General features: G+C 68.4%; 56 protein-coding genes and 1 tRNA gene (1 of these 57 only partly in view). 25 read left to right on the forward strand and 32 right to left on the reverse strand.

Annotated features, from left to right (window positions below):
- Positions 1–674 carry the 3' portion of a sn-glycerol-3-phosphate ABC transporter permease UgpE gene (gene ugpE / locus P2T65_RS07450; RefSeq protein WP_055459580.1) on the forward strand. It extends 178 nt beyond the left edge of the window, so 674 of the gene's 852 nt are visible here — the last part of the coding sequence; its start codon lies beyond the left edge, outside the window; its stop codon occupies positions 672–674.
- 303 nt (positions 675–977) lie between these two features.
- On the opposite strand, the gene P2T65_RS07455 is transcribed toward ugpE, so the two are convergent.
- From P2T65_RS07455 to P2T65_RS07470, 4 genes are all read right to left on the reverse strand, one after another.
- Positions 978–2,234: an allantoate amidohydrolase gene (locus tag P2T65_RS07455; RefSeq protein ID WP_276199536.1), complete on the reverse strand. Its 1,257-nt coding sequence runs from the start codon at positions 2,232–2,234 to the stop codon at positions 978–980.
- A 50-nt stretch (positions 2,235–2,284) separates the two neighbouring features.
- Positions 2,285–3,034, reverse strand: coding sequence for an SDR family NAD(P)-dependent oxidoreductase (locus tag P2T65_RS07460; RefSeq protein ID WP_276199510.1), 750 nt, complete (start codon positions 3,032–3,034; stop codon positions 2,285–2,287).
- Between the two features lie 36 nt (positions 3,035–3,070).
- Positions 3,071–3,838 carry a glucose 1-dehydrogenase gene (locus tag P2T65_RS07465; protein WP_276199511.1) on the reverse strand — a complete coding sequence of 256 codons (768 nt, stop codon included), beginning with the start codon at positions 3,836–3,838 and terminating at the stop codon, positions 3,071–3,073.
- A gap of 129 nt (positions 3,839–3,967) precedes the next feature.
- Positions 3,968–5,008, reverse strand: a complete 1,041-nt coding sequence (locus P2T65_RS07470; RefSeq protein WP_071923099.1) for an NAD(P)/FAD-dependent oxidoreductase — start codon at positions 5,006–5,008, stop codon at positions 3,968–3,970.
- Between the two features lie 105 nt (positions 5,009–5,113).
- On the opposite strand from P2T65_RS07470, the gene P2T65_RS07475 reads away from it, so the two are divergent.
- Positions 5,114–6,319 carry a prolyl oligopeptidase family serine peptidase gene (locus P2T65_RS07475; protein ID WP_055459585.1) on the forward strand — a complete coding sequence of 402 codons (1,206 nt, stop codon included), beginning with the start codon at positions 5,114–5,116 and terminating at the stop codon, positions 6,317–6,319.
- 3 nt (positions 6,320–6,322) lie between these two features.
- On the opposite strand, the gene glpK is transcribed toward P2T65_RS07475, so the two are convergent.
- From glpK to P2T65_RS07490, 3 genes are all read right to left on the reverse strand, one after another.
- On the reverse strand, positions 6,323–7,822 hold the full coding sequence (gene glpK, locus P2T65_RS07480; protein WP_276199512.1) for a glycerol kinase GlpK: 1,500 nt from the start codon (positions 7,820–7,822) through the stop codon (positions 6,323–6,325).
- Positions 7,823–7,941: 119 nt separating this feature from the next.
- Entirely contained in the window at positions 7,942–9,513 is a 1,572-nt protein-coding gene (glpD, locus tag P2T65_RS07485; RefSeq protein WP_055459587.1) for a glycerol-3-phosphate dehydrogenase, read from the reverse strand.
- A gap of 88 nt (positions 9,514–9,601) precedes the next feature.
- Positions 9,602–10,510 (reverse strand): LysR family transcriptional regulator, encoded by a 909-nt coding sequence (locus P2T65_RS07490; protein ID WP_276199513.1) that lies wholly within the window; start codon positions 10,508–10,510, stop codon positions 9,602–9,604.
- A gap of 133 nt (positions 10,511–10,643) precedes the next feature.
- Here P2T65_RS07490 and P2T65_RS07495 point away from each other — a divergent pair, with 133 nt between their 5' ends.
- The 4 genes from P2T65_RS07495 (at position 10,644) to P2T65_RS07510 (ending at position 13,574) form a co-directional block, all read left to right on the forward strand.
- On the forward strand, positions 10,644–11,678 hold the full coding sequence (locus tag P2T65_RS07495; protein ID WP_276199514.1) for an aldo/keto reductase: 1,035 nt from the start codon (positions 10,644–10,646) through the stop codon (positions 11,676–11,678).
- Positions 11,679–11,783: 105 nt separating this feature from the next.
- Positions 11,784–12,257, forward strand: coding sequence for a low molecular weight protein-tyrosine-phosphatase (locus tag P2T65_RS07500; RefSeq protein WP_276199515.1), 474 nt, complete (start codon positions 11,784–11,786; stop codon positions 12,255–12,257).
- Positions 12,258–12,388: 131 nt separating this feature from the next.
- Entirely contained in the window at positions 12,389–12,901 is a 513-nt protein-coding gene (locus P2T65_RS07505; protein WP_276199516.1) for a MarR family transcriptional regulator, read from the forward strand.
- Positions 12,888–13,574 carry a GNAT family N-acetyltransferase gene (locus tag P2T65_RS07510; RefSeq protein ID WP_276199517.1) on the forward strand — a complete coding sequence of 229 codons (687 nt, stop codon included), beginning with the start codon at positions 12,888–12,890 and terminating at the stop codon, positions 13,572–13,574. The genes P2T65_RS07505 and P2T65_RS07510 overlap by 14 nt, the downstream gene beginning before the upstream one ends.
- A gap of 46 nt (positions 13,575–13,620) precedes the next feature.
- Here P2T65_RS07510 and P2T65_RS07515 read toward each other — a convergent pair whose 3' ends face one another.
- The 6 genes from P2T65_RS07515 to P2T65_RS07540 form a co-directional block, all read right to left on the reverse strand.
- Positions 13,621–14,343: a hypothetical protein gene (locus P2T65_RS07515; RefSeq protein WP_072249495.1), complete on the reverse strand. Its 723-nt coding sequence runs from the start codon at positions 14,341–14,343 to the stop codon at positions 13,621–13,623.
- A gap of 11 nt (positions 14,344–14,354) precedes the next feature.
- Positions 14,355–14,861, reverse strand: a complete 507-nt coding sequence (locus P2T65_RS07520) for a type II toxin-antitoxin system antitoxin SocA domain-containing protein (RefSeq protein WP_072249496.1) — start codon at positions 14,859–14,861, stop codon at positions 14,355–14,357.
- 181 nt (positions 14,862–15,042) lie between these two features.
- Positions 15,043–15,119: transfer RNA gene (locus P2T65_RS07525), tRNA-Arg, on the reverse strand.
- A gap of 203 nt (positions 15,120–15,322) precedes the next feature.
- The gene (locus P2T65_RS07530; protein WP_082464819.1) at positions 15,323–16,783 is read right to left on the reverse strand and encodes a HAMP domain-containing sensor histidine kinase; all 1,461 of its coding nucleotides are present in this window, start codon (positions 16,781–16,783) and stop codon (positions 15,323–15,325) included.
- A 44-nt stretch (positions 16,784–16,827) separates the two neighbouring features.
- The gene (locus tag P2T65_RS07535; protein ID WP_276199518.1) at positions 16,828–18,264 is read right to left on the reverse strand and encodes an FAD-dependent oxidoreductase; all 1,437 of its coding nucleotides are present in this window, start codon (positions 18,262–18,264) and stop codon (positions 16,828–16,830) included.
- A gap of 31 nt (positions 18,265–18,295) precedes the next feature.
- A complete protein-coding gene (locus P2T65_RS07540) occupies positions 18,296–19,141 on the reverse strand; it encodes a TVP38/TMEM64 family protein (protein WP_063186560.1) in 846 nt (281 codons plus the stop codon).
- A gap of 381 nt (positions 19,142–19,522) precedes the next feature.
- Here P2T65_RS07540 and rpmH point away from each other — a divergent pair, with 381 nt between their 5' ends.
- The 8 genes from rpmH (at position 19,523) to P2T65_RS07580 (ending at position 25,482) form a co-directional block, all read left to right on the forward strand.
- The gene (rpmH, locus tag P2T65_RS07545) at positions 19,523–19,657 is read left to right on the forward strand and encodes a 50S ribosomal protein L34 (protein ID WP_055459595.1); all 135 of its coding nucleotides are present in this window, start codon (positions 19,523–19,525) and stop codon (positions 19,655–19,657) included.
- Positions 19,658–19,677: 20 nt separating this feature from the next.
- The gene (gene rnpA, locus P2T65_RS07550; protein ID WP_055459596.1) at positions 19,678–20,154 is read left to right on the forward strand and encodes a ribonuclease P protein component; all 477 of its coding nucleotides are present in this window, start codon (positions 19,678–19,680) and stop codon (positions 20,152–20,154) included.
- Complete coding sequence (gene yidC, locus P2T65_RS07555; protein ID WP_276199519.1) at positions 20,151–21,980, forward strand: membrane protein insertase YidC; 1,830 nt, start codon at positions 20,151–20,153, stop codon at positions 21,978–21,980. Before rnpA ends, yidC begins: the two co-directional genes overlap by 4 nt.
- A 201-nt stretch (positions 21,981–22,181) precedes the next feature.
- Positions 22,182–22,856, forward strand: coding sequence for a ribosome biogenesis GTP-binding protein YihA/YsxC (gene yihA / locus P2T65_RS07560; RefSeq protein ID WP_055459598.1), 675 nt, complete (start codon positions 22,182–22,184; stop codon positions 22,854–22,856).
- A gap of 39 nt (positions 22,857–22,895) precedes the next feature.
- Positions 22,896–23,261, forward strand: coding sequence for a DUF423 domain-containing protein (locus tag P2T65_RS07565; protein ID WP_055459599.1), 366 nt, complete (start codon positions 22,896–22,898; stop codon positions 23,259–23,261).
- A gap of 114 nt (positions 23,262–23,375) precedes the next feature.
- Positions 23,376–24,275 carry an acetylglutamate kinase gene (gene argB, locus P2T65_RS07570; protein WP_055459600.1) on the forward strand — a complete coding sequence of 300 codons (900 nt, stop codon included), beginning with the start codon at positions 23,376–23,378 and terminating at the stop codon, positions 24,273–24,275.
- 45 nt (positions 24,276–24,320) lie between these two features.
- On the forward strand, positions 24,321–24,656 hold the full coding sequence (locus P2T65_RS07575; protein WP_055459601.1) for a multidrug efflux SMR transporter: 336 nt from the start codon (positions 24,321–24,323) through the stop codon (positions 24,654–24,656).
- Positions 24,657–24,735: 79 nt separating this feature from the next.
- Positions 24,736–25,482, forward strand: a complete 747-nt coding sequence (locus tag P2T65_RS07580; RefSeq protein WP_186438013.1) for a pyrimidine 5'-nucleotidase — start codon at positions 24,736–24,738, stop codon at positions 25,480–25,482.
- Here P2T65_RS07580 and P2T65_RS07585 read toward each other — a convergent pair whose 3' ends face one another.
- Together P2T65_RS07585 and P2T65_RS07590 are read right to left on the reverse strand one after the other, a co-directional pair.
- Positions 25,483–26,697, reverse strand: a complete 1,215-nt coding sequence (locus P2T65_RS07585; protein WP_276199520.1) for an MFS transporter — start codon at positions 26,695–26,697, stop codon at positions 25,483–25,485.
- A complete protein-coding gene (locus tag P2T65_RS07590) occupies positions 26,694–27,272 on the reverse strand; it encodes an NAD(P)H-dependent oxidoreductase (RefSeq protein WP_055459603.1) in 579 nt (192 codons plus the stop codon). Before P2T65_RS07590 ends, P2T65_RS07585 begins: the two co-directional genes overlap by 4 nt.
- A 126-nt stretch (positions 27,273–27,398) precedes the next feature.
- Between P2T65_RS07590 and soxR the strand changes: the two genes are divergently transcribed.
- The 3 genes from soxR (at position 27,399) to P2T65_RS07605 (ending at position 30,353) form a co-directional block, all read left to right on the forward strand.
- Entirely contained in the window at positions 27,399–27,860 is a 462-nt protein-coding gene (gene soxR, locus P2T65_RS07595; protein ID WP_063186567.1) for a redox-sensitive transcriptional activator SoxR, read from the forward strand.
- 131 nt (positions 27,861–27,991) lie between these two features.
- Positions 27,992–29,086, forward strand: a complete 1,095-nt coding sequence (locus tag P2T65_RS07600) for an acyltransferase (RefSeq protein WP_055459605.1) — start codon at positions 27,992–27,994, stop codon at positions 29,084–29,086.
- Positions 29,087–29,279: 193 nt separating this feature from the next.
- Positions 29,280–30,353, forward strand: a complete 1,074-nt coding sequence (locus P2T65_RS07605; RefSeq protein ID WP_055459606.1) for a lysylphosphatidylglycerol synthase domain-containing protein — start codon at positions 29,280–29,282, stop codon at positions 30,351–30,353.
- A gap of 8 nt (positions 30,354–30,361) precedes the next feature.
- On the opposite strand, the gene P2T65_RS07610 is transcribed toward P2T65_RS07605, so the two are convergent.
- The 3 genes from P2T65_RS07610 to mtgA form a co-directional block, all read right to left on the reverse strand.
- Positions 30,362–32,077: a bifunctional diguanylate cyclase/phosphodiesterase gene (locus P2T65_RS07610; RefSeq protein ID WP_063186569.1), complete on the reverse strand. Its 1,716-nt coding sequence runs from the start codon at positions 32,075–32,077 to the stop codon at positions 30,362–30,364.
- Between the two features lie 204 nt (positions 32,078–32,281).
- Complete coding sequence (gene rpmF / locus P2T65_RS07615; RefSeq protein WP_055459608.1) at positions 32,282–32,467, reverse strand: 50S ribosomal protein L32; 186 nt, start codon at positions 32,465–32,467, stop codon at positions 32,282–32,284.
- A gap of 148 nt (positions 32,468–32,615) precedes the next feature.
- Positions 32,616–33,269, reverse strand: a complete 654-nt coding sequence (mtgA, locus tag P2T65_RS07620; RefSeq protein ID WP_096335206.1) for a monofunctional biosynthetic peptidoglycan transglycosylase — start codon at positions 33,267–33,269, stop codon at positions 32,616–32,618.
- A gap of 153 nt (positions 33,270–33,422) precedes the next feature.
- Between mtgA and P2T65_RS07625 the strand changes: the two genes are divergently transcribed.
- The gene (locus P2T65_RS07625) at positions 33,423–34,343 is read left to right on the forward strand and encodes a polyprenyl synthetase family protein (RefSeq protein ID WP_276199521.1); all 921 of its coding nucleotides are present in this window, start codon (positions 33,423–33,425) and stop codon (positions 34,341–34,343) included.
- Positions 34,344–34,420: 77 nt separating this feature from the next.
- On the opposite strand, the gene P2T65_RS07630 is transcribed toward P2T65_RS07625, so the two are convergent.
- The 3 genes from P2T65_RS07630 to P2T65_RS07640 all read right to left on the reverse strand — a co-directional run bounded on the left by P2T65_RS07630 (position 34,421) and on the right by P2T65_RS07640 (position 38,479).
- Positions 34,421–36,301: a potassium transporter Kup gene (locus P2T65_RS07630; protein WP_055459660.1), complete on the reverse strand. Its 1,881-nt coding sequence runs from the start codon at positions 36,299–36,301 to the stop codon at positions 34,421–34,423.
- Positions 36,302–36,575: 274 nt separating this feature from the next.
- Positions 36,576–37,868 (reverse strand): flavodoxin-dependent (E)-4-hydroxy-3-methylbut-2-enyl-diphosphate synthase, encoded by a 1,293-nt coding sequence (gene ispG / locus P2T65_RS07635; protein ID WP_276199522.1) that lies wholly within the window; start codon positions 37,866–37,868, stop codon positions 36,576–36,578.
- 59 nt (positions 37,869–37,927) lie between these two features.
- Positions 37,928–38,479: a transcriptional repressor gene (locus P2T65_RS07640; RefSeq protein WP_276199523.1), complete on the reverse strand. Its 552-nt coding sequence runs from the start codon at positions 38,477–38,479 to the stop codon at positions 37,928–37,930.
- A gap of 330 nt (positions 38,480–38,809) precedes the next feature.
- On the opposite strand from P2T65_RS07640, the gene P2T65_RS07645 reads away from it, so the two are divergent.
- From P2T65_RS07645 to P2T65_RS07655, 3 genes are read left to right on the forward strand one after another with little or no spacing between them, the layout of a single operon-like run.
- A complete protein-coding gene (locus tag P2T65_RS07645) occupies positions 38,810–39,595 on the forward strand; it encodes a 3-hydroxybutyrate dehydrogenase (RefSeq protein WP_055459663.1) in 786 nt (261 codons plus the stop codon).
- Positions 39,592–40,683, forward strand: a complete 1,092-nt coding sequence (locus P2T65_RS07650; RefSeq protein WP_082464821.1) for a patatin-like phospholipase family protein — start codon at positions 39,592–39,594, stop codon at positions 40,681–40,683. The genes P2T65_RS07645 and P2T65_RS07650 overlap by 4 nt, the downstream gene beginning before the upstream one ends.
- A 21-nt stretch (positions 40,684–40,704) precedes the next feature.
- Complete coding sequence (locus P2T65_RS07655; protein WP_055459610.1) at positions 40,705–41,250, forward strand: O-acetyl-ADP-ribose deacetylase; 546 nt, start codon at positions 40,705–40,707, stop codon at positions 41,248–41,250.
- Between the two features lie 2 nt (positions 41,251–41,252).
- Here the strand turns inward: P2T65_RS07655 and P2T65_RS07660 are convergent, their stop codons facing one another.
- The 10 genes from P2T65_RS07660 to P2T65_RS07705 all read right to left on the reverse strand — a co-directional run bounded on the left by P2T65_RS07660 (position 41,253) and on the right by P2T65_RS07705 (position 49,710).
- Complete coding sequence (locus P2T65_RS07660) at positions 41,253–41,912, reverse strand: 50S ribosomal protein L11 methyltransferase (protein ID WP_055459611.1); 660 nt, start codon at positions 41,910–41,912, stop codon at positions 41,253–41,255.
- The gene (locus P2T65_RS07665; protein ID WP_276199524.1) at positions 41,909–43,051 is read right to left on the reverse strand and encodes a glycosyltransferase; all 1,143 of its coding nucleotides are present in this window, start codon (positions 43,049–43,051) and stop codon (positions 41,909–41,911) included. The genes P2T65_RS07660 and P2T65_RS07665 overlap by 4 nt, the downstream gene beginning before the upstream one ends.
- A 6-nt stretch (positions 43,052–43,057) precedes the next feature.
- Complete coding sequence (locus tag P2T65_RS07670; RefSeq protein ID WP_055459613.1) at positions 43,058–43,381, reverse strand: type II toxin-antitoxin system PemK/MazF family toxin; 324 nt, start codon at positions 43,379–43,381, stop codon at positions 43,058–43,060.
- Positions 43,378–43,590 carry an antitoxin MazE family protein gene (locus P2T65_RS07675; protein WP_055459614.1) on the reverse strand — a complete coding sequence of 71 codons (213 nt, stop codon included), beginning with the start codon at positions 43,588–43,590 and terminating at the stop codon, positions 43,378–43,380. Before P2T65_RS07675 ends, P2T65_RS07670 begins: the two co-directional genes overlap by 4 nt.
- Before the next feature lie 70 nt (positions 43,591–43,660).
- On the reverse strand, positions 43,661–45,187 hold the full coding sequence (locus tag P2T65_RS07680; protein ID WP_276199525.1) for an altronate dehydratase family protein: 1,527 nt from the start codon (positions 45,185–45,187) through the stop codon (positions 43,661–43,663).
- Between the two features lie 102 nt (positions 45,188–45,289).
- Positions 45,290–45,739, reverse strand: coding sequence for an RbsD/FucU domain-containing protein (locus P2T65_RS07685; protein WP_276199526.1), 450 nt, complete (start codon positions 45,737–45,739; stop codon positions 45,290–45,292).
- Between the two features lie 23 nt (positions 45,740–45,762).
- Positions 45,763–46,797 (reverse strand): aldo/keto reductase, encoded by a 1,035-nt coding sequence (locus tag P2T65_RS07690; RefSeq protein ID WP_063186580.1) that lies wholly within the window; start codon positions 46,795–46,797, stop codon positions 45,763–45,765.
- Between the two features lie 11 nt (positions 46,798–46,808).
- A complete protein-coding gene (locus P2T65_RS07695; RefSeq protein WP_055459618.1) occupies positions 46,809–48,104 on the reverse strand; it encodes a TRAP transporter large permease in 1,296 nt (431 codons plus the stop codon).
- Positions 48,101–48,598, reverse strand: coding sequence for a TRAP transporter small permease subunit (locus P2T65_RS07700; RefSeq protein ID WP_019402755.1), 498 nt, complete (start codon positions 48,596–48,598; stop codon positions 48,101–48,103). Before P2T65_RS07700 ends, P2T65_RS07695 begins: the two co-directional genes overlap by 4 nt.
- 113 nt (positions 48,599–48,711) lie before the next feature.
- A complete protein-coding gene (locus tag P2T65_RS07705; RefSeq protein ID WP_063186584.1) occupies positions 48,712–49,710 on the reverse strand; it encodes a sialic acid TRAP transporter substrate-binding protein SiaP in 999 nt (332 codons plus the stop codon).
- Between the two features lie 310 nt (positions 49,711–50,020).
- On the opposite strand from P2T65_RS07705, the gene P2T65_RS07710 reads away from it, so the two are divergent.
- The 4 genes from P2T65_RS07710 to P2T65_RS07725 all read left to right on the forward strand — a co-directional run bounded on the left by P2T65_RS07710 (position 50,021) and on the right by P2T65_RS07725 (position 54,346).
- Positions 50,021–50,692 carry a GntR family transcriptional regulator gene (locus P2T65_RS07710; RefSeq protein WP_063186603.1) on the forward strand — a complete coding sequence of 224 codons (672 nt, stop codon included), beginning with the start codon at positions 50,021–50,023 and terminating at the stop codon, positions 50,690–50,692.
- 227 nt (positions 50,693–50,919) lie between these two features.
- Positions 50,920–52,341, forward strand: coding sequence for a glucuronate isomerase (uxaC, locus tag P2T65_RS07715; protein ID WP_055459620.1), 1,422 nt, complete (start codon positions 50,920–50,922; stop codon positions 52,339–52,341).
- A complete protein-coding gene (locus P2T65_RS07720; RefSeq protein WP_276199527.1) occupies positions 52,338–53,822 on the forward strand; it encodes a mannitol dehydrogenase family protein in 1,485 nt (494 codons plus the stop codon). Before uxaC ends, P2T65_RS07720 begins: the two co-directional genes overlap by 4 nt.
- 95 nt (positions 53,823–53,917) lie before the next feature.
- Positions 53,918–54,346, forward strand: coding sequence for a hypothetical protein (locus tag P2T65_RS07725; RefSeq protein ID WP_055459622.1), 429 nt, complete (start codon positions 53,918–53,920; stop codon positions 54,344–54,346).
- Between the two features lie 2 nt (positions 54,347–54,348).
- Here P2T65_RS07725 and P2T65_RS07730 read toward each other — a convergent pair whose 3' ends face one another.
- Positions 54,349–54,585: an Lrp/AsnC ligand binding domain-containing protein gene (locus P2T65_RS07730; RefSeq protein ID WP_053193522.1), complete on the reverse strand. Its 237-nt coding sequence runs from the start codon at positions 54,583–54,585 to the stop codon at positions 54,349–54,351.
- Positions 54,586–54,616 lie beyond the last annotated feature (31 nt).

The raw sequence follows: 54,616 nt of genomic DNA on the forward strand, positions 1-54,616 counted from the left end.
AGGCGCTGTTTACCGGCTCCAGCGTCTCCGGCTTTCCGCCCGTCGGGCCGATGCTGTGGAACAGCTTCGTCATGGCCATGGCGATCGCCATCGGCAAGATCGCCATCTCGCTGCTGTCGGCCTTCGCCATCTGCTATTTCCGCTTCCCCTTCCGGGTCACGGCTTTCTGGCTCATCTTCATCACGCTGATGTTGCCGGTCGAGGTGCGCATCCTGCCGACCTTCGAGGTCGTGGCCAATCTCGGCATGCTCAACAGCTATTCGGGCCTCGCCATTCCGTTGATCGCCTCGGCGACGGCGACGTTCCTGTTCCGTCAGGTCTTCATGACTATACCGGACGAATTGACGGAAGCGGCGCGCATCGACGGGGCGGGGCCGCTACGCTTCTTCTGGTCCATCCTGATGCCGCTGTCGCGCACCAATATTGCCGCGCTTTTCGTCATCCTCTTCATCTACGGCTGGAACCAGTATCTGTGGCCGCTGCTCGTCACCACGGATCAGAGCTATTACACCATCGTCATGGGCATCCAGCGCCTCGCGGCCGCGGCGGCCGAGGCCGATCCCGTATGGCACCTCGTCATGACGACGACCATCCTCGCCATGCTGCCTCCCGTCGTGGTGGTCATTGCGATGCAGCGCCTCTTCGTGAAGGGGCTGGTCGAGACGGAGAAGTAGGCGGCGGCCCCGGCGGCGGGGTGCCGGCACGCGCCCCTCCCGACCGACCGCACGACCGTGGGCCATGAAAACGCGGATGGCCGGCTTGTGCATTGCGTGGATGCGAAGAGCGCGTAATCCGCACCGCTCGTCATGGCCGGGCTTGTCCCGGCCATCGACGCGTTTGGCGTTGCTCGCACTTTCAAGGTGCGGATGCCCGCAACAAGCGCGGCCATGACGACGGGACCGATGACAGACCGCTGACGAAACACCTTTATGCGTTTCTAGCCGGACAGGGCGGCAGGTCCCAGCCGTTCCCTGCCCTCACCCGTTGCGCGCGGCAAAAGCCTTGATGGCGTCCACAAGGACGCGCACGGCGACATCCGCGTCGTCGACGGTGATCGACTCAGCCGGATTGTGACTGATGCCGCCTTTGCAGCGCACGAAGACCATTGCCGAAGGGCACAGGCGCGCCATGGCCATGGCGTCGTGGCCGGCACCCGACGGCAGGTGCCGCGCGCCGATGCCCTGGCCCGTGACGGCCGTCTCCAGCGCGCGCATCAGGCCGGCGTCCATGGCGGTGGCAGGGGCGTCGAAATAGAGGTCGAGATCGAGCGCCACATGGCGCCGGGCGGCGATGTCGCGCATCTCGGCCACCATTTCCTCGACAATGGCGTGGCGCACGGGATCGTCCGGCGCGCGCACGTCGAGCATGAAGTCGACGCGGCCGGGAATGACGTTGGAGGCGTTGGGCGCCACCTTGGCCATGCCGATCGTCGCGACGGTCGAGGGATCACGGGCGCCGATGCGTTCGACGGCGAGGTTCATCTCGCTCAGCGCGGCGAAGGCATCGCGCCGCAGCGCCATCGGCACGGTGCCGGCGTGGCCGGCCTCGCCCGTCACCACGCCGCGCGCCCGGGTGATGCCGTTGATCGCGCTGACGATGCCGACCGGCAGGTTCTCGCGCTCCAGCACCGGTCCCTGCTCGATGTGGAATTCGATGTAGCCCTTGACGGAGCCCGGATCGCGGCCGAGCCGCGTCACGGCCTCGGGGTCGCCGCCGAAGGCGAGCAGGGCCTCGCGCAGGCTCACCCCGTCGTAGTCCCTGCCGTCGAGCCAGGCCGGGTCGTAGGTGCCGGCGATCGCCTGCGAGGTCGAGAGATTGGTGGGGAAGCGGACGTTCTCCTCGTCGCCGAAGGCCAGCACCTCGATGGCGAAGGGCATGCGCTCCCCGCGCCGGGCGAGCTCCTCGACGGCGACGATGCCAGCCAGCACCCCGAGCATGCCGTCATAGCTGCCGGCATCGACCACGGTGTCGATATGCGAACCGACGAGGAGCGCGGGCGCGCCCGGCTCGATCCCCTCGTAGCGGCCGACGACAGTGCCGGCGGCGTCGATCTGCGCGCTCATGCCCGCCGCCTCCATCATGCGCATCACCGCTTCGGCGGCGGCGCGATGGGCCGGCGACAGGTAGAGGCGCGTCAGGCGCCCCGGCTCGTCGGTATATTGATTGAGATCGGCGGCGAGCGTCATCAGGCGCTCGCCGAGCACGGTGGTGGGCAGGGGCGGCATGGCGATCATGGGGGTCAAGCTAGCGGGCCACGCCATGCCGCTCAAGCGCCATCAATAGATCAATAGGTGGCGCGCCCGCCGGACAGATCGAAGACGGCGCCCGTGGTGAAGCTGTTGTCCTCCGAGGCGAGGAAGGCGACCATGCCCGCCACTTCCTCGACCTCGACGAAGCGCCCGCGCGGGATCTTCGACAGCATGTATTCAATGAACTCCTCGCTCACCTGCTCGAGGATTCGCGTCTTGGCGGTGGCCGGCGTGATGCAGTTGACGGCGATGTTGCGGTCGGCGAGCTCCTTGCCGAGCGACTTGGTGAAGCCGATGACAGCGGCCTTGGACGCCGAATAGGCCGAGGCATTGGGATTGCCCTCCTTGCCGGCAATCGAGGCGACCAGCACGATGCGGCCGTAGTTGCGCGCGCGCATGCCGGGCACCAGCGCGCGGCAGCAATGGAAGGTGCCGTCGACATTGATCCGCTGCACGCGCGCCCATTCCTCGAGCGGGTATTCCCAGGCCTTGAACGTCGGCCCGGCGATGCCGGCGCTGTTGACGAGGATGTCGACGGCCCCATGCGCCGCCTCCGCCGCCCTGGCGGCAGCCTCGACAGCGGCATAGTCGGTGATGTCGACGGCGCGGGCCGAGACGTCCGCGCCCATCTCCTTGGCTGTCGCTTCGGCCAGCGCGCCGTCACGGTCCCACAACTCGACGTGTTTCGCGCCGGAGGCCTTGAAGCGCTCGGCCACGGCTCGGCCGATGCCCTGGGCACCGCCCGTGACGACTGCCACACGCCCCTTCAAATCGATTTGATTCATGCGTTTCCTTCCCGGTTGTCACGTTTCAGCGCGAGATCAGAGCGAGGCGGTGACGCCGCCGTCGACATAGAGCACGTGGCCAGTCACGAAGTCCGAGGCCGGCGCGGAGAGATAGATGGCGGCGCCGGCGAGTTCGTCCACCTCGCCCCAGCGGCCGAGCGGCGTGCGCTTGGTCAGCCAGGCGGTGAAGTCGGCGTTCTCGACGAGGGCGCTGTTCATCTCGGTGGCGAAAAAGCCGGGGCCGATGCCGTTGACGCGGATGCCGTGGCGGCCCCAGTCCGCCGCCATGCCCTTGGTCAGCATCTTCACCGCGCCCTTGCTCGCGGCATAGGGCGCGATGGTCGGACGCGCGAGCTCGCTGATGACGGAGCAGATGTTGAGGATCTTGCCGTAGCCGCGCGGGATCATGTGCCGCGCCGCCGCCTGGCCGACGTAATAGACGCTGTCGAGATTGGTGTGGATGATCTGGTGCCAGTCCTCGTCGGCGAAATCCTCCAGCGGGGCGCGGCGCTGGATGCCGGCGTTGTTGACGAGGATGGTGAGCGGCCCGACCTCATGCTCGATGCGGGCGACGCCCTCGCGCGCCGCCGTGGCGTCGGTCACGTCGAACGGCATCGCCACCGCCTCGCCACCCGCCGCGCGGATGAGCCCGGCCGCCTTGTCGAGCTTGGCCGCGTCACGGCCGTTGAGGACGACGCGCGCGCCCGCCGCGGCAAGGCCGCGGGCGATGGCGAGCCCGATGCCCTGGCCCGAGCCCGTGACGAGGGCCGTCCGGCCCGACAGATCGAAGATCGATAGTGTCATCCCACCTCCCCCGTCAGTGGCATCCGCCGCCGTGCGCCGGATGCTCGTTGAGGGCATGTGACGACGCGGGGGCGGCCAGCGTCAAGCCGCGGGCGAGCCGGGTTGGCATGTCCGCGACGCAGGGCGGCCTCAGGCGTGGACCCCGAGCTTCTTCTGCAGGCTGGTGGAGGAGGTCGTGTACTGGAAGACCAGGCGCTTGTCCGGATAGACGTAGTGGAACACGCGCTGGGCGGCGAGCGCCCCCTCGTGGAAGCCGGAGAGGATGAGCTTCAGCTTGCCCGGATAGCTGTTGATGTCGCCGATGGCGAAGATGCCGGGCACGCTCGTCTCGAACTTCTCGGTATCGACCGGGACGAGGTTCTCGTGGAGGTTGAGGCCCCAATCGGCGATGGGGCCGAGCTTCATGGTGAGTCCGAAGAAGGGCAGCAGCACGTCGCAGGCGATGGTGAAGGTCGACCCGTCGTCGCGGCGCACCACGGCCCCCTCCAGCACCGGTGCCTTGCCCTCGAGCTTGACCACCTGGCCGAGGTGGAAGTCCATCGCTCCCGCGGCGACGAGGGCGCGCATCTTGTTGACGGTATCGGGCGCCGCGCGGAAGGCGTCGCGCCGGTGCAGCAGCGTCAGGCGCTTCGCCAGCGGTGCGAGGTTCACCGTCCAGTCGAGGGCCGAATCGCCGCCGCCGACGATGAGGATGCGCTTGTGGCGGAAGGGCTCCATCTGCCGCACGGCATAGAACACGCTGGAGCCCTCGAAGCCCTCGATGCCGGGGATCGGCGGCTTCTTGGGCTGGAACGAGCCGCCCCCGGCCGCGATGATGATGGCCTTCGTGACGAATTCGGTGCCCGCGTCGGTCCTGAGGCGGAAGAGCGGCGCCTCGGCTGTGCCGAGGCTCTCGACCGTCTCCACCATCTCCGAGAGATGGAAGGTCGGGTGGAAGGGCTCGATCTGCGCCATGAGATTGTCGACGAGCCCCTGGCCGGTGACCATGGGGAAGCCGGGAATGTCGTAGATCGGCTTCTCCGGGTAGAGTTCCGCGCACTGGCCGCCGACCTTCGGCAGGATGTCGATGACATGGGCCCGGATGTCGAGGAGGCCGAGCTCGAAGACGGCGAAGAGCCCGACGGGCCCGGCGCCGACGATGACGACATCGGTTTCTATACGGTCGCTCATGGACGTAAGATGCCTCCGCTCCACGCGCGGCTTCGCGCAATCAGCCAGTTTTGCCACTAATGCCCCCTCGCGGGGGCGGGGATCAACACGTATCGGGAGAGACGCATGGTGGCCATCGAACGCACGGCGACGCGCATTACGGGATTTGCCAATCCCGAACTCGATTTCCAGCTGATGCGCATGCTGGGCGCCGCCAGCTATGGCGGCGGCGCGCCGGGGGAGATCTTCGCCGCCCGGGCCGGGCTCGACGAAACGCCGCGCGAATGGCCGCGCCGTTTCGCCGATCTCGCCGCCGGCATCGAGCGCATGGCCGATGTCGCGCTCGGCCGTGGCCACCGCGTCAGCGCGCGCGAGCATTATGGCCGGGCCTCGATGTACTACCGGTCGGCCGAATATTTCTGCGACCCTTTCGTCGGCGAGGCGCTGCAGTACGGGCTCGCCAGCCAGCGCTGCTTCGCCGCGGCGATGCCCCTCTTCGCCGACAACGTCATCGCCATCGACATCCCTTTCGGCGACGTGCTGCTGCCCGGCTATTTCTGTGCGCCGGCGGGCGGTGCCGTCGACGGGCGCACGCTCGTCGCCATCACTGGCTTCGACGGCACAAACGAGGAAATGTTCTTTTCGGCGGCCCGTGCCGGCCTGGAGCGCGGCTTCAACGTGCTGCTCGCCCAGGGGCCGGGGCAGGTCTCGGCCATGCGCCGCTACCCGGACCTCGTCTTCCGGCCGGACTACGAGGCGCCGCTCGCCGCCGTCATCGACGCGGCGCTGGCGCGGCCGGATATCAACGGCGACAGGCTCGGGCTCTATGGCGTGAGCTTCGGCGGCTATTTCGCGACGCGCGCCGCCATCCACGATCCCCGGCTCAAGGCCCTCGTCCTCAACTCGCCCATCGTCGATCTCAAGGCCTATCTCCTCGGCTTCATGCCGCCCGGTGCGGAGGAGATGGAGGACCTGCCGCTCGCCTATGTGGACGAGATCCCGGACGAGATGATGCCGGTGACGATGAAGCTCTCCTTCAAATCCGCCTGCCGCCGCTACGGAGTCGACGGCACGCATGCCTGGCTGAAGCGCCTCGCCGACTTCCGTGCTGAGGAGGGGCTCGAGCGCATTGCCTGCCCGACGCTCGCCGTCGTCGGCGAAGGGGAGGGCGAGGAGGCGCTGCGCCAGCTCGACGTCTTCGCTTCGCGGGCCGGCGGCCGCGTGACGCGCTACGTCTTCACCCGCGCCGAGGGGGCGGACATGCATTGCCAAGTCGGCAACCTGCCGCTCGGCCTCGCCGTCGTCTACGACTGGCTGGAGGAGGTACTGTAGGGCCTAACCCACCGGCATGACGAGCCGCGTCACCGCTTCGCGCCAGCCGGCGAGCTTGGCTTTGCGCAGCGGTTCGCTCATGGCGGGCGCAAAGCGCCGCTCCACCCGCCACAAGTCCGCGAACTGTGCCGGGGCGGGGAAGACGCCGGCGGCGAGGCCGGCGAGATAGGCGGCGCCGAGCGCCGTCGTCTCCTTCACCACCGGCCGATCGACAGGAGCGGCGAGCAGGTCGGCGAGGCGCTGCATAGTCCAGTCCGACGCCACCATGCCGCCGTCGACCCGGAGCACCGTCTCGGCGCCGTCCGCCTGCGGCCAGTCAGCGCGCATGGCGGCGAGGAGATCGGCGGTCTGGTAGCAGACGCTCTCCAGCGCCGCGCGGGCGAGTTCGGCTGGGCCGGTGCCGCGCGTCAGGCCAAAGAGGGCGCCGCGCACGTCCGGGTTCCAGTAGGGCGCGCCGAGGCCGACGAAGGCAGGCACGAGATAGACCTGCTGCGTCGGGTCGGCATCCTCGGCGAGCTGTCCGGTCGCGGCGGCGTCGGTGATGATGCCGAGCCCGTCGCGCAGCCATTGCACCGCCGCCCCGGCGACGAAGATGGAGCCCTCGAGCGCATAGGTGCGCCGGCCGTCGAGCTGATAGGCGATGGTGGTGAGCAGCTTGGTTCTGGAAGCGACCGGGGCATCACCCGTGTTGACGAGCGCGAAGCATCCCGTGCCGTAGGTCGATTTCACCATGCCGGGCGTGAAACAGGCCTGACCGACGGTTGCCGCCTGCTGGTCGCCGGCGATGCCGCAGATGCTGACCGGCGCGCCGAAGAGCGCGGCATCGCTCTCGCCGAACCTGCCCGAACAGTCCCGCACTTCTGGCAGCATGGAGCGGGGCACGCCGAGGAGGCGCATGAGATCTTCGTCCCACTCCCCCTTGTGGATGTCGAAGAGGAGCGTGCGTGCTGCGTTGGTCGCATCAGTCGCATGGACCTTTCCGCCGGTGAGGCGCCACAGGAGGAAGCTGTCGACAGTGCCGAAGGCGAGCTCGCCGCGCTCCGCCCGCGCGCGCGCGCCGGGTACGTTGTCGAGGATCCAGGCGATCTTGGAGCCGGAGAAATAGGGATCGAGGATGAGGCCGGTGCGCGCCGTGAACAGCGACTCGTGCCCCTCGTCCTTCAGCCGGGCGCAGAGCGGCGCCGTGCGCCGGTCCTGCCAGACGATGGCGCGGTGGATGGCCCGGCCGCTCGCCCGGTCCCAGACCACCGTCGTCTCGCGCTGGTTGGTGATGCCGATGGCGGCGACATCGCGCGCCGCGGCGCCGGCCTTGTCGAGCGCCTCGCGGCAGGTCGCGAGCGTCGTCTCCCACAGGTCCTCCGGCTCGTGCTCCACCCAGCCCGAGGCCGGGAAATGCTGCGGGAACTCGCGTTGCGCCACGGCCGCGATGGAGGTGTCGGGCCGGAAGAGGATGGCTCGCGAGGAGGTGGTGCCCTGGTCGATGGCGAGAACGTAGGTGGCCAAGGAATGTTCCCTCCGGTTCGGCTTCTTGCGGTTCGGCTTCCTGTTGTGGCCGACGCTAGCGGATGCGCATCGCCCGCACCAGAACCGCTCCGATCCTGATCGGAGCGGGCTGCAGCCGCTCAGGCCGCTTGCCTGAGCCGCGCGGCCATGAAATCGTCGAGCGCGGCCGCCTCCTCCCGGGTCAGGCGCAGACCGAGCTTGGAGCGGCGCCACAGGACGTCCTCGGCTGTCATCGCCCATTCCTCGCGCATGAGATAGTCCACCTCGCGCTCGCTGAGACCGGCGCCGAACTGGCGGCCGAGGTCTGCCATGGCGCGGGCCCCCTCGAGGATGGCGAAGGCCCGCGTGCCGTAAGCTCGAGCAAGGCGCGCCGCGATGCCACCGCCGAGATAGGGATGCTCGCCCGCGATGCGGCGGGTCAGCGCGTCGTAGCCGTCATGCGGGAAATCTCCGCCCGGCAGCGGCGCACCCGCCGTCCACCCGGCCTTGGCCCGCGCCGCCTCGGGCAGTTGCGGCGCAAGCTTGTCGAGCACGGCCTCGGCGAGCCGGCGGTAGGTGGTGATCTTGCCGCCGAAGACGGAGAGGAGGAAGGGTTCGTTTCCCTCGCCCTCGCGCTTGAGTACGTAGTCGCGCGTCGCCTCCTGAGCCTTGGAGGCGCCGTCGTCGTAGAGCGGTCGCACGCCCGAATAGGTCCACACCACGTCCTCGCGCCGCACGGGTTTGGCGAAATATTCGCTCGCGGCGGCACAGAGATAGCCGATCTCCTCCTCGCTCGCCCTGACGGCGGCGGGGTCGCCGCGATAGTCGCGATCCGTCGTACCGATGAGCGTGAAGTCGTGCTCGTAAGGGATGGCGAAGACGATGCGGCCGTCGCTGTTCTGAAAAATGTAGCAGCGGTCGTGATCGAAGAGCTTCGGCAGGACGATGTGGCTGCCCTGCACGAGGCGTACGCCCGCCGGGGCCTTCTCGCGCACGATGCCGGCCAGCACGTCGGCCACCCAGGGGCCGGCGGCATTGACCAGCATGCGGGCCTTCACCGTCATCCGGGCGCCGTCGCTGCGCCGCTCGGCGGTGACGAGCCAATGGTCGGTGCGCCGCTCGGCGCCGATGACGCGCGTGCGCGGGTGGATGGCGGCGCCGCGCTCGGCCGCGTCGCGGGCATTGAGCACGACGAGGCGCGCGTCCTCCACCCAGCAGTCGGAATATTCGAAGGCGGTGGCATAGCCGCCCTTGAGCGGCCGGCCGGCCGGATCGTGGCGCAGGTCGAGGCGGCGCGTCGCCGGCAGCAGCTTGCGGCCGCCGATATGGTCGTAGAGGAAGAGGCCGAGGCGCAGCATCCAGGCGGGGCGCAGCCCGGCATGGTGCGGCAGCACGAAGCGCAGCGGCCGGATGATGTGGGGCGCGAGCTTCCACAGCACCTCGCGCTCCATCAGCGCCTCGCGCACCAGGCGAAACTCGTAATATTCGAGATAGCGCAGGCCGCCGTGGATGAGCTTGGTGGAAGCGGAGGAGGTGGCGCTGGCAAGGTCGTTCTGCTCGAAGAGGATGGTCGAAAGCCCCCGCCCGGCCGCATCGCGTGCGATGCCGCAGCCGTTGACGCCCCCTCCGATGATGGCGAGGTCGAAGACCTTCTCTTGCACGCCTTGGCTCCGCTCGCTTGCCCCGATCGCGCGGCCACCAGCCGCGCTCATTCAACCTGCGGCAGCATAAACGAAATGCCTATCGAAAACAATTCGGCCACAACGAAAGCGAAAACGAAAGATATCGCGACGGGAACGCTCAGCCGACCCGCGCGTGGTCCGCGAGATAATCGAGGAACACGCGCACCCGGGCTGGCAGTTGTGCGCCCTGGCCGATGAAGACGGCATGGATCGTTTCGGTATCGCCGGGATTCATGTCGGCCAGCACCTCGACGAGCCGGCCGGCGGCGAGGTCCGGCCCGATGTGGAAATGCGACAGACGGGCAAGGCCCGCCCCGGCGAGCGCGAGCCGGCGCGCGCTCTCGCCGTCGCCGACGAGGACATTGCCCACGGGCGGCACGGTGACGGTCGCGCCTGAAGCGTCGCGAAAAGGCCAGCGGGCGACGAGGCGGGTGAAGTTGAAGGCGATGCGGTTGTGCCTTTCGAGCTCCTCGAGCGTCGCCGGCGCGCCGTGGCGGGCGAGATAGTCCGGCGAGGCGACGACGGCCATGCGGCTCTCGCCGAGCTTGCGGGCGATGAGGGGCGAGGCGCGCATGGGCCCGACGCGGATGGCGACGTCGGCGCGCTCGTCGATGAGGTCGATGACCATGTCGGTCGCGACGATGTCGAGGGTGATCTCGGGATAGAGCGTGAGGAAGCCGGGCACAAGCGGCATCAGCCAGTGCAGCCCGAAGGGCACGTTGCTGTTGACGCGCACCCGCCCGCGCGGCACGGCGCCCGCCGCCACCTCGCGCTCGGCTTCCGCGATCGCGGCGAGGACGGCGCGGCAGCGGCCGTAGAACGCCTCGCCCTCGGGCGTGAGCCGCAGCTGGCGCGTGGAGCGGTGCACGAGCCGCGCGCCGAGCCGACCTTCGAGCCGCGCCACGAGCTTGCTGACCGCCGAGGGCGTCATGCCGATGCGGCGCGCCGCGGCCGAGAAGCTGCCGAGCTCGACGACGCGCGCGAAGACCTCCATCTCGCCGGAGCGGTTGATGTCGAGACGACTCATGACGCCGTTCTATCCCGTTCGATGTGAACTGAAGTCACAGATCCTGTGCCTTCCACCATGCTAGTTCACGCCGCCGGCCGGTTCCATCTCTCACCGCGAGCGGCCGGATGGTCGGACGAACAGGAGATGGACGATGGAATTCAGGCGGTTGGGAGCATCGGGGCTGAAGGTGCCGGTCCTGTCCTTCGGCGCGGGGACCTTTGCGGGCAAGGGGCCGCTCTTCGGCGCCTGGGGCAACACGGATGCCGACGAGGCGCGCCGTCTCCTCGACATCTGCCTCGAGGCCGGGCTCAACCTGTTCGACACGGCCGATGTCTATTCCGATGGCGCCTCGGAGGAAGTGCTGGGCGAGGCGATCCGCGGCCGGCGCGACAAGGTGCTGATCTCCACCAAGACGGCGCTGCCCATGGGCGAGGGGCCGAACGACGCCGGCTCCTCGCGCGCCCGGCTCGTGAAGGCGACCGAGGATGCGCTGCGCCGCCTCGGCACGGATTACATCGACCTCCTGCAGCTGCACGCCTTCGACGCCGGCACGCCCGTGGAGGAAGTGCTGGCGACGCTGGACGCGCTCGTGCGCGCCGGCAAGGTCCGCTATGTCGGCGTCTCCAACTTCGCCGGCTGGCAGCTCACGAAGTCCCTCGCCGCCGCCGAGCGGCACGGCTGGCCGCGCTACGTGGCGCACCAGGTCTATTACTCGCTCGTCGGCCGCGACTACGAGTGGGACCTGATGCCGCTTGCGCAGGACCAGGGCGTCGGCGCCCTCGTCTGGAGCCCGCTCGGCTGGGGCCGCCTGACCGGCAAGATCCGCCGCGGCGCGCCCGTGCCCGCCGGCAGCCGCCTCAACGAAACCGCTGATTTCGGCCCGCCGGTGCCGGAGGAGCGGCTCTACCGCGTCGTCGACGCGCTCGACGAGATCGCCGCCGAGACCGGCCGCACGGTGCCGCAGATCGCCCTCAACTGGCTCATCGCGCGCCCGACGGTGGCCTCCGTCATCATCGGCGCGCGCAACGAGGCGCAGCTGCGCGACAACCTCGGCGCCGTGGGCTGGCACCTCACTGCCGAGCAGATGGCGAAGCTCGACGCGGCGAGCCGCGTGACGCCGCCCTATCCGCATTTCCCCTATCACCGGCAGGAGGGTTTTGCGCGGCTCAACCCGCCGATGGTGTGAGGGCCGTTCCGCCCCGCGCCGCTGTGCAGGAGCGATGCGGCCGGCGATTGTGGTAAAGGACGGGCGGCGGCCCCCTCCCGGCCGTCGCCGCCTTGGAAAGCTTCGATGCCCGATAGACCCGCCGTGCTCTTCGTCTGCCTTGGCAACATCTGCCGCTCGCCGCTGGCGGAGGCGGCCATGCGGGCCGAGGCGTCGCGGGCGGGGCTCGACCTCCTCGTCGATTCGGCCGGCACGGAGCACTGGCACGTCGGCAAGGCGCCCGACAGGCGGGCGCAGGCCGTGGCCGCCCGCAACGGCATCGACATCAGCGGCTATCGCGCCCGGCAGGTGGTGCGCGAGGACTTTTTGCATTTCACCCATGTCGTGGCGCTCGACCACGACAATCTCGCCCGGCTCCTCGCGTTGCGCCCGGCAGGCGCAGGCGCCGAAGTGAGCCTGCTGCTCGACCACGTTCCCGGCCGCGCCGGCGAGGCGGTGGCTGATCCCTATTACGGCGAAGCGGCCGGCTTCGACACGACCTGGGCGGATGTAACGGCGGGCGCGCGGGGGCTCGTGGCGCGGCTGTCGGGAGTTTTGTGAGGCGGGCGGAAACGGCCGTGCCGGGGGACGGACTCGTCAGCGGTCCGTTCGCGCCACGGATCGCAAGATGATGCCCGGCCGCGCGGGTCTCCACCTTGACATGCCGCTATTTATATAACATGATATATAACATGTTAAATAAAAACTCCTCCGAAGACACGCTACGCTCTCTTGGCCTGATGACGCTCGGCAGCCGGTTGAAGCGGCTCGGCGAGCGGCTCCAGGCGGAGGTGCAGCCGATCCTAAGCGAGCTGGCGCCGCCGGTGGCCGCGGGCCAGCATCCGCTCCTGGCGGCGCTGTCGAAGCACAGCGCGCTGACCGTGGGCGAGCTCGCGGCGCTGCTCGGCGTCGCGCAGCCGGGGATCACCCGGGCTGTCGGGCAGCTCGCCGGGATCGGCCTCGTCGCGGTCACCACCGCGGCGGAAGACGGCCGCCGGCGGCTCGTCTCCCTCTCGCCGCACGGGGTGGCCTTCGTGGCTGCGGCGCGGGAGGGCGTCTGGCTCCGCGTCGAGAAGGCGGTGGCCGATCTTTGCGCGGGATTCGGCGACGAGCTTCTGGCGCATATCGGCAGCATCGAGGACGGGCTCGCGCGAAAGCCGCTGACGGCGCGTGCCGTGGAGGAGCGACAGGATGACCTCGCATGAGCTCGATCGCCCGGCCTGGGCTTCGCTGACCTCGCGGCACCGGGCCTTCGCCGACGGAGATGCGAAGGCGCGGCGGTATCGCCCTTCGATCGTGCCGTTCGCGGCAAGCGCCGACGACAGCCCGGAAAGCCTCGAAGCGCTCGGGACCCTGCTGGAGCCGGGCGACACGGCAGTCCTCCTGCAGGCCGGCGAGATCCGCCTGCCCGCGAGCCTTCGCGCGATCAGGCGCGCCGAAGGCGTCCAGATGCTGGCCGACGGCGGCCACGCGCCCTTCGAGGACGACAGGATTGCGCGGCTCACGCCGGCGGATGCCGAGGACATGCTGGCGCTCGCCGCGCTCACCGAGCCCGGCCCCTTCACCCTGCGCGCGCTCGACATCGGCCGCTTCTGGGGCGTGCGCGAGAACGGCCGGCTGGTCGCCATGGCCGGCGAGCGCATGGCCCAGCCGGGTCACGTCGAACTCAGCGGCGTCTGCACCCATCCCGAAGCGAGGGGCCGCGGCCTCGCCCGCCTGCTGTCGCGCTACGTGGCGGGACGGATCGCGGAAAGTGGAGACCGGCCCTACCTGCACGCCTTCGCCAGCAACACGGCCGCCATCCGCCTCTACGCATCGATCGGCTTCACCTTGCGCACGACGATGCAGGTCGCGGTGATTGAGCGCGTGGATGATTGACGCGGCGCGCTGTCGGTGTGTGAGGCGGCTCGCGATGCGTCTGCCGTCAATCAAAAAGTCCGGGCTGATCGGGGTCGGGCGGGTTGTCGGGGCGATAGTCCGGCGATGATCGTGGTGACGGCTCTGCCAATTTCTCAAGCGCTCTGAAGTAGCCTTCAGCGAAACACTCCAGCATTTCGATCTTGCGGCGCATATCGACGCGAGGGATATCTCTAGCGTCGATAACGTGAAGCTCTCGTGGTTGTTTTGGTCCCGGGCAGCTGAAATCTAGAATTTCAAATCGCGCGTCCTCAAGGTCAGGATCCTGCATCAGGATTTCGTCGACAAGTGTTACAAAGAGCGAAAGTCGCTCACCTGCAAGGGGGTTCTGCCGCCAAAAGCTGAACCAAGGGAAATAAAGTTGACCTCCTACACCGTAAATCATTGGTGGATCGAAGGGTATCATCAACCCGCGTCCAACCGGATAATAACGTCTATCAACACTTTGATAGAAGCGGGGGGAAACATTGGAAAAATGATCGCGAATTAGTGGAAGAACTTCAAGAAGGTTCTGTCGAACACTTTCGCGCGGTAGCTTCTGAATGCCTCGAAATACCTCGTCATAAGGAGCATTCAGCAGAAGCATGTCTCGAGTGGCTAAATAGAGCGGCTTGTAATTGAACTGAGGCGGATTGCGCGCCAGCTGAACAAGTGCTCTGGCTATAACGTTGGGATCGCCGCGCCAGTTTCGTGCAAGATGTTGGACCGAAGGTATGCGCAAATCTGCCATGCAGCACCTGCCTATTGAACGGAGAAAGGACACCTCACCTTCGAGTAAAACTCTTGTATCTTGAAATTATCAATCTTCATGCCTGGATTCACAATTCCCCCATGATTCCAAGCTGCATGCCACGGACCTCCTTTCGCGTGACTTAATGTCACTAGTTCACCTGCTGGCAGCCTAGAGTAGAATCCAACGACCTCGCTTAGCAACGACTCGGTCTGAATGTCGAAATTATACCGCACAATGCGGCGTTGGCCATCAGCCGGATCAATTCGTGTGGCGCGCCCGACAATTGGCAGGTGATCGTAGGATTTAAACTCGTGATAGAGGTAGGGGAGGACAGGGCCATATTCCCAAGCTTCGAACCCATGTCGCACTAGGGGGCGGTCAAGTTCAATAAGCGACCACACGTGGCAAAAATATACGATCTTCTGAAGAGCGAGATTAGTCACCGGTCGACTGTTCCCTTCACAGAAGTCGAGCGTGAAGTTCGCTATGGCGCGTCCATCGTAGCCGTCAATCATGACTCGTTCCCCATCTGTTCTTATCGTCAATCGAGCCAACGAGCAATCCGTTGCGGTCAGCGGATCCAAGGGAATCGTAATAGCTGGAAGGCAGCTCGCATAACGTAAACAGCGGCTCGGCTTCTCCCAAGCCCGCTGCCGATAACTAAATTCTCGAAAGCGAACATCCGCAAGCAAGAAATGGCGCGCCCGAAAGGATTCGAACCTCTGACCCCCAGATTCGTAGTCTGGTGCTCTATCCAGCTGAGCTACGGGCGCAACCAGTGCCGGCTTCACGCGAAGTGTCCGGCGACGAGGCCGTTCAATTAAAGCCTCGCGGGCGGCTTGGCAAGCCCTGCCGTGCGATAATCCTCTGCGTTGTCCACCGGTCGGCCGGCCGGCCGTTCGAAGGCGCGGCTGAGCTGGACGAAACTCGACGTGGCGGGTCCGGCACGCGGCCGCGCGGCCTGCAGGCCCCCCGCTCAGGCGCCGTTGCCGTTCGTGCGGTCCGGCAGGTGGATGCGGAAGGCGGCGCCGGGGCCCTCCTCCTCCAGCACGATGTGGCCGCCGTGCAGGGCGACGAGCTCGGCCGTGATGGCGAGGCCGAGGCCGACGCCGCCGCGCCGGCTCGTGCCCTGGAAGGCCTCGAACAGGTGCTCGCGCGCCTTTGCCGGCACGCCGGGGCCGTTGTCGGCGACGCGGATCACGGTGGAGCGGCCGTCGCGCCGGGCGGCGATGGTGAGGGTCGGCACGGAGGGGCCGGCGCCCGCCTGCGCCAGGGCCTGCACCGCGTTGCGGCCGAGGTTGATGAGGATGCGCGAGAGCTGGTCCGGGTCGGCGTCGACGGTGATGTCCTCGTCCATGTCGACGACGAAGGTGATGCCGTTGCCTGCGAGGTCGAGGAAATCGGCGAGGTCGCGCACCAGCGGCGCCAGCCTGACGACGCGCCGGCGCGGCTGCGGCTCGGCCGCGCGGCCGTAGGCGAGCGTCGCCTCGCAGAAGGCGATGGCGCGCCCCAGCGTCGCGATGAGCTTGGGCGCGACGCGCCGCACCGTCGGGTCCGACAACTGGCTCAGCCGGTCGGAGAGGAGCTGGGCCGAGGCGAGCAGGTTGCGCAGGTCGTGGTTCACCTTGCTCACGGCGAGGCCGAGGTTGGCGAGGTGCTTCTTCTGCAGGAGCTCGCGCGACAGCGTCTCCTGCATCAGGGCGAGCGCGCGCTCGACCTCGCCGATCTCGTCGCGCCGCTCCGAGGGGCGGATGACCCGCTCCGCATCCTCCGGGTTGTGCTCAAAGGCGGTGACATTGGCCGCGAGCCGGCGCACCGGGCGCACGATGATGAGGTGGAGCGCGAGATAGACGAGGAAGGCCGTGATGCCGGAGATGGCGAGCGACAGGATGAGGATGTTGCGCGAGAAGGTGAGCATTGCCACCCTGAGCGGCCGCTCGTCCATCACGATCTCGACGAAATCCGCCCCGCCCTTGCCGGCCCCGATGACGCGCACCGGTCCCTGGGCCGGAAAGACGAGCGTCTCGAAGGCATCGGCGATCAGCGTCGCCCAGTGGGTGTCGCGCAGGTCGATGACGCGGGCGACCTCGGGCGGCATCTCGGCGGTGGCGAGCAGGCGCCGCGCACCGCCGACGCGCACCGCCACGGCCCGGGCGCCGACGCCGGCGAGCAGCTTCTCCTCGAAGCCGGAGGGAACGCCGCCGGGTGGCACGGCTTCCAGCACCACACCCGCGACCTGCGCGGCGGCGAGCCGGTCGTTCAGCCAGTTGCGGCGGAAGTTGGCGACCGAGGGCACATAGATCAGCACTTCCGCCAGCATGACGAAGAGGCCGGTGAGCACGAGCAGGCGCGCCGACAGGCCGAAACGGACGGACCCGCGCGGGTCACCCGTCGGTGTGCGCTCGCTGTCGATGCTCTCGTCGGGCCTTGCGTCCATGACGCTCCGTCTTCGTCGCTCTGCCTCGTCCGCTCGCGCGCCGTTCAGCCGAAGCGCCGCAGGAAGCCGATGAGCCGCCTCACCATCGGCTTGGCGGCACTCGGCGTATAATATGACATGGCGACGCGCCGCGAGATTTCGGAGAGGGTGGGGTAGGGCACGGTGAGCCCGGCGAGGTCCCTGATCCGGAGATTGCGGGTCATGGCGAGCGTCCAGGGGGTGATGAGCTCGCCCGCACCAGGCGCGGCGATGCCGCAGCCGAGGATGCGCCCGCCGCGGCCGAGGATCACCTTGATCTCGCCCTCTGTCCGCCGCTCCGCCTGGGCCCGGTCGTTCTCGGCCACCGGCCAGCGCAGCACGGTGATGCGTCCGCCGTCCGCCCGCGCCTCCTCCTCCGTCATGCCGACCACGGCGAGTTCCGGATCAGTGAAGGTGACGCGCGGCATCGCCCGCATGTCGACGCGCGGCCTGAGGCGGAAGAGGGCGCTGCGGATCACGAGCCCCGCGTGGTAATTGGCGACATGGGTGAACTGCCGGCCGCCGCCGTCCGGCCTGGCGCAATCCCCGATGGCGTAGACGCGCCGGTTGCTGGTGCGAAGGTGCTGGTCCACGGCGATGCCGCGTTCGTCATGGGCGATGCCGGCCGCCTCGAGCTCGAGCCCATCGGTCGCGGGGCGCCGGCCGGTGGCGACGAGGAGGTGGCTCGCTTTCAGCTCCGTGCGGGTGCCCCGGTTCTCGACGACGAGGCGGATATCGCCATCCTCGCCCGCGACCTCGCTGACGGTGGCGTTCTCGCGGATGGCGACGCCGTCGCGGCGCAAGGCGGCGAGGACATGGGCGGCAAGCTCGGGATCCTCCCGGCCGAGGGCGCGTCCGGCCTCGATCACGGTGACCGGCGCGCCGAGGCGCCGGTGCGCCTGCGCCAGCTCGAGGCCGATGGTGCCGCCGCCGACGATGACGAGATGCTCGGGCCGCCGCGTCAGGTCGAAGGCCGTCTCGTTGGTGAGGAAGGGCACGCTGTCGAGGCCGGCGATGGCCGGCACGGCCGGACGCGAGCCGGTGGCGAGGACGAAGCGGCGCGGCTTCACGATGACGTTGCCCGCTTCCAGCGTGTCGCGGGCCACGAACCGGGCGCTGGCGCGCACCACGCGCACGCCGAGGGCGGTGAAACGCGCCGCCGAATCGTTCGGCGCGATGGCGCCGATGACCGAGTGCACATGCTCGCGCACGCGGGCGTAATTGACCTGCGGGTCGAGCGTGCCAAGGCCGAACGCGCCCGCCTGCCGGATGTCGTGGGCGCGCCTTGCCGCGGCGATCAGGGCCTTCGACGGCACGCAGCCGACGTTGAGGCAGTCGCCGCCCATCTCCCCGCGCTCGATGAGCACCACCGGCACGCCGAAGGCGGCGGCCGCCGCCGCGACCGACAGGCCGGCTGAGCCGGCGCCGACGATGCACAGGTCCGGACGCAAGGTTTCCGCCACGGCACACTCCCAGGTTGCTTCGGAACGAGGGTTACGGGACCGGGCCGTTGTCGTCGAGCCCCTTGTCGAGTCCTTTGTCGAGCCCTTGGAGGCGGCGCGCGAACAGCCGGCGCATCAGCGGCGGCAGGAGGGCGATGAAGCCGAGCGCGCCGAAGGCGATGAAGATGTGCTTGTTGATCAGCGTCTTCTTGTTCAGCGTCAGCGTGCACGCCTCGCGCGCCGCCGCGAGGCAGGCCTCGTAGGCCTCCTGCTGGGCCGCGACCGCGCCATCGAGCCCCGCGCCGGCGAAGGCGAAGGCGAAGGTGCCGGGTACGATGCCGACGATGGTCGTCAGCGCATAGGTGGCGAAGGGCACGCCGAAAAGGGCGGGGGCGATATTGACCAGCCAGAACGGAAAGACCGGCACGAGCCGCAGGAAGAGCATGTAGGCCACGGCGTCGCGGCGGAAGCCGGCGGCAAGCCGCTGCAAGAAGGGCCCGGCTTTTGCCGCCAGTACGTCGCCGAGCGAGGTGCGCGCCACGAGGAAGATGACGAGCGCGCCGCTCGTCGCCGCGACGAGGGCGGCGAGCCCGCCGATCAGCCAGCCGAACAGGAAGCCGCCGAAGATGGTGAGCACAAGCCCGCCGGGCAGCGAAAGGGCCACGACGAGTGCATAGCCGAGGACGTAGGCCACGAGCGCGGCGGCCAGGTTTCCGTCGACATAGTGCTTGAGCTCGACGCGCCGGGCGAGCAACTGGTCGAAGGACAGGTGCCGGTGCAGGCCGAACGCGAGCGCGAGCGCCGTGCCGGCGAGGATGATCGCGAGCGGCAGGAACCGCCGCGCGGGATGCCGCGCCCGGGGGCCGCGCTTCGTGCCCCGATCCCCGTCAGCCCTCATTGCCGGTTCCTTGCCTGCCTGCTTCTCTTGTCCTTGCCGGGCCCGCGGCGAACCACGGGTCAGCCCCCGGAGCAACTTGCCGGAAGATGGCAGGGCCGGCCAGCCCGGCATGGGACGCGTCACCGCCTCGTGATGTCTCGCCGACGACCTCCGTCGGGCCGGCCAATGCGACGTGCCCGTGCATTGACTTTCCCGCCTCCATCCGCCATAAGCCGCGCAGGTTGGGCGGCGCTCGTCGGGGCGCCGCTTGTCGTTCTGCGACGTCCCTCGTCGCCTTGCGGCAGCCAACGACAAAGAACAAGCAGCAGATGTGCCGCGTGACGGCACGCGGCGCCGGGCGGTCCCACCGGATCGACGGCGTCCACGATCGGAGATGAGGCCGTGAAGAGGACCTACCAACCGAGCAAGCTCGTGCGCAAGCGTCGCCACGGCTTCCGCGCGCGGATGGCGACGAAGGGCGGGCGCAAGGTGATCGCGGCGCGTCGCGCGCGCGGCCGCAAGCGTCTGTCGGCCTGAGGCCGCCCCGCGGCGATGCCATGCAGGGCGCTCCGGCAGCCGGACGGCGGCGCGGGCGCCTGCCCCGCCTGCGCAAGCGCGCCGAGTTCAAGGCGGCGGCGGGCGGCCGACGGTTTCACACGAGCCGCATGAGCGTCCAGGCCTTGCTGCGCGGCGCGCAGCCCCGCGGAGGCATCATTCCCGCGGGTCCGCGTTTCGGTCTCACGGTCACGAAGAAGACCGGAGGTGCCGTCGAGCGCAATCGCATCCGGCGGCGCCTGCGGGCCGCGCTCGGCGCACTCGCTCCGCGCTGGCCGCAGGCCGACATCGATTTCGTGGTGGTGGCCCGGCGCGACGCCTTGACGGCTCCCTTTCCGGCCCTTGTCGAGGATCTCGACCGGGCCCTTGCGACCCTGACAGAAAAGACCACATCCACAACGTTCGGCGCGAAGCGTGCCCGGGCGCAGTCGGCGTTGGCCGCGGCACCTTTTCCCGGAACTGAAACGGATCGTCCATGACCGGCGATAACAAGAACCTGCTCTTCGCCATCGTCCTGTCCGTCATCGTCCTGATCGGCTGGAATTATTTCTACGGCGTGCCGCAGATGGAGCAGCAGCGCCGCGAGGCGCAGCAGCAGAGCCTGCAGCAGGGCGAGGCCGGCTCTGCGGCGCCCGCACCCTCCGGGGCCGGGGGCACCGCCGCGCCGACGGCGGGGGCGGCGCCTGCGGCGGTCATGACGCGCGAGGCGGCGCTGGCCCAGGCACCCCGCGTCGCTATCGACACGCCGAAGATCGCCGGCTCGCTGTCTCTGCGCGGCGCCCGCATCGACGACATCTCGCTCAAGGCCTATCGCGAGACGGTAGATCCGCGCAGCCCCAACATCGTTCTGCTGTCGCCGGCCGGCAGCCCCCATCCCTATTACGCCGAGTTTGGCTGGGTGACCGGTGCGGGCACGGCCGTGAAGGTGCCCGACGCCAACACCATCTGGAGCGCGGACCGGGAGCGTCTGACGCCGTCCGAGCCTGTCACGCTCACCTTCGACAACGGCGAGGGCCTGATCTTCCGGCGCCAGATCGCCGTCGACGACAATGCGATGTTCACGGTCACGGATCGTGTCGAGAATACAAGCGGGCAGCCCGTCACGCTCCATCCCTTCGGTCTCGTGTCGCGCCACGGCGTGCCGACGACACAAGGCTTCTACATCTTGCACGAGGGGCTCATCGGCGTCCTTGGCGACGAGGGCCTGAAGGAGGTTTCCTACTCCGGCCTCGAGAAGGATCCCGTCCTTGCCGGCGACACGCGCGGCCAGGTCTACAAGGGCGTGACGGGCGGCTTCATCGGCATCACGGACAAGTATTGGGCGGCGGCCGTCGTCCCCAACCAGGACCAGCCCTATGACGGGCGCTTCTCGGTCTCGCCGGGGGCGCGTGGGCCACGCTTCCAGTCGGACATGCTGGGCGGCCCGCAGACGGTCGCGCCGGGCGCCACGACCGAGGTGACGACCCGCCTCTTCGCCGGCGCCAAGGAAGTCGCGGCCATCGACCATTATGAGCAGGCGCTCGGCATCAAGCGCTTCGACCTGCTCATCGACTGGGGCTGGTTCTACTTCATCACCAAGCCCCTGTTCAGGGTGATCGACTTCTTCTTCAAGCTGTTCGGCAATTTCGGCGTGGCGATCCTCCTCGTCACCGTCATCATCAAGGCCATCTTCTTCCCGCTCGCCAACCGCTCCTACGTGTCGATGGCGAAGATGAAGGCGGTGCAGCCGGAGATGATGGCGATCCGCGACCGCTATGCCGACGACAAGATGAAGCAGCAGCAGGCGCTGATGGAGCTCTACAAGAAGGAGAAGATCAATCCGCTCGCCGGCTGCTGGCCCATCCTCATCCAGATCCCGGTCTTCTTCGCGCTCTACAAGGTGCTCTTCGTCACCATCGAGATGCGCCACGCACCGTTCTTCGGCTGGATCCGGGACCTTGCCGCGCCGGATCCGACGACGGTCTTCAACCTCTTTGGCCTCATCCCGTGGGACCCCTCGCAGGTGCCGGTCATCGGCCACTTCCTGATGCTGGGCATCTGGCCGATCATCATGGGCCTGACGATGTTCGTGCAGATGAAGATGAACCCGGAGCCGACGGACCCCATCCAGAAGACGATGTTCGCCTGGATGCCGGTGATCTTCACCTTCATGCTGGCGTCGTTCCCGGCCGGGCTCGTCATCTACTGGTCGTGGAACAATCTGCTCTCGGTGCTGCAGCAGGGCTTCATCATGCGCAAGAACGGCGTCAAGATCGAGCTGTGGGGCAACCTGCGCAACACCTTCTCGCGGCGCGCCAAGGCCTGACCGGGACGAGTCGGCTTCATTTGCGGAAACGCGCCCGGCTTTGGCCGGGCGCAGTCCTTTGTTGCAGCGGCGACGGAGCGGGGGACCACCGTCAGCTGACGGGACGGGGACGCGGCAAAAATCACACGCAACCTCGCTCTCATCCGCGGCAACGACGTCGATGCCTTGCGGCGGGCGCGCTGACGGCCTAAGCCTCGGACGATGAACGAGGCAACCGACGACGCCACCGACCATGCCGAGATCGGCCGCAAGCTGTTTGCGGGCGAGGCCGGTTTCATCTGGGCGACCGCCTCCCTCGGCGGCCTGCCGCCCATGGAGGGGCTCGAGATCGCCTTCGCCGGCCGCTCCAACGTCGGCAAGTCGAGTCTCGTCAACGCGCTGACCGGCCGCAAGGCGCTGGCGCGCACCTCGAACACGCCCGGCCGCACGCAGGAGCTCAACTTCTTCCGCATCGGCCCGGAGGACGGGGCCCCGCGCCGGCTGACGCTCGTCGACATGCCGGGCTACGGCTATGCGGCCGTCGGCAAGGAGAAGGTCGCCGCCTGGACCGACCTCATTCACGCCTATCTGCGCGGGCGCGCCAATCTCGCCCGCGTCTATGTGCTCATCGACGCGCGCCACGGCATCAAACCGATCGACGCTGGCGTCCTCGATCTGCTCGACAAGGCGGCCGTCTCCTACCAGATCGTGCTCACCAAGGCCGACGCCCTGTCGCGTGCCGAGCTCGATAAACGGCTTGCGGCGACGGCGGCCGCGCTCGCCAAGCGCGCGGCGGCTTTCCCGGTCGTCCTGCCAACGTCGAGCCGCACCGGTGAGGGCATGACCGAATTGCGCGAGGCGGTGGCGCGGCTGATGGACGAACGCGGCGCGCTTTAGGGTGCCGTAAAGGCGGCGAGGGATCAAAAAGGGGGCGGCATGAGCGACCGGTTCTTTGTCTTCGTCGGCGGGCTCTTCGGCTTCTGGGGTGTCGCCGCGGCGGCCGCCGCGGCGCATATCGCCGGCACCGGCATGCTGGCGACGGCGGCGAGCATCCTCCTCGTCCATGCCGTGCTGCTCGTCGCCCTGCCGGCCGCGCTCAACGCCTGGGTGGCCCACCGGGGGCTGATGCGCGTCGGCGGCTGGCTGCTCGCCGCAGGCGTCCTACTTTTTACCGGTGACCTGACGCTGCGCGCTCTCGTCGATAGCGGCCTTTTCCCGATGGCCGCCCCGGCCGGCGGCATCCTCGTGATGCTCGGCTGGGCGGCGATCGGCACGTCGGGCCTCGTCTCGAGCCGCCTGTGAAGGCGTGCTCCCGTTTGCCATGAGGCGTCGGAGCGGGGGCGACAGCCGCCTCCCGCCCTGCTAAAAGACGGCCTCGCGAAGCACCCTCTTCCTCAACCTGCGCCGCGACACGACATGACCGACCTTCCCGATCTACCCGACGTGCACACCCAGGCCGAGACGCTGGTGCAGGCGCTGCCGCATATGCAGCGCTATGACCAGGAGATCGTGGTCATCAAGTACGGCGGCCATGCCATGGGCGACGCCGCGGCAGCGGAGGATTTCGCCGAGGATGTCGTGTTGCTCGAGCAGTCCGGTGTCAAGCCGATCGTCGTGCACGGCGGCGGCCCGCAGATCGGACGCATGCTGGAGAAGCTCGGCATCAAGTCCGAATTCGCGGCCGGCCTCAGGATCACGGACAAGGCCACCGTCGATATCGTCGAAATGGTGCTCGCCGGCGCCATCAACAAGCAGATCGTCGGCACGATCTCGGCTGAGGGCGGCAAGGCCATCGGCCTGTGCGGCAAGGACGGCAACATGGTCGTTGCCCGCAAGGTGACGCGCACGGTGGTCGATCCTGATTCGAACATCGAGAAGATCGTCGACCTTGGCTTCGTCGGCGAGCCCGAGAAGGTCGACCGCACCGTGCTCGACGCGGTGCTCAAGGCCGAGCTCATCCCGGTGCTCGCGCCCGTCGCCGTCGGCCACGACGGGGCGACCTACAACGTCAATGCTGATACCTTCGCCGGGGCTATCGCCGGGGCCATGCGCGCCAAGCGCCTCCTCCTGCTCACCGACGTGCCGGGCGTGCTCGACAAGGACAAGAACCTCCTGCCCGAGCTCACGGTGGAGGACTGCCGCCGCCTCATCGCCGACGGCACCATCACCGGCGGCATGATCCCCAAGGTCGAGACCTGCATCTATGCGCTGGAGCAGGGCGTCGAGGGGGTCGTCATCCTTGATGGCAAGGTGCCGCATTCCGTGCTGCTCGAGCTCTACACGGACCACGGCGCCGGCACGCTCATCCGCCGTTGACAGGCGGCGGCGACGGCCGGCGAAACGGGCGAGGCACGGCGGACCATGGCGACGGGCTATCTCTATCTCCTCATCGCCATCGTCGGTGAGGTCATCGCCACGTCGGCGCTGAAGGCGTCCGAGGGCTTCAGCAGGCCGTTGCCGTCCCTCGTCACCGTCGTCGGCTACGGCATCGCCTTCTACTGCCTGTCGCTGACGCTGCGCACGATCCCGGTCGGCATTGCCTATGCCATCTGGAGCGGCATCGGCATCGTGCTCATCTCGCTCGTTGGCCTCGTAGCCTTCCAGCAGACGCTCGATGTGCCGGCGCTCCTCGGCATCGGCCTCATCCTGGCCGGTGTCGTCGTCATCAACGTCTTCTCCTCCTCCGTGCCGCATTGAGGCCCCCGGCCCGTGAGCGCTTGCAATTGCTGCTCCGGCACCCCATCTCCTTCCTCCTTTCACGTGCGAGAGGGCGCAGATGAAGATGATCGACACGGGGCCGGTCGCAGGGGCGGACACGGCCCGCCGCGGCTTCTCGCATGTCGATACCTGGATCTTCGATCTCGACAACACGCTCTATCCGCACGAGGCGCAGCTGTGGCCGCAGGTCGACGAGCGCATCACGCTCTTCGTCTGCGACTTCTTCGGCATGGACGGCCTCTCGGCCCGCGCCCTGCAGAAGTACTATTACAACCGCTACGGCACGACCCTGCGCGGCCTCATGGAGGAGCAGGGCATCGACCCCCGCGACTTCCTCGCCTTCGCCCACAGCATCGATTATTCGCGGCTCGCGCCCGATCCTGCGCTCGCGACCGCCATCGGTGCCCTGCCGGGGCGCAAGCTCATCCTGACCAACGGCTCGCGCGGTCATGCCGAGGCGGTGGCGGAGCGGCTCGGCATCGGCGCGCATTTCGAGGATATCTTCGACATTGCCGATGCCGGCTTCGTGCCGAAGCCGGAGCCGGCGACCTATGCGAGCTTCCTCGACCGCCATGGCATCGAGGCCTCGCGCGCGGCGATGTTCGAGGACCTCGCCAAGAACCTCGCCGAGCCGCATCGGCTCGGCATGACGACTGTGCTCGTGCTGCCGAAGACGCCCGACCCCTTCCGCGAGCTGCACGAGCAGGAGGAGGTGATTGCCTCCCACATCGAATATACGACGCGCGACCTCTCCGGCTTCCTGGTGCGCAACACCGGCATCGGCCGGACCGACGCCGGCCCCTGATCAGGAGCGCCCGCGCCGGGCGAGGACGAGGCCGATCATGGCCATGGCGGCGAGGACGACGGCCATGTCGCGGAAGGTGCCGGCATAGCCCGCAGCGCCGATCCAGGGCTGGCTGACGAGCGGCGAGAGGAACTGCCCAAGGAAGATGCTGGCCGTGAGCCCCCCGGCCACCCGCCCGCGTAAGGCCGGCGGCGCCACGGTTAGCGCGGTGGCGCTGAGGTTGGGAATCACCAGCCCCATGCCGAAACCGGTGACAATGATTGCGGCGACCACGGCGACGTAACTTTCGGCCATCGCCACGAGGCCGTAGCCAGCCGCCATGAGACCGAAGCCCATCCCGAACATTGTCGTGCCCGACCAACTGCGGCGCAGTCGGCCGAAGCCGAAGGCGACGACTGCTTGGGCGAGCGTGAAGAGGCCGATGGCGAGGCCGGCCCGGCTCGGCGCCGCGTGGCCGAGCTCGCGCAGATGGAACGGCAGTTGCGTCGGCACGAGATAGAAGATGACGCTGTTCAGCACGGCGGCCGTCAGCAGCAGGGCGAGCGCCGCCGGAGAGCCGGCTGGCGCCTCGCCTGGCGCGGATCGGTTTGCAGCGCTGCGCGCCGGCTCGGCGATGAAGGCGATGACCGCAGGCATGAGCAGGAAGGCCATGCCATAGAGGGCGAAGGGTGCCCGCCAGTCGATCTCGGCGAGGAGCCCGCCGCCCGTGAGGCACAGGAGCCCGCCTCCGCCGATGGCGGCGGATTGCAGGCCCAGGAAGCGATCGCGCGCCGGACCGGCGAGATAATCGCCGACGAGCGCTGTCGCCGTCGTCATGATGATCGCCACGGCGACCCCGAGCAGCGCCCGGCTGAAAAGGATGGCGCCGAGCGAATCGAGCACCAGCCCGGACATGCCGGCGATACCGTAGAGGCCGATGGCGCTGATCAGGAACGGGCGGCGGCCCCAGCGGTCGATGAGGCTCCCGACAGGCAGGGCGACGAGCGCAATGGCGAGCGCCGGGATGGTGAGGACGAGCCGCGTCATCAGGGCCACCTGTTCCGTTCCGGCGAAATGTGCCTGCATGGCCGGCAGCGCTGGTGCGATGGTGGCGGCGGACATGATGGTGAGCACGCCCGTCGCGAGCAGTGTCGCGTTGCGGGCGCCGGCCCTGGGCCCGGCGGCGGCCGGAGCCGCCTCCCCGCCGGCGAACTCGCCCTGGCGCATCGGCCTCATGCGGCCACCTCGCTATAGGCCGAGGCCTGGCGCGCGTCGCGCAGGGCGCGGGCCCACCAGGCGAGCCGCGCGAGCAGCAGGGCCATGGCCTTGTAGGCGCCGTCCCCTTCCGGCAGCGACCCGTCCGGGCGGAAGCGCTCATGCGCCTGGGCGAAGGACACGCAGTCGCGGATCGTCGCTGTATGCAGCTCGCCGAAGACGAGCCGCAGTTGCTCGACGGCGCGTAGCCCGCCCGAGATGCCGCCGTAGGAGACGAAGGCGACGGGCTTGGCGTGCCATTCGTGACTGGCGCAGTCGATCATGAACTTGAGCGGCGCTGGATAGCCGCGGTTGTACTCCGGTGTCACCACGAGGAAGGCGTCAGCCGCTGCGATCGCCTGCCTGAGGCCGGCGACCGTCGGATCATCGCGGCTCGGGTGGCGCAGCGACAGGTCGAGCCCGGCCGGGTCGAGGCGTAGTAGGGAAAAGGCGCCGCTCTTGTCGACTTCCGCCGCCGCCCAGTCGGCGACGGTGTCGCACAGGCGCCCTTCGCGGTTGCTGCCGTAGATCATCGCGAGCCGGATGGGCAAGGTCATCGGCGTGGGTGCTCCATGGTTCGGCGTGCGCTGGCACGCGGGGAGCCGCAGTGATAAAACCTGAACTTAGCTTGAGGTCAATGCCCGGCTTCGAGCCTGGAAAGACCTGAGATCTGGAGGGCGAGCATGACGATGCCCGATCCTGTGGCGGTCGGCCGGGATCTGACGGTGGGCGAGGTCGCGCGGCGCAGCGGCGTCGCCGTTTCGGCCCTGCATTTCTACGAGCGCAAGGGGCTCATCCGCAGCCTGCGCAGCGCCGGCAACCAGCGCCGCTACCCGCGCGAGGTGCTGCGGCGCGTCGCCGTCATCAAGGTGGCGCAGCGGGTCGGCATTCCTCTCGCCGCCATCGGCGAGGCGCTGGCGGCGCTGCCCGACGGGCGCACGCCGACCGAGGATGACTGGCGCGCCCTGTCGCTAATGTGGCGACAGGAGCTCGATCGGCGCATCGATCGGCTCATGCGGTTGCGCGACCAGCTCGACGAGTGCATCGGCTGTGGGTGCCTCTCCGTGAAGGCCTGCCGCCTGCGCAACCCACATGATGTCCTCGCCCGCGAAGGGCCCGGGGCGCGGCTGCTCGATCCGGACTGAGCGCGGCAGGAATCGCGATTCGCTGCTCGCCGGCTGCGACGTTCTGCACCTACAGGTTGATAGTATCCAACTAGTCGCGTTTTGAGAGCGTCTCCCTGTGCGACAGGGGCCGACAACGGATCGGGTGGGCAATGACGATCGAGCAAGCATTCGAAACGCGGGCCAACAATTTCGACCTCCTGCGCCTCGCGGCAGCGCTGCTGGTTCTGTGGAGCCACAGCTACAGCCTCACCGGGACGGGGCCGGAGCTTTTCCACTGGCTGACGAACGGCTACGACACCGGCGGCGGCATGGGCGTCGCCATCTTCTTCGCCATCAGCGGCTTCCTGGTGGCGCGGTCGGTCACGGTGCATGCCCCCGGCCAGTACCTGCTCAACCGTGTCCTGCGCATCGTGCCGGCCCTCGCCTTCGTGACGGTGTTCGACATCTTTTTTCTGGGCCCCATGGTCACGAGCCTCGGCCTCGCCGACTACCTGCTCCATCCCGAGACGCTGCAGCACGCACGCAACATCTTCGTGTTCGGCGTGTCCTTCAATCTGCCCGGCGTCTTCACGAATCTGCCCCATACCGGGGTCAACGGCGCGATCTGGACCCTGGCGCTGGAATGCGGCTTCTACCTCCTCCTGCCGGTTGCCTTGGTTTGCGGGCTCCTGTCGCGTCGGGGCGTGCTGCTGCTCGTTGCCGCCGTCGCGGGCCTCGTTCTCTGGGGCAGCCAGGTGTGGGGCCTGTCCTGGTCGAACATGGGTGGCGAGCTGTGGGCCGGCGCATCGCTCTTTCCGGTTTTGCGCTACGGCCTCGTCTTCGCGCTCGGGGCGGCGCTGTGGGTGCACCGGGCGGCCGTGCCTGTCAGCGCGGGTCTCGCGTTCGTCTGCCTGATGCTGCTCTACGCCTTTGCCAACCGGCCGGGTGCACAGGTCGTCTATCTCCTCGCCCTGCCTTATCTCGTCATCTATGCCGCCCTGGCGCGCGCGCCGTCGTTCGATGTGAAGGAACGGTTCGGCGATATGTCCTACGGCGCCTACCTGTTCGCCTTCCCCCTGCAGCAACTGCTGATCTGGGCGTTCGGGCCCGAGGTCGGCCCGACGGCCATCTCCCTCATGGCGACGCCGCTGGCGCTGGCGGCCGGCTTCGTCTCCTGGCACCTTGTGGAGCGCCCCGCGTTGGACCTCAGGTACCGCCGCCGCACGGCGCGCGATCTCGCCCGCCGCCCGGCGCAAACCGTCTGACCCGGAACCCGGGCACCGCGGCAGGCGACGCCCCGGCCAGCCGTGCAGCCCCGGCACGGGCGCCATGCCCAAGGCCGATTTCCCTGCACACTGCCTTGCACTCGAGGCGCCTCGCCCCCATAACCGGGCTGGGTGCGGTGTCGCTCTGAGGTCCGCGCCCCGCGTGTGAAACGGGATGGGACGCGTCCGCAGCATGGAGGCAGGAGAGCACGAGGCCGGCGCCGTGGACGGGGACCGGGGACGTGCCGGGGCCATTCAGCCCGCAGCCGGGCCGGGCACTGCCCTCGCCGCACCCCCGCCGAGCCCGCCCGTCGAGGTCACCGGCGACACGCGCCGCCGGCTGTCGCTCATCGGCACCGTGGTCAGCGTCGCACTCTTCCTCGCCTCAATGGTCGTGCTGTGGCGCATCATCGGCGAGATCAGCCTTGCGGAGCTCAGGAACGCCTTTTCGGCGGCGAGCGTGCGGCAGATCGGGCTCGCCATCCTCTTCACCTGCATCAGCTACCTCCTGCTGACGGGATACGACGCCCTCGCCCTGCGCCAGCTCGGCCGCAGCATCGCCTATCGTGTCACCGCCCTCGCCTCCTTCACGAGCTATGCCGTCAGCTTCACACTTGGCTTTCCGCTCGTCACCTCGGGCGCCGTGCGCTACCGCATCTATTCGCCCTACGGCATCAAGGCGCCGACCATCGTCGGCCTCACCGTCATTGCCGGCATCACCTTCTGGCTCGGGATGAGCGCGGTTCTCGCCTGGAGCCTGATGCGCGAGAGCCTCGCCGTCGCGGCGCTGACGGGCACGGTCGTGCGGCTCAACGAGGGGCTCGGCATTGCCATCGTCGCCGCCCTCGGCGGCTATCTCGCCTGGGTCGGCATCAAGCGGCGCAGCGTCAGCGTGCAGGGCTGGCGCCTCGAACTGCCGGGCTTCCGACTGTCCATCGGGCAGATGCTGCTCGGCGCGGGCGACGTCTGCGCGGCGGCCGGCGTCCTCTTCGTGCTGCTGCCGGGCGGTCACGGCCTCAGCTACGAGACCTTTCTCGCCATCTATGTCGCGGCCTGCATGCTGGGCATCGCCAGCCACGCGCCGGGCGGCATCGGCGTCTTCGAGGCGACCATGCTGATCGCCCTGTCGCACCTGCCGCGCGAGGGCGTCCTCGGCGCCCTGCTGCTGTTCCGGCTGTATTACTATCTCGTGCCCTTTGCCTTCGCGCTGCTGCTGCTCGGCGCTCACGAAATCGGCGCGCGCCTGGGCGATCCGGGGCGGCGCTGACGGCCGGCTCAGGCTGACCTGGCCCGCTCCCTGGCTCGCTCCACGGTGAGGCCGGCCGGCTCGGGCCAGGCCGTCACCGGCGCGATGTGCTCGCCCTGCAGGTAGTCGACCCCCCATTGGGTGAGGAGGCGGGCGGTGTCCTCGTCCTCCACCCATTCGGCGACCGTGGCGATGCCGAGATGCTGGGCGAGGTCGACGAGCGTGCGCACGAAGAAGCGGTCGTCGCTCGACCGCGCGAGGTTCTGCACGAATGCGCCGTCGATCTTGAGCAGGTCGATGGGGAAATGGCGCAGGTGCCGAAAGGAGGTGTGTCCCGCGCCGAAATCGTCGATGGCGATGAAGACGCCGAGCGCCTTCATGGCGTCGAGCGAGGCCCGCGTGGCGCCCGGGTCCTCGACGGCCGCCGTCTCGGTGATCTCGATGATGAGCCGCTCGGCGACGCCGGGGCAGGCGCCGAGCTGCGCGGCGAGATTGCCGAGCCAGGCGCGGCTCGCGAGCGTGCGCGGCGAGATGTTGAGGGCGACTCTCAGCCCCGGCTCGTCCGTCATGCGGGCGGTGATGAGTTCGAGCATGCGGTGGTCCACCGCCTCGATGAGGCCGGCCTTCTCGGCCGCGGGTACGAGGCGCGCGGCCCCGGCCGCAGCCCCGTCGGGCATTCTGACGCGCAGGAGAGCCTCGTGGAAGGCTGGCTGGCGCGTCTCGGCATCGACGATCGCCTGGCGCGCGGGCACGATGCGGCGTTCGTTGAGGGCGGCGAGGATATCGATTCCTTCCGCCGCAGCACGGCGTGCGGTCATGGTGGCGGCCAGTTGCGGTCCATAGAAGACAAAGCCGCTGCCGCTCAGCCGCCGCGCCTCGTCGAAGGCGAGATTGGCATTCCGCATCAGCGTTTCCGCATCGTCGGCATGCTGGGGCGCCGTCGCGGCGCCCATGCGCAGGCGCACCGTCGCCACAGCTCCGCCGGCCGCCGCGGCGAGCCCGGCCATACGCGCGGCGGCGACCGTCGCCTGCTGGGCGGAGCAGCCGCGCATGACGAGGGCGAAACGGTTGCTGCCGTGACGGATGAGCAGGTCGCCCTGCCGCAGCTGTCGCGTGAGGACCTGTGCTGTGGCCGCGATGATGTCGTCGCCTCTCGCATAGCCGAGGGCGGCATTGATGGCCCCGAGATTGTCGATGGCGAGGAAGATCAGCGTCAGCGGCCTGTGCCGGCCGCAGCCCCCGGCGAAGAGGGCGTCGATCGTCCTGGCAAGATCCGCCCAGCCGTCGGTCCGTGCGACGCCGGCTAGTGCGGGCTCGCGCGCGATGCGCATGACGCCGTGCACAATGGCCGGGTGGCCGTCAGGCCCCGCATACCAGCGCCCGCTGTCCTCGACCGCGACATCCGTGGCGCCGATCCTGAGACGGTAAGCGAGACGAAAGGGCACACCGGCGCCGGTGTCCTCGCCTGCGGCAGTACGGAAGAAGGCGCAGCGGCCGGGGCCGGAGGCGACGTCGATCAGTCGGTCGAAGGCCGCGCCGGTCGCGAGTGCGCCCCTGCAGTCGAGGCCGATGACCTCGGCGCCGTTGCTGCCGAAGCTGAGTCGGTCGCTGCGAAGGTCCCAGTCATAGACCACCTCGCCGAGCGACGTCAGCAGCTGGCGGGGATCGAGCGGCGCGGCGGCGGCGTCGGGCGTGAGCGACGCCGGATGATCCGCGCGACGAGCGACGCCTGTCCAGTCTGCCATCGGCTGCCGGGTCCTGCCTATCTGGGAGCTTGCCGCGTCTGGCACCGGAGGCGGCGGCTGAACCGGCGCGCAGAAACGCTAGCGGGCATCATGAACGGCAAGGGTTAACGGCCGGTAAAGAGTGGCGATCTCTGCACGCCGGCAACAAAAAAGGGCCGGTGAACCGGCCCTTCCTGTCGTATCGCTCGATGGAGCGCCCGCCTCTCACGCCTCGGCGCGGGGCTTCAGCACCTGCCGGCCGCGATACATGCCGGTCTTGAGGTCGATGTGATGCGGGCGACGCAGCTCGCCCGAGTCCTTGTCTTCCACATAGGTGGGCTGCTGCAGCGCGTCGGCGGAGCGGCGGTGGCCGCGCTTCATCCGCGACGTTTTTCTTTTCGGAACGGCCATGGCTCAACTCCGGTCGATGGCTTCTGCGGGCCTGCGCGCGCAAAGGGGCGCAGGTCCCTCGTTGACGAAACTGTCTCTGGGACGCGGGCTTATACAGGCTCAGCGCCGGATTGGCTAGCCCTCGGCGGCAGAAAGTGGGATTTTCCCTTTACGCGCCGAGGCAGGAGACGTTCTCGTTGCCCATGCGGCCCATGATGCGTGAGGCGTATGTCGACACGTAGCGCGTCGGGCGGGCGGGGTTGCGCGCGATTGGGTTGGGCAGGGCTGCCACGAGAAGGGCCGCCTCGCGCCGTGTCAGGTCCCGCGCGCTCTTGCCGAAATGGCGCCGCGCGGCTGCCTCGGCACCGAAGATGCCCTCTCCCCACTCGGCGATGTTGAGATAGGCCTCCATCACCCGCCGTTTCGGCCAGACGGTGTCGACAACGAGCGCGAGCGGCAGCTCGAGCCCCTTGCGCAGGTAGGAGCGTCCCGGCCAGAGCAGGATGTTCTTCACCGTCTGCATGGTGATGGTGGAGGCGCCGCGCGAGGCGCCGTCGCCCAGCGCATCCTCGATGACGCTCTGCAGGGCGAACCAGTCGATCCCCGCATGCATGCAGAACCGTGAATCCTCCGCCGCGATGGCGGCCCGGGCGAGATGCGGCGATATGTCCGACAGAGGCATGTAGATACGCTCCACCGGCTGCAGCGTCAGCCAGCGCCCCAGCATCAGCGTGGAGACGGGCGGCAGGACGCGGTAGACGACGATGGAAACGGCCCAGAACAGCATGATGGCGAGCACCGCGCGCATGGTCCAGCGCAGCACCGTCCGGCCGATGGCCAGCCTCCCCCGGCTTCTTGCTTGCACGTTTGCGGTCATCTCCCTGCCCCGGCGTGGCCCATAGGCTTGACCGATCCGGGCGTCTCGGGCAAGCGACGCTTGCCTTCACGTTACGGTGGCGACCTGGGAGAAACGACCATGGCGAGCTTGAGCGCCGCTTTCACCGAGCGTCTCGAGGCCGCGGCCCGCGCGCTGGAGCCACTGCTCGAGGCGCTTCTCGGCAGCGAGCCGCTCGCCGGCGAGATCGTCCGCCCGCCCCGCCTTCTCGCCGCCATGCGCCATGCCGTGCTCGACGGCGGCAAGCGCCTGCGCCCCTTCCTTACCGTCGAGACGGCCCGGCTCTTCGGCGAGACCGGCGACGGGCCGCTGCGGGCCGGGGCCGCCATCGAGCTCCTGCATTGCTATTCCCTCGTCCATGACGATCTGCCCGCGATGGACGACGACGACCTGCGGCGCGGCCGCCCGACCGTGCACCGCGCCTTCGACGAGGCCACCGCCATCCTTGCCGGCGACGCGCTGCTGACGCTCGCCTTTGATGTGCTCGCCGATCCGGCCGTGACGGCGGACGCGGCTGTGCGTGCGGAGCTCGTGCTCGGTCTCGCCCGGGCGGCAGGGCTCGGCGGCATGGTCGGCGGGCAGATGCTGGACCTCGAGGCCGAAAACCGGTCCACGCCCTTCGCGGAGATCGAGGTGCGCCGCCTGCAGGCTATGAAGACCGGTGCGCTCATCGCCTTTGCCGTCGATGCGGGCGGGGTTGTCGCGCGGGCGGGTGGCGAGGAGCGGCGTTGCCTCGCGGCCTATGGCCGGGCCCTCGGCGCAGCCTTCCAGATTGCCGATGATATCCTCGACCGGGAGGCGAGCACGGACGTGCTCGGCAAGCGCGCCGCCAAGGACGCCGACAGGGGCAAGGCGACGCTCGTCGACGTGCTCGGCATCGAGGCCGCGCGGGCGGAGCGCGACCGCCTCGCCGAAGAGGCCGTGGCGGCGCTCGCTCCCTTCGGCCCGGCAGCGGACACGCTGCGCGCGGCGGCACGCTTCGCCGCCACGCGCCGCAAGTAGCCCCTCCGGATAACGGCCGCGGCGATGGCCTTGGCGCTCCCCCGTCAGCGGGGACGGGGCAATGCGCCGCGCCCCGCCTAAACCGTCACCTGGGTGCCGACCTCGACGACGCGGCCGGTGGGGATCTGGAAGAAGTCCGTCGCGTCGTTGGCGTTCTTGGCGAGCGAGATGAACAGCCTGTCCTGCCACATCGGCATGCCTGACTGGGCGGCGGGCCGGATGGAGCGGCGCGAGAGGAAGAACGACGTCGACATGATGTCGAACTTGAAGCCCCGCTTGCGCAGGATGGCGAGGCCCTTGGGCACGTTGGGCATCTCCATATAGCCGAAGGTCATTTCCACCCGCCAGAAGCCGTCGGCGATGGGCTCGATGTTAACGCGCTCCTCGTCGTTGATGCGCGGCACATCGGCCGTCTTGACGGTGAGGATGGCGTTCTTCTCGTGCAGCACCTTGTTGTGCTTGAGGTTGTGTAGCAGTGCCGAGGGGGCGGTCTCCGGATCGCTCGTCAGGAACACGGCCGTGCCTTTGATGCGGTGCGGAGGGCTCTTTTGCAGCATCTCGACGAGTTCGACGAGCGGCACGTCCACCTTGCGCGTCTTGGCGAAGAGGATGGCGGTACCCTTCACCCAGGTCCACATCACGACGATGAGCACGCTCGCCAGCAGCACCGGCACATAGCCGCCGGAGAACAATTTGAGCAGATTCGCCGAGAAGAAGGCGATGTCGATCGTCAGGAACGGCACGATCAGCAGGACGGCGGCGGCGAGGCTCCAGCGCCAGCCCTTCCAGATGACAAGGATGGCGAGGATGCCGTCCACCACCATCGCGCCGAAGACCGAGATGCCGTAGGCGTGGGCAAGGCCGCTCGATGACCCGAACATGGCGACGAGGAAGAGCACGCCGATGAGCAGCATGGCGTTGACGCGCGGCAGGAAGATCTGGCCTTGGTGCGACGCGGAGGTAAACCGCACCTCGAGCCGCGGCAGGAGGCCGAGCTGGATGGCCTGGCGCGTGAGCGAGAAGGCGCCTGTGATGACGGCTTGGCTCGCGATGATGGTCGCGATCGTGGCCATGATGGTAAGGGGCAGGAGACCCCAGTCTGGCACCAGGCGGTAGAACGGGTTCTCGATGGCTTCCGGGTGGGCGAGCACGAGCGCCCCCTGGCCGAAATAGTTCAGCACCAGCGCCGGGAAGACGAAGCACAGCCACGCCGCGCGGATGGGGCCGCGTCCGAAGTGGCCGAGATCGGCATAGAGCGCCTCGGCGCCCGTCACGGCGAGGCAGACCGCGCCGAGGACCGCGAGGGCGACGACCGAGTGGTTGATGAGGAACATCAGCCCGTAGTGCGGCCACAGGGCGCGGAAGACGCCGGGATCGTCCATGATGTGCAGGAGTCCCGTGATCGCCAGCACCGCGAACCACAGGCCCATGATGGGCCCGAAGAGCGCCGCGACCTTGCCGGTGCCGCGGCTCTGCACGGCGAAGAGCGCGATGAGGATGGCGACGGTGATCGGCACCACGTAGCCGCCGAGCTCCGGCGCCGCGAGCTTGAGGCCCTCGACGGCCGACAGCACGGAGATCGCCGGCGTCAGCATGGAATCGCCGTAGAACAGCGCCGCGCCGGTGATGCCGAGCGCAAGGACGAGGGCGTGCGAGCGTCCCATTGCCCGCTGCGCGAGGGCGACGAGGCTCAGGGTCCCGCCTTCGCCCTTGTTGTCGGCCCTGAGGAGGATCACCACGTATTTGATCGTCACCACGAGGATGAGCGACCACAGGATGAGCGACAGGACGCCGATGATGGTGTCGCGGGCGATGGGCCCCTCGCCATCCGCGACGGCATGCACGGCCTCGCGCAGCGCATAGAGCGGGCTCGTGCCGATATCGCCGTAGACGACACCGACCGACCCGAGCGCGAGGGCGAAGAAGCTGGAGGGCGCATGCGCGCCTGCCTGTCCCATGTCGCCGGCAGCCTGCTCACCGCTGCTGCCCTGACCTGCGAGCATGGACGCTTTGGTATCTGAAACCATATGGATGAAGGCCTATGGTTGGCCACACGAGAAGGCCGCCGGCACCCGGCCGCACGGCGCGCTGTTGTCCTTCGGGGCGGCTCGGCCGTGACGAAGGCGCCCTTTGGGCCGGCGGTGTTTACCACAAGCGGCAGGCCGGGCAAACGCCTCACTTTTCAATCGCCGGAAAGTGTGAACTGTCAACAGGATAGGATGGGTCGGCCGGCTATTCGGCGGCCCGCGACAGGCGCTGCCCGAAGCGCCTTTCGATGTAGTCGGCGACCAGCATCTTGAATTCCGCCGCAATTGTCGGCCCGCGCAGGGTGGTTGCCTTCTGCCCGTCGATGAAGACTGGGGCGGCCGGCATTTCACCCGTGCCGGGCAGGGAGATGCCGATATCGGCATGTTTCGATTCGCCGGGCCCATTGACGATGCAGCCCATGACCGCGACGTTGAGCGCCTCGACGCCGGGATAGCGCGTCTTCCACTCGGGCATCGAGGTAGCAATCCAGTCCTGGATGTCGCGGGCGAGTTCCTGGAAAACGGTGGAGGTCGTGCGTCCGCAGCCCGGGCAGGCGGCGACGAGCGGCACGAAGGTGCGGAAGCCCATGGTCTGCAGCAGCTCCTGCGCAGCCTTGACCTCGAGCGTGCGGTCGCCGCCGGGCTCCGGTGTCAGCGAGAAGCGGATCGTATCGCCGATACCTTCCTGCAGGAGGATGCCGATGGCGGCGGCCGAGGCGACGATGCCCTTGGAGCCCATGCCGGCCTCGGTCAGGCCCAGGTGCAGTGCGTAGTCGGAGCGTGCGGCAAGGTCCCGGTAGACGGCGATAAGGTCCTGAACCGCCGAGACCTTGGCGGAGAGGATGATCCGGTCGCGTGCAAGGCCTATCTGCTCCGCTCTCTCGGCCGAGAGGAGGGCCGAGCGCACCAGCGCCTCGCGGGTGACGGCACGGGCATCGACGGGCCGGGGTGAGTGCGCGTTGAGATCCATGAGATGCGTCAGCAGCTCCTGGTCCAGCGAGCCCCAGTTTGCGCCAATTCGCACGGGCTTGCCCCAGCGGATCGCCGTCTCGACGATCATGCCGAACTGCCGGTCTTTCTTGTCCTTGAAGCCGACATTCCCGGGATTGATGCGGTACTTGTCGAGTGCCTCGGCGCAGGCCGGATGGTCTGCAAGAAGCTTGTGGCCGATGAAGTGGAAGTCGCCGACGATGGGCACTGCGATGCCCATCCGCGCCAATTTGTCGCGAATGTGCGGCACCGCTGCCGCCGCCTCGGCCCGGTCGACGGTGATGCGCACGAGCTCGGACCCCGCGCGCGCGAGCGCGGCCACCTGCCGCACTGTCGCCTCGACATCGGCCGTGTCGGTGTTCGTCATCGACTGGACGACGATGGGCGCCCCGCCGCCGACTGCGACGGAGCCGACCTTGACGCCGACGGTGCGGTGCCGCGCGCCTGCGCCTGCGGGAGTTGGCGTCAGCGTCTCGGGGCCCGGCCTGGGGGGGATGTCAGCTGTCATGCGATCAGCTCGGAAGGCTCGTTTTGACGATCGAAGGTCTTGCTGCGCCTCTCGCGCCGTCAGGTCAAGGCTTGACTTTCGCCTTTTGCGCCTTCCTGGCAATGGGCACACGTGCCGGCGATCTCGACGACCTGGGCCCTTGGCTTGAAGGCGGCGTCGGTCAACACCCGCCTGAGAGCCGAGCCGACGTCCGGCGAGGCGGCCTCGTCCACCCCGCCGCAGGCCTCGCAGATGAGGAAGACCACGAGTTCCCCGGGCTCGTGATGGTGCGGGCAGGCGACGAAGGCGTTCTTCGTCTCGAGCTTGTGCACGAAGCCCTGCTCCAGGAGGAAATCGAGGGCGCGGTAGATCGTGATCGGCGCCACCCGCCGTTCGTCCTGCCGGGTCAGCGCCTCGGCGAGGTCGTAGGCGCCGAGCGGCCGGTGCGTGGCGTAGAGCGTCTCCAGCACGGCGCGGCGGATCGGCGTCAGCCGCTGGCCGCGCGTTCGGCAGGCGGCCTCGGCCGCATCGAGCGCGGCAGGCGCCTCCTTCAGCCGGGCGGCGGCGTGGGCGCAGTCCGCGTCATCGCCGTGGTGATGGTCATGGCCGTGGCCTGCCTCGTTTTCGTCCATCGCGTCGCTGTCTGCTTCCGTGGTCGGGCCCGCTTTCACCGTCATCGGGCGGTGATGATGCGCTATCCAAATGTGAACATTATAGCGTTACTCGTCCGGCGAGGCACCGCGCCGGGCGTATGGCCTGACGGTCCTCTGCACTGCGCCGCCCGAGGCGGCCATTGTCCGGTTCCTGCGCAACTTGGGTTTGCACTGCGCCGCAACATAGATAGGCTCTGTGAGCCCAGTTGCCACCCTGCGGCAGCACTGCGCCGCGAAGAGGCCTTGCGAGAAGCGTTCTTCGTCGCGTCCATGACCATCAGCCAGAACAGCAGCCATCGGGAGCAGCATATGTCGCTGAAATCGCGCACCGCCGTCGTCACCGGTTCAACGAGTGGCATCGGCCTTGCCATCGCCCGGGCCCTGGCCGCCGAGGGCGCCCATGTTGTCATCAATGGTTTCGGCGAGCCTGCCGCCATCGAGAGGGAGCGGGCGACGATCGAGCGCGAATTCGGCGTCAAGGCCGTCTATTCCGGCGCCGACATGACGAAGCCGGCCGAGATCGCTCAGATGATCGCCGATGCGGAGAAGTTGCTCGGCTCGGTCGACGTGCTCGTCAACAACGCGGGGATCCAGCACGTTGCACCCGTCGAGGAGTTCCCGATCGAGAAGTGGGACCAGATCATCGCGATCAACCTCTCCTCTGCCTTCCACGCCATCCGGGCGGCCGTGCCCGGCATGAAGACGCGCCGCTGGGGCCGCATCATCAACACCGCTTCCGCCCATGCCCTCGTTGCCTCGCCCTACAAGTCGGCCTATGTGGCGGCCAAGCACGGCATCGCAGGCCTCACCAAGACGATCGCCCTCGAGGTCGCGACCCATGGCATCACGGTGAATGCCATCTGTCCCGGCTATGTCTGGACGCCGCTTGTCGAGAAGCAGATCCCCGACACGGCGAAGGCCCGCGGTATCAGCGAGGCGGAGGTCAAGGAAAAGGTGCTGCTCGCCGGTCAGCCGACGAAGGAATTCGTGACGGTGGACGAGGTCGCGGCCTATGCCGTCTTCCTCGCCTCCGACGCCGCGCGCTCCATCACCGGCGCGCTCGCCACGATTGATGGCGGCTGGACGGCGGAATGACCGGTCGCGTCGTCCGTGCCCGCAAGTCCGCCGGCCAGCCGGCAGGCGGCTTCGCCGGTATCGCCGGCCCGAAGGCCGAGAAGAGCATTTGCCTCGCCCTGCAGGGCGGCGGCGCCCACGGTGCTTTCACCTGGGGCGTCATCGACACCCTGCTCGAGGACGGCCGGCTCGCCATCGAGGCGATCTCGGGCACGAGCGCCGGCGCCATGAACGCCGTCGTCATGACCCAAGGCTTCATCGAGGCCGGCATCGACGGCGCGCGGCGCGACCTCGAGACCTTCTGGCGGCGCGTCAGCCGCGACGGGGCGCTGTCGCCGCTGCAGCGCTCGCTCGTCGACCGCATGCTCGGCATCTGGGGCGGGGGCGACGAACCGCCCGGCCTCCTCTGGTTCGACATGGTGTCGCGCTTCGCCAGCCCCTACGACTTCAACCCGCTCAACATCAATCCGCTACGCGATCTCATCGAGGAACTGATCGACTTCGACAAGGTGCGCGCCTGCAACTCGGTCTCGCTCTTCATCGCTGCCACCAACGTGCGCACCGGCAAGATCAAGCTCTTCGAGCGCCCGGAGCTGACGGCGGACCACATCATGGCCTCGGCTTGCCTGCCCATGGTCTTCCAGGCGGTCGAGATCGACGGCGTGCCTTATTGGGACGGCGGCTACATGGGCAATCCCGCCCTCTTCCCACTGTTCTACGGCGCGGCGAGCGACGACGTGCTCCTGGTGCAGATCAATCCGATCGAGCGGGAGGAGACGCCGCGCACCGCCCGCGAAATCCAGAACCGCCTGACCGAGATCACCTTCAACGCGACGCTCCTGCGGGAGATGCGCGCCATCGAGTTCGTCACGCGCCTCATCGACGAGGGCAAGCTGTCAAAGGACGAATACAAGCGCGTGCTCATGCACCGCATCGACGCCGACCTCCTGATGAAGCGTGTGACCGCGGCCTCGCGCCTGTCGGCGGACTGGGACCTCTTGCAGCGCCTTGCCGACCTGGGGCGGCAAGCGGCCCGCAAATGGCTCAAGAAGAGCTATGATGACGTCGGCGTGCGGTCGACGCTCGACCTGCGCCGCGAATTCGCCTGACGCAGCGCGAAAGGAACGGCCATGAGCGACTGGCCGCATCGTGTCGCCGTCGCCGGCGGCACCATCGAGATCGTGGTGGGAGACATCACGCGCCTCGCCGTCGATGCCGTCGTTAATGCCGCCAACCGCACGCTCCTCGGCGGCGGTGGCGTCGACGGTGCGATCCACCGGGCAGCGGGGCCGGAGCTTCTCGCCGAATGCCAGACCCTCGGTGGCTGCGAGACCGGCGAGGCGAAGATCACGCGCGGCTACAGGTTGCCGGCCGCCCACGTCATCCACACGGTTGGCCCCGTCTGGCGGGGAGGCGGGCAGGACGAGGCGGCGCTGCTCGCCGCGTGCTACGGCAATGCGCTCGCCCTCGCCGATGCGCATGGCCTCGTCCGTATCGCCTTTCCCGCCATCTCCACTGGCGTCTACGGCTTTCCCGCGGAGGAGGCGGCGCCAATCGCCATCGGCACCGTGCTCGCGAGATTGCCGGATGTTTCGGTCGAGCACGTCGTCTTCTGCTGCTTTTCTGCCGGAAGCGCCGTGCTTCATCGTCAGGCGCTCGAGGCCCTGACGCGGTGATCTCAGGTTTCGCGAAAGGCCCAGACGCTCGTCTTCTTGATCTCGTTGTCTTCGAGCGCCCGCGTCACAGGCACTTCATAGGTGGCGAGTGCGGCGAGCCGTTCGCGCGCCAGATAGCTGCGGCCGGGGTCGCCGATGAGCACGGTGGCGCCGCGCGTGGCGAGGCGAGACAGCCAGTCGGTGACGGCGGCGGCAAGATCGCGCTCGTAGCAGATGTCGCCGGCCAGCACACAGTCCCATCCCTCGTCCGTGCCGATGAGATGATCCTGGCGGACGGTCAGCGCGACGCCGTTGGCTTGCGCATTCACCGCAATGGCGGCCGCCGCGAAGGCGTCGATGTCGCACGCGTCCACCTGTGTCGCGCCGGCCCGTGCGGCGGCGATGGCGACGAGCCCTGAGCCTGAGGCGAAGTCGAGCACGCGCCTGCCGGCGACGATGGCCGGGTGATCGAGGATGTAGCGCGCCAGCGCCTGCCCGCCGGCCCAGGCGAAGGCCCAGAAGGGCGGCGGCAGCCCCATGGCGCCGAGTTCCTCCTCGGTCTTTTCCCACAAGGCCGTCGCTTCATCCGCCACATGCAGCACGATCTCCGGCGCGTGCGGCACCGGCAGGAGCCGCGTATGGGTGCGGACGAAGACGGCCTTGTCCGTTGCGAGGCGCTTCATGGACGCTCGTCGAGCATGCGGCGGTAGAGGTCCTTCAGCCCGTCCATCACATGGCGCTCCGTGAAACCGTCGAGCACGCGCGCGCGCGCCGCAGCGCCCATCGCGGCGACGCGCCGCGGATCGGCCGCGAGCTGCGCGATGGCCTCGGCGAGAGCCGCTGCGTCGGCCGGCGGCACCACGAGGCCTTCGACGCCGTCGCGCACCAGCGTACGGCAGCCGGGCACGTCCGTCGTCAGGACGGCGCGGCCGCTCACCGCCCCTTCGAGCAAGGTGCGCGGCAGGCCCTCGCCGCCGCGGGAGGGCAGGCAGCAGACGTGGTGCTCGCGCCAGACGCCGGCGATGTCGCGCGTCGGGCCGCGCCAGGCGATGCCGGGCTCGTCTGACCATTGCCGGAGCGTCGCCTCCGGCACCGCCTTTGGATTGTCGGGATCCGGCGCGCCGAAGAGCGAGAGCTCGACCGCGACGCCCCGGGCGCGGGCGCGGCGGACCGCCTCCACCGCAAGGTCGATGCCCTTCGACCACAGCATGCGCGCGACGACGGCTATCTTGAGCGGCGGCTGCGGCGGCAGGGGTGCGACGGGATAATCCCCTGGTTCCACGCCGGCACCGCCGACGATGGTCACGTTCGGCGCACGCGGATCGAGCCCGATGAGACGCGGGTCGTCCTCGTTCTCGAAGAGGTAATGCGTGCTGCGGCCTTCGAGCCCGCCGCGGATGACGAGGCGCAGCCCGGCCCGCGCCACGCGCGCGGAGGCATCGCGGCGCGCGCCGAGAAAGCCGAGGCCGGTCAGCGCATAGACGCGGGCGGCGACGCCGGCGAGGCGTGCCGCAAGGCCGCCGAGCACGATGGAGCGCAGCGCGATGGCGTGCACGATGTCGGGGCGCTCCTCGGCGAGCACCCGCCGCATGGTGCCGACGGTGCGCAGGATGGCGAGCGGGCTCATGCTGCGCCTGTCGGCCTCGAGCGCCAGCACACGCGCGCCCGTCGCCTCGATCACCTCGCGGTGCGCCCGCACCCGCGCCACCACCGTCACGGCAAGGCCCATCTCGCGCGCGGCCCGCGCCATGGGCAGGAAATGCGAAGCGAAGAACCAGTCCTCGGTGACGAGGAAGAGCACGGAACGGGGCCGGTCGGTCACGATGCCTCACGCAAAGCCGAGAAAGAGCGCGAGCGCGCGGTTTACCGCGAGAAGATCCGTCTCGTCGAGCCGGCCGAAAGACTGGCCCAGCCTGCCGCGGGGCACCGTGTGAGCCTTGTCCACCATGATCTGCGAGACCTTCTGCAGGCCGTTGCGCTCATTCGGCTCGACCGTGATGCGCAGGAGCGGCGCCGCGACGAGTTCACTCGTCACCGGCAGCAAGGTGAAGGAGGGATGCGTGCTGAAGAGATCCGACTGGATGATCAGGGCCGGTCTTAGTTTGCCATAGGCCCCGGGAAGAGCCACGGTGACGAGGTCACCGCGCCTCATTCACGCCAGCCCCGATGATCCGAGGCCGCTTCGATGAAATCGAGGATCTCGTCTTCCTCGGCGCTCTTGGCGATGAGTTGTGACTGGCGTCGACACTCCTCGGCAAAGCCGGGCTGCGCCGGGTCCGGTATCCAGATCTGCACAGGCTTCAACCCGGCCGCCCGTAACCGCTCGCGATGGCGCTGCACACGCTTGGCGACCCCTGCCATTCCAGCCCCCGGCCTGTTACATGTAACATAGGTCGTCGCCCGTGGGACCGCAAGCGCGCCCACCTCTTTCTCACATCGTCGCGCCGATCTGCCATGGTACGAACTCGGCGTCGCCGTAACCGAGCTCCTCGGACTTGGAGCGCTCGCCGGAGGCGACCTTTAGCACCTTCTCGAAGATCTCGCGGCCCTTGTCCTCGATCGACACGCCCTCGATGACGTCGCCGCAGTTGATGTCCATGTCGTCGATCATGCGCCGGTACATCTCGCTGTTGGTGGCGAGCTTGATCGACGGGGTCGGCTTGCAGCCGTAGGCCGAGCCGCGGCCGGTGGTGAAGGCGAGGACATTGGCGCCGCCGGCGACCTGGCCCGTCGCCGAGACCGGGTCGTAACCGGGCGTGTCCATGAACACGAACCCCTTGGCGGTGACCTTCTCGGCATAGCGGTAGACGTCCGTGAGCGTCGTCGTGCCGCCTTTTGCGGCGGCGCCGAGCGACTTCTCGAGGATCGTCGTGAGCCCGCCCGCCTTGTTGCCGGGCGAGGGGTTGTTGTTCATCTCCATCTTGTTGCGGGTGGTATAGTCCTCCCACCACTTGATGAGCTCGACGAGCTTTTCGCCAACCTCGCGGGTCGCCGCGCGGCGCGTCAGGAGATGTTCGGCGCCGTAGATCTCCGGCGTCTCGGAGAGGATCGCCGTGCCGCCGTGCTTGACGAGCAAGTCGGCCGCCGCTCCCAAGGCGGGGTTGGCCGTGATGCCGGAATAGCCGTCGGAGCCACCGCACTGCAGGGCGAGCATCAGCTCCGACGCCGGCACCGTCTCGCGCTTCGCCCGGTCGGCGACGGGCAGCATCTCGCGAATGGCGGCGGCGCCGGCCTCCACCGTCTTCTTCGTGCCGCCGATCTCCTGGATGGTGAAGGAGCGGAAGGTGTCGCTTTCCGCGATGCCGTAGATCTCTTTCCAGCGGGCGATCTGGAAGCCTTCGCAGCCGAGGCCCACCATGACGACCGCCGCCATGTTGGGGTTGGTCGCATAGCCCCACTGGGTGCGCTTGAGAACCTCGTAGCCCTCGCCCTTGACATCGAGGGCGCAGCCGCCGCCGTGCACGAGCGGGATAACACCGTCGACGTTCGGATATTGTTCGAGGATGCCCGAGCGGCGGATCTCCTCGGCCATGTAGCGGGCCACCGTCGCCGAGCAGTTCACCGAGGTGAGGATGCCGATGTAGTTGCGCGTCCCGACCGTGCCATTGGCGCGCCGGAAGCCCTGGAAGGTCGCCTGCTGTTCGACGGGCAGGATGTCTTCCTTGCGCGCCGCCTCGGCGAAGCGGTAGTCGCGGGCGAAATCGTGCATCTCGACGTTGTGTTCGTGCACCCACTCGCCGGGGGCAATGGGTTTCGACGCAAAGCCGATGATCTGGCCGAACTTGACGATGGGCTCGCCCGCGGCCATCGGCACCACCGCCATCTTGTGGCCGCGCGGTATGCGCTGCGTCACCGCGACGCCGTCGACGGAAGCGCCGGGCTCGAGCGCATCTACCGCGACGATGACGTTGTCGCTGGCGTTGAGGCGAAGGGTACGGGGGGTGACGGGACGGTCCATGGGCGTGCTTCCGGGCAGGCTGATCGGCCGCTGATGCGGTTATTTGAATCGTTTTATACTACGCGGCGCCAAGCGATGCGAGCCTGCCGGCATGTGACGGTTTCACGCCGCGAGCACGACGCCCTTGCGGACGAGGAAGCAGCCGTAAGGGCGCATGTCGCCCACCTGCACGACGGCGAAGGCTGAACTCGCCACCTCGTAGAAGGCATAACGCTCGATGCCGACGAGCGGCAGCGCCTTGCCGGCCGCCCGGTCGATCACTGCCTGCACCTCCCTCTGGATCGGCGGCACCGTGACGGCATCGCCCACCACCTCCATGCGCCGCACCGGATCGTCGACGAAGCTGTCGATGGGCAGCAGCGACAGCACGGCTTCGGCTGCACGCGCCATGGTGAGACCGGGGATGCGCACGAGCTCGCCCGAGGTGGTGCGGCGCGCCACCGTCTCGGCCGGGAAATTGGCGTCGACGAGGGCGAGGTCGTCGCCGTGGCCCATTGCGGCGAGAACCCACAGGAGGTCGGGCGTCAGAACGGGGTCGAGACCCTTGAGCATCGTGTCGGCTCCGGTAAGGGCGGTCAGGCGGGGATCGGCGCGTCGGGAGCGAGCAGGCCCTCGCTCTTGAGGTCGCGCCACAGCCCCGCTGGTGGCGAGGCGGCGAAGGCGGCGACGTTGCGGCTCACCTCCTCGGGTGTCACGCCACCGAGCACGACGCTCGCGACCGCAGGATGACCGAGGGCGAAGTGCAGCGCCGCATGCGCCAGCGGGACGGAATGGGCGCGGCACACGGCCTCGATGCGGCGCACCTTGTCCATGACGGCATCGGGCGCGGGGGCGTAGTTGTAGCGGGCGCCCGGCACCGCGCCCGTGGCGAGGATCCCGGAGTTGAACACGCCGCCGAGCATGACGCCGATGTTCTTGTCCTGCGCCAGCGGCAGGAAGCCCTCGAGTGCCGGCTGCTCCAGGAGCGAATAGCGCCCTGCGAGCAGCATGCAGTCGAAGTCGCCGGCGCGGGCGAAGCGCTCGCACATGTCGGCCTCGTTGATGCCGACGCCGATGGCCTTGATCACCTTCTGGTCGCGCAGGTCGGCGAGGGCCCGGTAGGCGCCGTCCATCGCCTCCTTGAAGCGGGCCTCGATGCCGTCGGCGCCGTGCGTCCAGACGTCGACGTCGTGGATGAGCAGCACGTCGATGCGGTCGGTGCCGAGACGCAGCAGCGACTGCTCGAAGGAGCGCATCGCGCCGTCGTAGGAGTAGTCGAAGGAGGCCTTGTGCGGCAGGCCGCCGGCGAAGCCGGGCGAGACCACGTCGCTCCTTGCCGGCGCCGCCGGCCGCTGGCGCGGATCCATCACCCGCCCGACCTTGGTCGAGAGCACGACGTCGCTGCGCTCGTGGCGCCGGAGCGCCGTGCCACAGCGGTGCTCGGCAAGGCCGTTGCCGTAATGCGGCGAGGTGTCGAGAAGCATGATGCCGGCTCCAAGAGCCGCCTCGACGGTGGCGATGGCGGTGGCGTCGTCGAGCCTCGCATAGAGGTCGCCGAGCGGCGCCGTGCCGAAGCCGAGGACCGTGACCTTGAGGTTGCTGCGTCCGAGCGTACGTGTCGCCAGGCTCATCGAGATCCTCCCTAACCGGTGTAGCCGAACTGGCGTGGCAGCCACAGCACCGTCTCCGGCACGAGGATCATCAGGAGGAGCGCGGCCAGGAGAATGAAGAGGAACAGCCACATCTCGCGGATGATGTCGCGCAGGGGAATGCCCGTCAGTCCGTTCATCACGAACAACAGCACGCCATAGGGGGGCGTGACCAGCCCCAGCATGATGTTGACCACGATGACGACGCCGAAATGCACGAGGTCGATGCCCATCTCCCGTGCCGCCGGCAGGAACAGCGGCACCAGCACGAGCAGCATGGTCGTCGCGTCGAACAGGCAGCCGAGCGCGAGGAACAGCAGGTTTACGAGCAGCAGGAAGACGAGCGGATGCACGTCCACCCCGCGCATCCAGCCGGCGACGAGCTGCGGGATGTTCTCGCTCGCGACGATGTAGTTGAAGATGAAGGCGCCGGCGATGATGAGCGCGACGACGGTGGTCGAGCGCGCCGATTCGGCAAAAAGCCGGAAGGTCTCCCGCATCGTCAGCGACCGGTAGACGAGGCCGGCGAGCATGAGCGCGTAAAGGGCCGCGAGCGAGGCCGCCTCCGTTGGCGTCGCGGCACCGCCATAGATGCCATAGAGCAGGATGACCGGCAGCATCAGCGCCGGGAAGGCCTGCACCGTGGCGCGGGGCAATTCACGCATCGGTACGGTGTCGTCGCGCGGGAAGTCGCGCTTGCGCGCGACCCAGGCGATGGCCGCCATCAGCGCGCCTGCCATGATGAGGCCGGGAATGATGCCGCCGAGGAAGAGATAGCCGACCGAGGTATCCGAGACGAGCGCATAGAGCACCATCGGGATCGACGGCGGGATGATCGGCCCGATGGTCGAGGAGGCGGCCGAGATCGCGGCCGCGAAGCCTGGCGTATAGCGCTTCGTCTTGACCATCATCTCCGTGAGGAGCTTGCCGACGCCCGCCGCATCCGCGATGGCCGAGCCCGACATGCCGGCGAAGATGATGCTGGCCACCACGTTGACGTGGGCGAGCCCGCCGCGGAAGCGCCCGACGAGTGCCTGGCAGAAGAGCAGCATGCGCTCGGAGACACCGCCGGCATTCATCAGGTTGGCGGCGAGGATGAAGAGCGGCACGGCGAGCAGCACGAAACTGTCGACGAGGTTGTTGAGGATCTGCTCGGAGAAGAGGCCGACGTCCTTGCCGGTGACGAAGAGATAGCCGATCGCCGCCACGAACATGGCATAGGCGATGGGCATGCCGATGGCCGCCAGCCCGAAGAAGGCGGCGAGCAGGAAGACGAAGGATGCGCTCATTCGCTGAAACCGGAAGGACGTTCGTCAAGCACCTCGCCCCAGCGGCGCGAAAGGAGGCGCGCGACGCGCAGGCCCTGGCGGATGACGACGCAGACGACGAAGACGATGAAGATGGAATAGAGGATGTCGTAGCGCAGGCCGAGGACCGGCGTCTTCTCGATGCGCATGAAGCTGATCCAGTCCACCGTCGCCGGCAGGGCGGCGAGGAAGGCGCCCAGCGTCACGAGCGCGCAGACGAAGGCGAGCCAGCGCTGCACGCGGCGCGGGCTTGCGAGCACCACCATGTCGAAGGTGATCTGGTCCTTGTCGCGCGTCAGGAAGGCCGCGCACCAGAAGACCACCCAGACATATGAGATCAGCGTCGCTTCCTGCGTCCAGGCCGTCGGGTCGTTGAGGACGTAGCGCGTGAAGATCTGCAGGATGAAGGCGGCGAACATGGCCATGAAGCCGAGCGCCGCTGCGATCGTCGCCAGGAAACGCAGCCGTTTCACCACAACGGACAAGGGTGCCTCCGGTACGCAGGGTCTGTTTTGGGGGCAGTCGGTGTCCCCTCCCCGCACGGGGAGGGGCGGAGGGGCTGACAGGCGATGTGCAGGTCAGCTTTCTGCTACTTCACTGCGTTGATGCGTTCGACCATGCCCTTCGGCCAAGCCTTGGAGAGTTCGGATTCGAGATAGGCCTTCTGCACGTGGCTGCGGAAAGCCTCGACGTCGGGCCGGTAGACCTTGAGGCCCTGCTGCGCGAAATCGGCCGCGAGCTGCCTCTCCTCGCCGATGCGCCCCTCGTTGTTGAAGGCCACGGCGGCCTGGGCGGCTTCCAGCACGGCTTCCTTCTGCTTGTCGTCGAGCTTGTTCCAGGTCGCGCCGGCGAGCGAGAGGAAGATGGAATCGACGAGGTGGTCGGTGAGCACGATCTGCTTGGTCACCTCGTAGAACTTCGCGGCCCGCACGGTCGGCAGCGGGTTGTCCTGGCCGTCGATGGCGCCGGTCTGCAGCGCCGTGTAGATCTCGCCGAAGGCGAGCGGCAGCGGGTTGGCGCCGAGCGCCTTGCCGAGGAACAGCCAGGTGTCGGAGCCCGGCATGCGCAGCTTGACGCCTGCGAGGTCGGCCGGGGTCTTCACCTCCTTTTCGATGCGCAGGTTGAGCTGGCGCGTGCCGAGATAGCCGACGGAGAGCACCTTGATGCCCATCTTGTCCTCGACGAGCTTGTACATCTCCTCGCCGATGTCGCTCGCGAAGACCTTCTGCTGGTGCTCGGGGTCGCGGATCAGGTAGCCCGCCGTGAAGATCGACCACTCGGGGATCTGCTTGGCGATGTCGAAGGCCGAGATCATCGCCATCTCGAGATTGCCGCGTTGCATCGCTGCCGGCTCGGTGCCCTGCTTGAACAGCGTGGCATTGAGATGGATCTCGACGTCGAACTGGCCGGGCGCCCGCTTCTCGAGCTCCTCCTTGAAGACGGGGAGCATCTTGGCATGCCAGTCGGAATCGACGGCGGGGGTCGAGATGCGCAGCTTGACCGGGTTGGCGGCGAACGCCGGACCGGCGACGAGCGCCGAAGAGAGGGCAAGGCCGAGGACGAGCCGGCGGCTCAGCGAGAATGCCATAGTGTAGATCCTCCCGAAAAACGGCTTGTTTGAGCGCCCGTTCAGGCGCGATCATCGGCATATTGCCGAAGCGGCGGAGTGCTTGCAAACAAAAAACAACTAGCTAACATGTCAGCCGAGAAAAAGAGCCGTCGAGGGCCTGTGCAGGTCGTCGGCACGCGTGGCGCTTCTGCCCGACGGCCTGTCCCTGGGGCCCTGTCCGGGGCGCTCCGCCCGAAGGGCCTTGGCCGATGCCGTCACCGGCTTTATGGGGATCGCGAAGCCAGGGCGCGCCATCGGCCCCGACGCCGAAGACATTGAGGAGGACGAGATGGACCGGCCAGCGGACGATGGTGCCCCTCTCAAGCTGCGCGAAAAGGCCTATGACAGCTTCACGCAGCACCTGCTCGCGCGCAACGTCCGGCCAGGCCAGTTCATCTCCCAGCGCGAGCTCGTGGCCCTGACCGACCTGCCGCTCGGCGCCATCCGCGAGCTCATCCCCCGCCTTGAGGCCGAGGGCCTCATCAAGACGGTGCCGCAGCGCGGCATGCAGGTTGCCCATCTCGACCTCAATCTCATCCGCGACGCCTTCCAGTTCCGCCTCTTCATGGAGCGCGGCGCCATGGACCTGTTCGTGCAGTCGGCCTCGGACGAGACGCTCGCCGTCTTGCGCCGCCAGCACGAGGACGTGCTGGCGCGGGCGGAAGCCGAGGGCGACACGCCCGAGATCGTGGCGGAAGGCCAGGCGGTCGATTGGGGCTTCCACGACATGCTGATCGATGCGCTCGGCAACGAGATCATCGCCAAGGCCTACCGGGTCAACTCCATCAAGATCCGCCTCATTCGGCAGGAGCTGGTGCGAATCGACGGCCTCGTCGCGCCGGTCATGCGCGAGCATCTCGGCATCATCGCCGCCATGGAGACGCGCGATCCGCAGCAAGCCGTGGCCGCCCTCTCGGCCCATATCGACAACGCCCGCAACCGGGCGCTCGGCCTGCGCTGACGACCAGGACGGTTGCGCCGTCGGCCCGCCCGCCTCCTCCCCGGCGCGCTCGGTCGACTTGCCCAGACGGGCTGCACACGCTATTTCCAAATCGATTCAAACGGCGCCGAGAAAGCAGTTCACACCGGCTGCTCCACTGGTTAGGGTTCGCCGCGCGGCGCGCGGCGGCGCCACCGCGGCGCTTTTCGTCAAAAGGCTTGAAACCGTTATCAGGAAAGGAAGTGCCGATGCGCGAGGGCCGCCTGCCGCTCGTCCACGAGGACCGCCTCTTTCCCGCCGATCCGTCCGCACGCGCCGTGGCGCGCCGGCTCTATGCCCATGTGAAGGACCTGCCGATCGTCTCGCCGCACGGGCATACCGATCCGCGCTGGTATGCCGAGAACGAGCCCTTCCCGGATCCCGCCCGCCTCTTCGTCGTGCCCGACCACTACGTCTTCCGCATGCTCTACAGCCAGGGCGTGCGGCTCGAGGATCTCGGCATCGCGACGAAGGACGGCACCGAGGTCGAGACCGACGGGCGCAGGATCTGGCGGCGCTTTGCCGAGCGCTATCATCTCTTCCGCGGCACGCCGACGCGCACGTGGCTCGACCACGCCTTCGCCACGCTGTTCGATTTCGACGTGCGACTCTCAGCCGAGACGGCCGATCTCTATTACGACCGCATCGCCGAGCGGCTGGCCGAGCCCGCCTATCGCCCGCGTGCCCTCTTCGAGCGCTTTAACATCGAGGTCATCGCCACCACGGAGAGCCCCCTCGATCCGCTCGTCCACCACAAGGCCATCCGCGATAGCGGCTGGAAAGGGCGCGTCATCACGGCCTACCGGCCCGATCCTGTCGTCGACCCGGAGTTCGACGGTTTCAAGGCCAATGTGGAGGCCCTGGGGGAACTCACCGGCTGCGACGTCTCGACCTTCGCCGGCTATCTCGAGGCCCACCGCAAGCGCCGCGCCTTCTTCAAGGAGATGGGCGCCACGTCGACCGACCACGGTCATCCGAGCGCCCGCACGGCGGACCTCTCGCCCGTCGAGGCCGAGGCGCTGTACACCCGCATCATGCACAGCAACGTCACGAGCGAGGATGCGGAGCTCTTCCGCGCCCAGATGCTGACCGAGATGGCGGCGATGAGCCTCGAGGACGGGCTCGTCATGCAGATCCACCCCGGCTCGATGCGCAACCACAACGCCGGGCTCTTCGCCCGCTTCGGCCGCGACATGGGTGCCGACATCCCGGCCGCGACCGACTATGTCCATGCGCTGAAGCCTCTGCTCGACCGCTTCGGCAACGAGCGCGAGCTCACCATCATCCTCTTCACGCTCGACGAGACCGCCTATTCGCGCGAGCTCGCGCCGCTCGCCGGGCACTATCCGTGCCTGAAGCTCGGCCCGGCCTGGTGGTTCTTCGACAGTCCCGAAGGCATGCGCCGCTACCGCGAGCTCGTCACCGAGACGGCCGGCTTCTACAACACCGTCGGCTTCAATGACGACACGCGGGCCTTCCCGTCGATCCCCGCCCGCCACGACGTGGCGCGTCGCGTCGACTGCGCCTTCCTCGCCGAGCTCGTCGTCACCCACCGCCTCGACGAGGACGAGGCGCACGAGCTCGCCCACGATCTCGCCTATCGCCTGGCCAAGGAGGCCTACAAGCTGTGACGCAGACGGCCCGCCTCAACACCGCGCGCCTCGCGGACCTGCCGCCCGATGTCGCCCGCCCGGCCTATGATCGCAAGGCGATGAAGACCGGCATCGTGCATCTCGGCATCGGTGCCTTCCACCGCGCCCACCAGGCGGTCTATACGGATGCGGTCATCGCCAGCGGCGACCTCTGGTGGGGCATCGTCGGCGCCAGCCTGCGCAGCCCCGACACCCGCGATGCCCTCAAGGCTCAGGACGGGCTCTACACCCTCGCCGTGCGCTCGGGCGAGGGCGAGAAGCTCGCCGTCATCGGCGCCATCCGCGAGGTCGTGGTGGCGCCGGAGAATCCGGCGGCGCTCGTCGAGCGCATGAGCCATCCGGACGTGAAGGTCGTCACCCTCACGGTGACGGAGAAGGGCTATTGCCACGATCCGGCGACCGGGCGGCTCGACGAGAAGCACCCCGACGTGGTGCACGATCTCGCCAACCTCAACCGGCCGCGCTCGGCCATCGGCTTCCTGGCCGCGGCCATCGCCCGCCGCCGCAGCCTCGGCCTTGCGCCCTTCACCGTGCTCTCATGCGACAATCTGCCGTCGAACGGCCGGACACTGCATCGCATCCTCACCCGTTTCGCGGAGCTCGTCTCGCCCGATCTCGGCGCTTACGTGCGCGACAAGATCGCCTGCCCGGACAGCATGGTTGACCGCATCGTGCCGGCCACGACCGACGAGGATCGGGCCGCCGTGGCGGCGCGCCTTGGCCTCGCCGATGCCTGGCCGGTGATGACCGAGCCCTTCACCCAATGGGTGATCGAGGACCATTTCCCCTCCGGCCGCCCCGCCTGGGAGACGGTGGGGGCGACGCTCGTCACGGACGTCGCGCCCTATGAGGCCATGAAGCTGCGCCTGCTCAACGGCAGCCACTCGGCCATCGCCTATCTCGGCTATCTTGCCGGCTACCAGACCGTGTCCGAGGCCATGGCGGACGCGAACCTCGCTTCCTATGTCGCCGCACTTATGGACGACACGACGGCGACGCTGACGATCCCGCCCGGTGCCGATGTCGAGGCCTACAAGCGTTCCCTGCGCGAGCGTTTCCGCAATCCGGCGCTCAAGCATCGCACCTGGCAGATTGCCATGGACGGCTCGCAGAAGCTGCCGCAGCGCCTGCTCGGCACGATCCGCGACCGGCTCGCCGCCGGCTCCGACATTGCCCGTCACGCTCTCGCCGTAGCGGCCTGGATGCGCTACGTCACCGGCACGGACGAGAAGGGCGACGCCATCGACGTGCGCGACCCGCTGGCGCAGGATCTCGCCGCCATCGCGCGGTCCGCGGGCGGCGACCCCGCCGCGCTCGCCAGGGCGATCGCCGGGGTCGAGGCGGTGTTCGGCACCGATCTGCCGGCCGAGCCGCGCTTCGTTACCGCAGTCGGCGAGGCCTTGGTCGGACTCTACCGGGACGGCGCCCGCGCCACGCTCGCAAGCCTCGCGCACGGATGAGCGAATAGCGTCAGGCACGGCTGCGCAGCCGTGCCTTTAACCTTTCGTTAACCATCGGGGCGCACGCTTCCAGGGTCTTGAAGGAGGGTGCGCCGATGTCGCTGCCGACTCTGTCCGACGACGAGTTGCGCGTTCCCGGGCGGGACGGGGAACTGCGCACGATCCTGAGGGCCGTCCCCGTCATCTACGACCTGTTGCGGAGCACCTACGGGGCCTGGCTGGCGCGGGATCCGCAGAATGTCGACAGCTTGGTGCGCCTGCACGGAGCGCTGATCATCATCTCTCTGGCGGACCTGCCGGAGGAGGAACAGCGGCCAGTCAGCCGCCGGCTCGTGGCGCTGATGCGCGAAAGCGGCCTGACGGCGCAGCATATCCGCCAGCTCGATGCGGCGGTCGCGCTCGAGCTAATGGCAGTGGTGCGAGCACAGAATCGCTGCTCGCAGCGCCGGCAACGGCATCTCGCCGCCGTCATCGCGGCGCGGCTCGGCGCGATGGATTCGCGCGCAACAGCGGCAGCGGCCTGACTTCAGAAGGCCTTGAAGGTGATGATGGTGCGCGTGTCGGCGATGTCGTCGATGGTCTGCACCTTCTCGGCGACGAAATGGCCGATGTCGACGTCACGGTCGACATGGAACTTGGCGATGATGTCGTAGTCGCCGGCGATCGAGTAGATCTCCGAGGCGATCTCACGGTCGGCGAGCTCGCTGGCGACCGCATAGGTCTTGCCGAGCTTGCACTTGATCTGGACGAAGAAGGTCTGCATCCCGCAACTCCTGCCACCGAGCCCCATGCGA

Source organism: Chelatococcus sp. XZ-Ab1 (genome assembly GCF_029309855.1).
GTDB lineage: Bacteria > Pseudomonadota > Alphaproteobacteria > Rhizobiales > Beijerinckiaceae > Chelatococcus_A > Chelatococcus_A sambhunathii.

Excerpts from the sequence above, each read along its gene's own strand:
- P2T65_RS07455 (WP_276199536.1), bottom strand. The coding sequence starts at position 2,234 with ATGATCGCCATGCCGCCCCTGCCCACCACCGTGCTCGGCGAGCGCCTG.
- P2T65_RS07460 (WP_276199510.1), bottom strand. The coding sequence starts at position 3,034 with ATGAATCAAATCGATTTGAAGGGGCGTGTGGCAGTCGTCACGGGCGGT.
- P2T65_RS07465 (WP_276199511.1), bottom strand. The coding sequence starts at position 3,838 with ATGACACTATCGATCTTCGATCTGTCGGGCCGGACGGCCCTCGTCACG.
- P2T65_RS07470 (WP_071923099.1), bottom strand. The coding sequence starts at position 5,008 with ATGAGCGACCGTATAGAAACCGATGTCGTCATCGTCGGCGCCGGGCCC.
- P2T65_RS07475 (WP_055459585.1), top strand. The coding sequence starts at position 5,114 with ATGGTGGCCATCGAACGCACGGCGACGCGCATTACGGGATTTGCCAAT.
- glpD (WP_055459587.1), bottom strand. The coding sequence starts at position 9,513 with ATGAGCGCGGCTGGTGGCCGCGCGATCGGGGCAAGCGAGCGGAGCCAA.
- P2T65_RS07490 (WP_276199513.1), bottom strand. The coding sequence starts at position 10,510 with ATGAGTCGTCTCGACATCAACCGCTCCGGCGAGATGGAGGTCTTCGCG.
- P2T65_RS07495 (WP_276199514.1), top strand. The coding sequence starts at position 10,644 with ATGGAATTCAGGCGGTTGGGAGCATCGGGGCTGAAGGTGCCGGTCCTG.
- P2T65_RS07500 (WP_276199515.1), top strand. The coding sequence starts at position 11,784 with ATGCCCGATAGACCCGCCGTGCTCTTCGTCTGCCTTGGCAACATCTGC.
- P2T65_RS07505 (WP_276199516.1), top strand. The coding sequence starts at position 12,389 with ATGTTAAATAAAAACTCCTCCGAAGACACGCTACGCTCTCTTGGCCTG.
- P2T65_RS07510 (WP_276199517.1), top strand. The coding sequence starts at position 12,888 with ATGACCTCGCATGAGCTCGATCGCCCGGCCTGGGCTTCGCTGACCTCG.
- P2T65_RS07515 (WP_072249495.1), bottom strand. The coding sequence starts at position 14,343 with ATGGCAGATTTGCGCATACCTTCGGTCCAACATCTTGCACGAAACTGG.
- P2T65_RS07520 (WP_072249496.1), bottom strand. The coding sequence starts at position 14,861 with ATGATTGACGGCTACGATGGACGCGCCATAGCGAACTTCACGCTCGAC.
- P2T65_RS07530 (WP_082464819.1), bottom strand. The coding sequence starts at position 16,783 with ATGGACGCAAGGCCCGACGAGAGCATCGACAGCGAGCGCACACCGACG.
- P2T65_RS07540 (WP_063186560.1), bottom strand. The coding sequence starts at position 19,141 with ATGAGGGCTGACGGGGATCGGGGCACGAAGCGCGGCCCCCGGGCGCGG.
- rnpA (WP_055459596.1), top strand. The coding sequence starts at position 19,678 with ATGCAGGGCGCTCCGGCAGCCGGACGGCGGCGCGGGCGCCTGCCCCGC.
- yidC (WP_276199519.1), top strand. The coding sequence starts at position 20,151 with ATGACCGGCGATAACAAGAACCTGCTCTTCGCCATCGTCCTGTCCGTC.
- yihA (WP_055459598.1), top strand. The coding sequence starts at position 22,182 with ATGAACGAGGCAACCGACGACGCCACCGACCATGCCGAGATCGGCCGC.
- P2T65_RS07565 (WP_055459599.1), top strand. The coding sequence starts at position 22,896 with ATGAGCGACCGGTTCTTTGTCTTCGTCGGCGGGCTCTTCGGCTTCTGG.
- argB (WP_055459600.1), top strand. The coding sequence starts at position 23,376 with ATGACCGACCTTCCCGATCTACCCGACGTGCACACCCAGGCCGAGACG.
- P2T65_RS07575 (WP_055459601.1), top strand. The coding sequence starts at position 24,321 with ATGGCGACGGGCTATCTCTATCTCCTCATCGCCATCGTCGGTGAGGTC.
- P2T65_RS07580 (WP_186438013.1), top strand. The coding sequence starts at position 24,736 with ATGAAGATGATCGACACGGGGCCGGTCGCAGGGGCGGACACGGCCCGC.
- P2T65_RS07585 (WP_276199520.1), bottom strand. The coding sequence starts at position 26,697 with ATGAGGCCGATGCGCCAGGGCGAGTTCGCCGGCGGGGAGGCGGCTCCG.
- P2T65_RS07590 (WP_055459603.1), bottom strand. The coding sequence starts at position 27,272 with ATGACCTTGCCCATCCGGCTCGCGATGATCTACGGCAGCAACCGCGAA.
- soxR (WP_063186567.1), top strand. The coding sequence starts at position 27,399 with ATGACGATGCCCGATCCTGTGGCGGTCGGCCGGGATCTGACGGTGGGC.
- P2T65_RS07600 (WP_055459605.1), top strand. The coding sequence starts at position 27,992 with ATGACGATCGAGCAAGCATTCGAAACGCGGGCCAACAATTTCGACCTC.
- P2T65_RS07605 (WP_055459606.1), top strand. The coding sequence starts at position 29,280 with ATGGAGGCAGGAGAGCACGAGGCCGGCGCCGTGGACGGGGACCGGGGA.
- P2T65_RS07610 (WP_063186569.1), bottom strand. The coding sequence starts at position 32,077 with ATGGCAGACTGGACAGGCGTCGCTCGTCGCGCGGATCATCCGGCGTCG.
- rpmF (WP_055459608.1), bottom strand. The coding sequence starts at position 32,467 with ATGGCCGTTCCGAAAAGAAAAACGTCGCGGATGAAGCGCGGCCACCGC.
- P2T65_RS07625 (WP_276199521.1), top strand. The coding sequence starts at position 33,423 with ATGGCGAGCTTGAGCGCCGCTTTCACCGAGCGTCTCGAGGCCGCGGCC.
- P2T65_RS07630 (WP_055459660.1), bottom strand. The coding sequence starts at position 36,301 with ATGGGACAGGCAGGCGCGCATGCGCCCTCCAGCTTCTTCGCCCTCGCG.
- ispG (WP_276199522.1), bottom strand. The coding sequence starts at position 37,868 with ATGACAGCTGACATCCCCCCCAGGCCGGGCCCCGAGACGCTGACGCCA.
- P2T65_RS07640 (WP_276199523.1), bottom strand. The coding sequence starts at position 38,479 with ATGGACGAAAACGAGGCAGGCCACGGCCATGACCATCACCACGGCGAT.
- P2T65_RS07645 (WP_055459663.1), top strand. The coding sequence starts at position 38,810 with ATGTCGCTGAAATCGCGCACCGCCGTCGTCACCGGTTCAACGAGTGGC.
- P2T65_RS07650 (WP_082464821.1), top strand. The coding sequence starts at position 39,592 with ATGACCGGTCGCGTCGTCCGTGCCCGCAAGTCCGCCGGCCAGCCGGCA.
- P2T65_RS07655 (WP_055459610.1), top strand. The coding sequence starts at position 40,705 with ATGAGCGACTGGCCGCATCGTGTCGCCGTCGCCGGCGGCACCATCGAG.
- P2T65_RS07660 (WP_055459611.1), bottom strand. The coding sequence starts at position 41,912 with ATGAAGCGCCTCGCAACGGACAAGGCCGTCTTCGTCCGCACCCATACG.
- P2T65_RS07670 (WP_055459613.1), bottom strand. The coding sequence starts at position 43,381 with ATGAGGCGCGGTGACCTCGTCACCGTGGCTCTTCCCGGGGCCTATGGC.
- P2T65_RS07675 (WP_055459614.1), bottom strand. The coding sequence starts at position 43,590 with ATGGCAGGGGTCGCCAAGCGTGTGCAGCGCCATCGCGAGCGGTTACGG.
- P2T65_RS07680 (WP_276199525.1), bottom strand. The coding sequence starts at position 45,187 with ATGGACCGTCCCGTCACCCCCCGTACCCTTCGCCTCAACGCCAGCGAC.
- P2T65_RS07685 (WP_276199526.1), bottom strand. The coding sequence starts at position 45,739 with ATGCTCAAGGGTCTCGACCCCGTTCTGACGCCCGACCTCCTGTGGGTT.
- P2T65_RS07690 (WP_063186580.1), bottom strand. The coding sequence starts at position 46,797 with ATGAGCCTGGCGACACGTACGCTCGGACGCAGCAACCTCAAGGTCACG.
- P2T65_RS07695 (WP_055459618.1), bottom strand. The coding sequence starts at position 48,104 with ATGAGCGCATCCTTCGTCTTCCTGCTCGCCGCCTTCTTCGGGCTGGCG.
- P2T65_RS07705 (WP_063186584.1), bottom strand. The coding sequence starts at position 49,710 with ATGGCATTCTCGCTGAGCCGCCGGCTCGTCCTCGGCCTTGCCCTCTCT.
- P2T65_RS07710 (WP_063186603.1), top strand. The coding sequence starts at position 50,021 with ATGGACCGGCCAGCGGACGATGGTGCCCCTCTCAAGCTGCGCGAAAAG.
- uxaC (WP_055459620.1), top strand. The coding sequence starts at position 50,920 with ATGCGCGAGGGCCGCCTGCCGCTCGTCCACGAGGACCGCCTCTTTCCC.
- P2T65_RS07725 (WP_055459622.1), top strand. The coding sequence starts at position 53,918 with ATGTCGCTGCCGACTCTGTCCGACGACGAGTTGCGCGTTCCCGGGCGG.
- P2T65_RS07730 (WP_053193522.1), bottom strand. The coding sequence starts at position 54,585 with ATGCAGACCTTCTTCGTCCAGATCAAGTGCAAGCTCGGCAAGACCTAT.